Source organism: Thiorhodococcus fuscus, assembly GCF_042682685.1.
Classification (GTDB): Bacteria; Pseudomonadota; Gammaproteobacteria; order Chromatiales; family Chromatiaceae; genus Imhoffiella; species Imhoffiella fuscus.
Genome location: NZ_JBHUHX010000052.1, coordinates 227,839 through 271,307, shown reverse-complemented (window position 1 = coordinate 271,307; position 43,469 = coordinate 227,839). Strand labels below are relative to the sequence as shown.

The following is a 43,469-nucleotide window of genomic DNA, read 5'->3' as shown; positions in this document are numbered from 1 at the left end:
TTGCAAAAGGCTTCAAAGATAAATCTGACCGCCTAAAGGCGGTGGTTTTAACCCTGCTTCGGACAATAAAGAGCATTAAGGAATTTTTGAGCCCGCTCAGGAACTCGGGGAACGTCTGTGGCGAGAGCGGTGCTTCGGCGTCATGTCGATCCGGCGCACGACTCCAAGTCGATGAAAAAAAAGGACTGCACTGCGGAGGTCGAAGCAGGGAGCCGGCCAGTGGGGACCGGCGCTTAACGCGATCGGCGATGCTTGAACCAGGGCATTTTCTCGCGGCGGACGAGTAAGTATGGGCTGAGCGCTTAAAGACCAAGACCTTTATGTTAAAGTTCCGTGCCGTTTTGGCGGCTAATCGGTCCGTCCGCTGCTGTATCCCGACGTTGCGATTGGTCGCCCATTTCGCTCGGCTCATACCAACGAAAACCCGTAACGGGGGGATCTCAATGTCAACAGATTTCGTCCTTTGGTTTGCGATCAGTGCCGGAGCGCTGGCTGTGATCTTCGGCCTCGTCGTCGTGGCCTGGATCAACTCCCAGTCCGCCGGCTCCGAACGCATGCAGGAAATTGCGGCAGCGATTCAGACCGGTGCCAGGGCCTACCTCAACCGCCAGTACAGCACCATCGCCATGGTGGGTGCGGCGCTCTTCATCGTGCTGTGGCTGATGCTCGACCTGGCCACGGCCGGCGGCTTCGCCATCGGTGCCATCCTCTCCGGTCTCGCCGGCTACATCGGCATGAACGTGTCGGTGCGCTCCAACGTGCGCACCGCTCAGGCCGCGACCGTGAGCCTCGAGTCCGCTCTGGCCATCGCCTTCCGCGGCGGTGCCGTCACCGGCATGTTGGTGGTGGGTCTGGGCATCATTGGGGTGGCGGGCTACTTCCTCTTCCTGGGCGCCGACGAGCCGGCCCTGCACGCCCTGATCGGTCTCGCCTTCGGCGGCTCGCTGATCTCCATCTTCGCTCGACTGGGTGGCGGTATCTTCACCAAGGGCGCCGACGTCGGTGCGGACCTGGTGGGCAAGGTCGAGGCCGGCATCCCCGAGGACGATCCGCGCAACCCGGCGGTCATCGCCGACAACGTGGGCGACAACGTCGGTGACTGCGCCGGCATGGCGGCCGATCTCTTCGAGACCTACGCGGTCACCATCATCGCCACCATGGTTCTGGGCGGTCTGCTGTCCAAGGCCGCCGGTGGCTTCGACATCGACTACGTCATCTACCCGCTCGCGCTGGGCGCAGTCTCCATCATCGCCTCCATCGTCGGCGCCTACTTCGTCAAGGCCACCGATGGCGGTCGCATCATGACCGCGCTCTACAAGGGCACGGCGGTCGCGGGCGGTCTCGCCTTCATCATGTTCGCGGTCGTGACCGGCCTGCTCATGGGCGATCACTTCTTCTCGATGCTCTTCTGCGCGCTCATCGGTCTGGGTCTGACCGCAGCGCTCATGTTCATCACCGAGTACTACACCGCGACCGAGTTCCACCCGGTCCAGTACGTCGCCGAGGCATCTCAGACCGGTCACGCGACCAACGTCATCGCGGGTCTGGCCATCTCCATGAAGTCGACCGCGCTGCCCGTTCTCGCGGTCTGCGTCGCCATCTGGGCCGCTTACGGGGTCGCCGATCTCTACGGTATCGCCATCGCCGCCACCGCCATGCTCTCCATGGCCGGCATGATCGTCGCGCTCGACGCCTACGGTCCCATCACCGACAACGCCGGCGGTATCGCCGAGATGTCCGGTCTGCCAGAGGACGTGCGCAAGACCACCGACGCGCTCGACGCCGTGGGCAACACCACCAAGGCCGTGACCAAGGGCTACGCCATCGGCTCCGCCGGTCTGGCTGCGCTGGTGCTCTTCGCCGACTACACCCACAACCTGGAAGCGGCCGGCAAGATGCAGGACTTCATGCTGTCCGACCCGGCCGTCATCATTGGCCTCTTCATCGGCGGTATGGTGCCCTATCTGTTCGGCGCCATGGCGATGGAGGCCGTCGGCCGCGCCGCCAGCGCGGTCGTCATGGAGGTTCGCCGTCAGTTCAAGGAGATCAAGGGCATCATGGACGGCTCCGCCAAGCCGGACTACTCCCGTGCCGTCGACCTCCTGACCAAGGCCGCCATCAAGGAGATGGTCATCCCCTCGCTGCTGCCGATCCTGGTTCCGGTCGCGGTCGCCATGGGCATGAACATCCTCATGGGCGACGGCGCCGGCATCCGCGCACTGGGCGGCATGCTGATCGGCACCATCGTCACCGGTCTCTTCGTGGCCATCTCCATGTGCACCGGCGGCGGTGCCTGGGACAACGCCAAGAAGTACGTCGAGGAAGGCAACTTCGGCGGCAAGGGCTCCGAGACCCACAAGGCGGCCGTCACCGGCGATACCGTCGGCGACCCCTACAAGGACACCGCTGGTCCGGCGATCAACCCGTTGATCAAGATCATCAACATCGTAGCCTTGCTGCTGGTTCCGCTGCTCTGATCCAGTGCGTTTGGCCGGGGCGTGTGTCCCGGCCAACACCAGCATGGAGCGCACCCCTCGGGTTGCGCTCTTCTTTTATGTGCGATGCGAGTGCGTGTCCTGGTGTGTCCTGCACCTGAGTGGTGCCCGTTTTCGTCGCTCGGTTTCAAGGTTATTCAACTTGTTACGTCGATCCGCTTCACAGAGAATGTGGCGGGTCAGCAACAGTCAGTGGTGGACGAGCGTCTATGTCGGAACAGCGAAGCTCCATTCACGGCCAATGGTCGTCCCGGTTCGTTTTCATCCTTGCGGCCGTCGGCTCCGCCGTCGGGCTGGGGAACATCTGGAAATTTCCTTACATCACAGGAGAGAACGGGGGCGGCGCCTTCGTCATCATCTATCTCTGCTGTATCGCAGCGATCGGTGCGCCCATCATGATCGCCGAGATCCTCCTCGGCCGGCGAGGCCGTCAGAGCCCGATCAACACGATGCGCGCGCTGGTCAAGGATGAGGGCGCGCATCCGGCGTGGAGCCTGCTCGGGTGGGGCGGCGTCATCACAGGGTTTCTGATCCTGTCCTACTACAGCGTCATCGCCGGTTGGGCGCTCGCCTACGTCTTTCAGACCGCCGTTGGCTCGTTCACCGGCGCGAACGCCCAGCAGGTGGTGGGTCTGTTCCAGGGTTTTCTCGCCTCGCCCGGGACCCTTCTCGTCTGGCACACCCTCTTCATGGTCATGACCATGGTCGTTGTGGCGCGCGGTGTGAGAGGCGGTTTGGAGAAGGCCGTCACCTTGCTGATGCCGGCGCTCTTTCTGCTGCTGCTGATTTTGGTGGCCTATTCCATGAGCCTGGGTGCCTTCGGCAAGGGGCTCGATTTTCTCTTCAGCCCCGATTTCGGCAAGGTCTTCTTTCATTGCGAGTTGGATGCGGCCGGTGCCGAGGTCTGCCGCTTCAGCGGCGAGCCCATTCTGGTCGCGCTCGGCCACGCCTTCTTCACGCTGAGTCTCGGCATGGGCGCCATCATGGTCTACGGCTCCTACATGCCGGGCAATGCCTCGATCGCGCGCGCGACGCTGGTCATCGTGATCGCGGATACCGCCGTCGCTCTGCTGGCGGGCATGGCCATCTTCCCCATCGTCTTCGCCAACGGATTGCAGCCGGCCGCCGGACCCGGACTCATCTTCCAGACCCTGCCGATCGCCTTCGGCGCCATGCCCTTCGGCCAGCTCTTCGGCACCCTCTTCTTTGTGCTGCTGGTCTTCGCCGCCTGGTCGTCCGCCATCTCGATCATCGAGCCGGCCGTTGCCTGGCTGGTCGAGAATCACGGCATGAAGCGCGTCCCGGCCGCCGCCTTCGTCGGCGCCCTGGCCTGGTTCCTGGGGCTTGGGACGTTGCTGTCGTTCAATCTCCTGTCGGGCGAGGAATTCCAGCTCTTCGGCAAGACGATCTTCGACCTGGTCGACTATCTGACCGCCAATATACTGTTGCCGCTCGGCGGTTTCTTTATCGCGCTCTTCGCCGGCTGGATCATGTCCCGCGCCTCGACACGCGATGAACTCCAGATGGGCGAATCCATCGCCTATCGCGGGTGGCGATTCCTGGTGCGCTATGTGTCGCCGGCACTGGTGGTGGTCGTTTTCCTCCACGCGATCGGGGTGATCTGATAGGGTGCGCGCGTCTGCGGGGGTGCGAACGACGCATCGGAACATCTACTCGACCGAGGTCTCTCTGGAATGCTGCACGAATTCATCGACTGGATCCTGATGACGGTTCATGGCTGGGGGTACGCGGGTATCTTCACCTTGATGGCGATTGAGTCCTCCTTCATTCCCTTTCCCAGCGAGGTGGTGCTGATTCCGGCGGGCTATCTCGCCTATCAGGGCAAGATGGATCTGAGCTTCATCCTGGCCGCCTCGCTGGCCGGCAGCTTGGCGGGTGCCTTCTTCAACTACTTCTTCGCGCTCATGCTCGGACGGCCCGTCCTGGAGCGCTACGGGAAGTATTTCTTCATCCGTCCCACGATGCTGCACAAGTCGGACGCCTTCTTCGCCAGACACGGCGCCATCTCCGTCTTCACCGGCCGTCTGATTCCGGGGATCCGCCAGCTGATCTCCCTGCCCGCCGGGCTCTGCCGCATGCGTCTGTCGACCTTTGCGGCCTACACCGCGCTCGGCGCCGGACTCTGGTCGGCGGTTCTGATCGCGCTCGGCTATTTCATCGGCGGCAACGAGGAACTGCTGCAGCGCGATCTGCCGCTGGTGACCGCCGCCGCGCTCGGGTTCGTCGTTCTGACCCTGATCGGTTACTACCTGTGGCAGCGCCGTCGGGCCGTTTAGGCCGAGACGGCCTCGCCTCCGATCCCCCCGTTTCAGTAAAGAGGGGTTGAACCGCGAAGGCGTAAAGAGCGCAAAGGATTCAATGGTTTGCTTGGTACCTGACGCTCATCCTTGAGATGGGGGGCGGACGCTTTACGAACCCCGATCCCTCTTCGCGTCCTTTGCGCCTTTGCGGTTCGATTCTCCCGTTCGCATAAGGATTCAATGGCTTGCTTGGTATCTGACGCTCATCCTTGAGATGGGGGCGGACGCTTTCCGAACCCCGATCCCTCTTCGCGTCCTTTGCGCCTTTGCGGTTCGATTTTCCCGTTCGGATCAGGAGCCGGTTGCCGGTTTGCGCAAGGTGTCTCCGCTCAGCCAGTCCCAGAGCCGGCTCATGCGCTGGTGCAGACTTTCGTGCAGCGACAGCAGCGCTGGGGTGAAGAGCAGCACCAGCACGGTGGCGAAGGTCACGCCGAAGGCCAGGGAGACGGCCATGGGGATGAGGAATTGGGCCTGGAGACTGGTCTCGAAGATCAGCGGTCCCAGGCCGACGACCGTGGTGGCCGAGGTGAGCACCATGGCCCGCAGCCGCGAGCAGGCGGCCTCGATCAGCGCCTCGTCGACCTCCATGCCGGTCTCGCGCAGCTCGTGGTACATACTGACCAGGATGATGGCGTTGTTGACCACGATGCCGGAAAGTCCGAACAGGCCGAACAGCGAGAGCAATGTCAGATCGATCCCGAGCAGCCAGTGTCCGGCGATCGCTCCGATCAGCCCGAGCGGGATCGCGGTCATGACCACCAGTGGCCAGCCCCAGCTTGAGAAAACGGCCGCCAGGATGATGTAGGTCATCCCCAGCCCCAGGATGAGTCCCAGCCGCATGTCGCCCAGCGTTTCGCGCTGGTCGGCCGCGCGACCCTCGAAGCTGTACTCGATGCCGTAGTCCCTGGCCAGTCTCGGCAGCAATTCGCGCGAGAGCGCCTCGCGCACGTTATCCGGCGTGGCGAGCGCCCGGTCGATGTCGGCCGAGACCTCCACCGCCAGTTGTCCGGAGGCGTGTCGCAGTGCCTCGAAGCCCTGTCGGGTCTCCCAGGAGGCGACCGTGGTCAGCGGTACGAACCGGCCGTCGGGTGTGCGGATCCGCAGCTGTTCCAGCGAATTGAGCCGGGTGCGTTCGCCGCGCGGCAGCAGAACGCGCACCTCCAGCTCATCCTGTCCGGCCTGGACCAGCTGCGCCAGATGGCCGTCGTAGGCGGCGCGCAACTGGCGGCCGAGGCTCTCGGTGGTGAGACCGAGCGCCTGTCCGGCCGGGGTCAGTCGATAGATGAGCTGCTCGCGCCCATAGGGCATGTCGTCGAGCATATCGGAGACGCCCGGCACGCCCTCCATGCTTTGGGCGAGTTCCAGTGCGGCCGATTTGAGTCGCATGGCGTCGTCGCCGGTGAGGCGGACGGTCAGGTCGCGTCCGGGCGGACCGGCGCGCCGCGCCGATAGGACCAGGCTTTCGAGCCCGGCGGGCATCCGGATGTTCTCGCGCCAGGTCTTGAGGAAGCGTTCGTTGCGCACATCGCGACGCTCGGAAGGTACGAGCTGCACCAGGATGGAGGCGAGCTGATCGCCCTTGGCCCCGGCGCCGACATCGACCGAGACGGTCGCGCCGAGACGGGCGACGGCGGATTCGACGAGATCGCCGCCCAGGTCGCGCTCTGTTTTCAGCAGTGCCTGCTGCATCTCCTCCAGGAACTCGCCGGTGCGCTCGCGCGGCGTGCCGGCGACGAAGGTGGCGTTGGCGAAGATGGACTGGGGTTCCGGCGTCGGGAAGAAGACGAACTGGATGCGTCCGCCGGCGATCAGACCGATCGCCAGGAACAGCATGGCCGCGACCAGGCTCACGGTGATGCCTCGGTTGTGCACTGCGGCCGTGACCAGGGGGCGATAGAGCCGGTCGCGGACGTGATCGAATCCGGCGTCGACCTTGCGGCGCCAGGCCGGGGTCTGCTGGCGGACCTGATGGGCGAAGGCGGCGCGCAGATGGGCCGGCATCACCAGGAACACCTCCACCAGCGAGGCGATCAGTACCATGATGGCGACGAAAGGGATGTCGCCCAGGATGTTGCCCATGATGCCGCCGACCAGCATCAGCGGCAGGAAGGCGGCGATGGTGGTCAGGGCCGAGGCCATCACCGGCCAGAACATGCGTCGCGCGCCGGCAATGGCGGCCTCGGCCGGGGCCATGCCCTGACGGAAGCGCGATTCGGCGTACTCGCCGATCACGATGGCGTCGTCGTCGATGATGCCGAGCGTCAGCAGCAGGCCGAAGAGGCTGATCATGTTGATGGTGCCGCCGAAGGCCCAGAGCAGCGTCAGCGCCGCCAGATAGGCGGTCGGGATGCCCATCGCCACCCAGAAGGCGACCCGTCCCGGCAGGAAGATGAAGAGCAGCAGCATCACCAGGGTGAAGCCCTGCAGACCGTTGCGCAGCAGCAGGTCGATGCGGTCCTTGATGGTGCGCCACTGGGCATCGAAGACGGTCAAGCCGATGCTGGGCGGCAGCGTCGGCTTGGTGTCCTGGAGCCAGTCGTCGAAGATGCGCGCGGAGGTGAGCGAGTTTCCATTCTCGGCGCGCTGGACCAGCAGCTCCACCGTCGCCGGTCCGTCCGCCGCCGTGTCGTCCTGGATCTGCGAGAGCGTCAGGCTGCCCGGGCGGGCCTCGCGCACGATGGTGGCCACGTCGCCGAGCCGGGTCAGGGCGCGGTCCTCGCTCAGGATGGCGAGATCCTCGAAGGCGAGCGGGTCGCGACGCTGTTCCAGGCCGCGCAGCTCGCGTGCCCCGTCGGCGTCGCCTGCGACCCCGGATGGGATGTCGCGCGCCAGTCGGTTGACCTGTTCGCCGATGCCGTCGAGCGAAAGATCCAGCGTTTCGAGCGCCGCGCCCGGTACCTCGATCGCGATGCGTTCCTCGGGCAGTCCGGTGATGTCGATGCGGTCGATGCCGCGCGCCAGGAGTTCGCGCTCGAACTGTCGCACCCAGGGCCGAATATCGGCCAGGTTCGGTCCCGAGACCAGCAGCCGCGCGACCGAGTCGTAACGCGAGACCCGCACGATCTGCGGCGTCTCGGCCTCCTGCGGCAGGTTGCGGAACTCATCCACCCGCTGGCGGACCTGGTCCAGTGCGAGCAGCGGGTCCGTTCCTTCCTTCAGCTCCAGGGAGAGACTGGCGATGCCCTGGGCGGCGGTCGAGGTGAGCTTCTTGAGTCCGTCGACCGTTTTGAGCCGTTCCTCCAGCGGGATGACGATGCCGTTCTCCACGTCCTCGGCGGCGGCGCCGCTCCAGACCACGCGCACCGAGACGATGTCGAGGGCGAAGGTGGGGAAGAACTGGACGTTCATGCGGCTCAACGCGATGGCGCCGAGGATGAAGATGAGGCCCATCAGCAGGTTGGCGAGCAACCTGTGACGGGCGAAGATCGCGATCAGACCTCGTCTCACGCTCGTTCTCCCGTCACTGGATCGTTTCGACCTTGAGGCTCTCCACCGCGTTGGGCAGATGGGTGATCATCACCTTGGAGTCGTCGGCTAGGCCGGGCGCGCGCACCGCCTGCTGAGCGCCATCGCCGCCGTCCAGCTCGCCGATGCGTTCGACCTGGATCGCGTGCAGCCGCCCGTCCTCGACGAGGAACAGACGGTCGCCTCCATGCAGCGCGGAGAAGGGGATCGCGATGGTGTCGGGTGCGATCGGCCGTTGAAGCCGCAGCTGGACGAAGGCGCCGAGCGGCAGCTGCGTCTCCGGCGCCAGACGCAGCAGCGCATCCACGCCGCGCGCGTCGGCCTCGCCCGAGATGCGCTCCAGCACGGCCGTCACGGGCCGGCCGGCCTGCGTGCCGTGCGCCTCCAGCCGGATGCCTGCGGCCAGCGCCTGGCGCAGCTCGGGACCATAGGCGCCGGGTACCTTGGCACGGACATAGAGTCCGTCGAGCGGATAGAGCGTCAGGATGGCCTGGTTGGCCTTCAGTTGATCTCCGGCGGCGGCCTCGACCGCACCGATGCGGGCGGGGAAGGGCGCGCGGATCTCGCTGCGCGCGGCATCACGCTCGGCCTCGGCCAGTTCGGCCTCCAGGATGGCGGTGCGCGCGGGCTGTTCGGCGATGGATTGCTCGCGCAGCGTGACCGACAGGCGTGCGCGGGCCAGGGTCTCGCGCGCTGCGTCGACGCTGGAGGCCGAGCCCAATTTCTTGGACTGCACCCGTTCGGCGCGTTCGAGTGCGGCTTCGGCCAATTGCAGCAGCTCGCGTTCCTGTTCGAGCGCCTCGCGGTCGTGCGTCTGACGCAGCCGTTCCTTTTCAAGCTGGGCGCGTGCCCTGAGCCGGCGCGGCTCCAGGTCGCGCGGGTCGAGTCGGGCGAGCAGCGCCCCGGCCGGGACCTGCTCGCCGTCGCGGACCTGGATCTCGATCAGTTGTCCGCTGACAGGCGCGGTGGCGTGGATGCGGTCCGGGGCCTCGACCTGCCCGAACAGCGATAGCAACGGCTGATGGTCGGATGGTGTGACGGTCTGCACCTGGACGCGCCAAACCTTTTCCTTGGGTTCGACCGGCTGTGGGGTGGGGCGGGTTGCTTTGAGGATGAAAAAGGCACCGAATCCGGCGCAGAGGATGAGGACGGGCAATAGGCGACGCAGCATCGGACGACTTCTAGGCAGCTGTTGTTGACCCCTAGGTGGGGGCGGATGCGCGTTCGGCACAGTGCCGAGCGCCGCGTCGGCGCGGCGCTCGGCCGGGAGGGTCGTTATTTGACCAGGGTGATCGGGATCTTCACCAGATGGATCAACTTGGCGGCGACTGAACCGATGACCAGGTTCGCCAGTTCGCCCCGTCCGTGGGTTCCCATGACGATGGTGTCGCAGCCGAGATCTTCGGCGAGCTTGGCAATGGTCTGCGCGATGGGGCCGACCAGTACATGGGCCTTGTAGTCCATCTTCGCCTCATCGAGCAGGGCGCGAGCCGACTGCATGTCGCTCTCGCCCTCGCTCTGCTGGGCCTCGGCGATCTCGTGGTCCTTGAGGAAACGGCGGACCTCCCAGGCATCGATCGATTTGCGCACATTGACCAGATGGATCTCGGCCGGCTGCTGGCATTGGGCCATCTTGATGAGGTGCTTGACGGCACGATCCGCGAATTCCGAGCCATCGACAGGAACCAGAAATTTGATCATTGGATCGACTCCTGAGCATGCTGAGGTTGGAAGGCAAGCGGTGCCCGTGGTTCTTGTGCCGGCCGCACGATGCCCTGTTCCGTGGGCGCGTCGATCTCATGGGTGGTTTGGTGCGGCGTTTCAGGTCTCCAGCCAAGCGTGAGCAGCAGCAGCGTGAAACCGGCGATATAGCCGATCGGGATGTGCCAGCCGTTGCGCAGCCAGGCGCCGACCGATTTCGCCTGCGGGTACATGTTCGAAAGCGCGACCCCTGCGGAACTGCCGAACCAGATCATGGAGCCGCCGAAGCCGACCGCAAAGGCTAAGACGCCCCAATCGAATCCACCCTGCTCGATGGCCAGGGCCGTCAGCGGGATGTTGTCGAACACGGCGGAGACGAAACCCAGCGTCAGGGCCGAGTACCAGGATGCCTCGGGCAGCTTGTCGACTGGCATCATGGAGGCGCAGAAGACGAGGGACAAGAGGAAGAGGCTGCCCTTGAATGCCTCGGGCAGCAGGCCCCATTCGGGCTGACGCACGCGCATGGCGGCCAGGATGGCGGCCCAGACCGCGACGCCCAGGAAGGGGAAGCTCTCGGCGATGTCCTTGAAGGCCCAGTTCACGATGACGTTGGTGGCGACGGCCGCCGCAAGGATGCCGCCGACGATCCAGAGTCGGTCCCAGTCGATCCGCGCATCGTCGGAGGTATCGCGCACGATGGGGGCGGTACGGCTCTGTTGGATCGAGGCCGGTATGCCGAACAAGACGAGGGCTGCGCCTGCGGCGATGAAGGCGTGTAGAACCTCGTGTGGGCCGACCCCCGAGATCCACATCATGGTGGTCGTGGTGTCGCCCACGACGCTGCCCGCTCCGCCCGCATTGGAGGCGGCGACGATGGCGGCGAGATAGCCGATGTGGACCTTGTATTTGTAGACGCTTGCGGCAATGGTTCCGCCGATCAGCGCGGCGGCGATGTTGTCGAGGAAGGCCGACATCACGAAGATGAGGCACAGCAGCGTGAAGGCGCCGAGCGCCCCTTGCGGCAGGAAGCGCGGCAGCACGCGGGGTACGCCGCTGTCTTCGAAGTGACGTGCGAGCAGTGCGAATCCGAGCAGCAGCCCCAGCAGGTTGATTAGTACGACCCACTCATGTTCGAGATGGTGCAGCAGCCCATCGAGTCCCATGCCCTGCTCGAAGCCGGCGATGCCCCATTTGTAGGCGGTGATGGCGGTCAGGCCGGTGAGCGCCACCAGGAGCGTCTGGTTGTGGAAGACGGCCACGCCGACCAGCGTCAGGGCGAAGAGCAGGAATTCGAGCGGGATGCCGAGCAGGGCTACCTGGGTGCCGGCCGGTGCCGCATAGAGCGCGATGGGCGCCGCCAGTGCGGTCAGGGCGAAGAGCGCGACGGCGGATCGGCGCCAGGGCGAAACGGATTTGAGAGCCGGTTTTCCGGATTCTTGGGTGGGCAGCGGATTCAAGGATAGACCTCGTCGTCTGTGTGTATAGCGATGGACGGATGGAATATCTGGCCGTCCGACAGGCGAGGGTGTCGCGGCGGCGCAACGGGAAATCCTGGGTGCTCAGTCGCGCGCGGGAGGTTCCGGCTTGGCTGGGGAGGGCTGGGCATTCGGGGTGGATTGGGAGGAGGTCGTCTTGGGCGTCTCCTCCAGGATGCTTTCGAGCGGGTCGATTTGGGATTGGCGTTCGAGGATGGTCTTGAGCTCCTCGGCCTTTAGCTCGCGATCGATCTCCTGCTTGACCGAGGCCAGGGTGCGGCGGGCCTTGCCCACCCACATGCCGGCTACGCGGGCAACCTTGGGAAGGCGCTCCGGACCCAGTACCACCAGCGCCACGACGCCGATCAGCAGCAGTTCAGTGAAGCCGATGTCGAACATAGTGAATCCTGCTCTCTCTGGTGGTCGCTAGCGATGGTTTTCGATGCCTTCAGGCGCGGTCGCGGTCGTTTTCGCGCGTGCTTTGGGCGCCGGGACTCGGCTGGTCGGTTCGTCGCGCGGCGCCCTGGTCGAGCGGATCGCGGGTGCTGGGCGCATCGCTCTCGTCGTCCTCTTGCGCTATCGAGCGACGGAAGCCCTTGATAGCGTCGCCCAGGTCGGAGCCGACGTTTTTCAAGCGCTTGGTGCCGAACAACAGGAGGATGATGACCAGAACGATTAGGAGCTGCCAGATGCTGATGCCACCGAATCCCATGCGTTTCTCCGCTGTGCCTTAGCCCGTGCGTGAAGACTCTTTCAGTTCGTGCCCGCTGCGCGGACGCACCCAAAATTTAACCGTAGAATCATAACCGAAGCCAATTCGACCTGAAAGCCGGGGATTCGTGGATTTACGTCGGGTGACCGCATGGGCGATCATGGCAAGCCATTTCAGCGAGGGAAAACGGCCAGAGGTGAGAATACATATCATCAGTGTCGGCCGGCGCATGCCTGGCTGGGTCGAGGAGGGCTATGCGGAATACGCCAAACGGCTGCCGCACGAATGCGCCTTGAACCTGATCGAGATCGAGCCGTTTCGTCGTGGACGTTCGACCTCCGCCGAACAGGCACGCGAGGAAGAGGGGCGGCGTATCCTCAAGGCGATTCCTAAGGGCGCCGGGGTCACGGTGCTCGACGTGCTCGGGCAGGTCTGGAGCACGGAGCGGCTCGCGGGCCATCTGACGGACTGGCTCGGCGCTGGGTGCGATCGCGCCCTGCTGGTCGGTGGCCCCGATGGACTGGCCCGGGCGTGTCTCGATCGCGCCGACCAGCGCTGGTCTCTTTCCGCGCTGACCTTTCCCCATCCACTGGTGCGCGTGGTGCTTGCCGAGCAGATTTATCGCGCCTGGACCCTGAATCAGGGGCACCCCTATCATCGGGGCGGTTGAAAGGGGCGGTTTCGACGCTGAGGTGTATGGGACGGTTCGTCGGTTCGAAATGAAACGCTCGCTGTTCAGCGCTCCAGTGCGGCCATCCGTGCGCCTTTTCGCTCGATCAGCGGCTTTCCTATAGCGCCGCCCATGTTCCTCGGCAGGATGACCGGAACGACCGCGTGGAGGCGTTGGGTCGCCGCGCAGCAGACGGAGACACGTGACGCGTGCTAGAGCCTCGACCTCAGATCTATCTGGCCTCGAATTCGCCGCGCCGCGCGGAGTTGCTGACCCAGATCGGGGTGCGATTCGCGCGGCTGTCGCTGGACACGGACGAGCGGCGATTCCCTGACGAATCCCCAGAGAACTACGTCCTGCGGATCGCCGTCGAGAAGGGGCGCGCCGGCTGCGATCGAGCGAGCAGGGGCGATCGTCTGCCGGTCCTGGCGGCGGACACCGCAGTGGTCTTGGGCGAGCGTGTCCTAGGCAAGCCGCGCGATTCGACCGATGCGCTGGCCATGCTCGCCGCGTTGTCGGGCCGGACCCATCGGGTGCTCACGGCCGTTGCGCTCATGACCCCGGACCAGGAGCGGACCGCGCTCAGCGAGAGTCGCGTGCGCTTTCGCGAGATCGACGAGGAGGAGGCGCGCCGCTATTGGGAGACCGGCGAGCCGGCCGATAAGGCTGGCGGTTACGGTATCCAGGGGTACGGGGCGCTTTTCGTGGCCAATCTGGAAGGCAGCTACTCGGGGGTCATGGGGCTTCCGCTGTTCGAGACGGGCCGTCTGCTGTTGGAGGCAGGCGTCGCATCGATGGCTCGTTGAGGGACGTCGTTTGCCCAATCCGGTGTCCGCGTTCGGTCATCGGTGACTTCGCACATCGCCCGGGACCGTTTGCACGCTGTCGCATCCACGGCATACATGACAAGAAATCCACTGAGAATAAAAATCCGTGAGCGAAGAGATCCTCATCAATGTCACACCGCCCGAGACCCGGGTCGCCGTCGTCGAGAACGGCGTGGTGCAAGAGATCATCATCGAGCGTGCCGAGCGTTGCGGTCTGGTTGGCAGCATCTACAAGGGCAAGGTCTGTCGGGTGCTGCCCGGCATGCAGGCCGCCTTCGTCGATATCGGCCTGGAGCGTGCCGCCTTCCTCCATGCCTCCGACATCATCGGCCCCCAGGGCGAGCCGCGTGGTGACCAGATCCACGAACTGGTCCACGAGGGCGACATGATCGTGGTTCAGGTGGTCAAGGATCCGCTCGGCACCAAGGGGGCGCGCCTGACCACCAACATCTCGATCGCCTCGCGCTATCTGGTGTGCATGCCGGCCCTGGCCAGCACCGGGGTGTCGCAGAAGATCGAGGACGAGGAGGAGCGCCGCCGGCTGCGCGAGATCCTGCATGGCTATGTCGAGTCCCACGAGGGCGACGGCGGATTCATCGCCCGCACTGCGGCCGAGGGGGTCAGCGAGGAGGCGTTGCTCAAGGATATGGCCTTTCTGGCCAAGCTGTGGCGCGGCGTGAAGGAACGCTGCGGTTACGTCAGCCAGATCGGACTGGTCCACGACGACCTGCCGCTCGCTCTGCGGGCGCTGCGCGATCTGGTGACCCCGGAGGTGGAGCGCATCCGTATCGATTCGCGCATCATGATCGACAAGGCGTTGCCCTTCGCGACCAAGTACATCCCCGAGATCGAGAACCGGATCGAGCATTATCAGGGCGAGCGGCCGCTATTCGATCTCTACGGCGTCGAGGAGGAGATTCGCAAGGCGCTGCAGCGTAAGGTGAGTCTCAAGTCCGGCGGCCATCTGGTCATCGACCAGACCGAGGCCATGACCACCATCGACGTCAACACCGGCGCCTTCGTCGGTCACCGCAATCTCGAAGAGACCATCTTCAAGACCAACCTGGAGGCGGCCCAGGCGATCTGCCGCCAGCTGCGTCTGCGCAACCTCGGCGGCATCATCATCATCGATTTCATCGATATGACCGAGGAAGAGCACAAACGCCAGGTGTTGCGCGCGCTGGAGAAGTGTCTCGCACGCGATCATGCCAAGACCCATATCACCGAGGTGTCCTCGCTCGGTCTGGTCGAGATGACCCGCAAGCGCACACGCGAGTCCCTGGAGCATGTGCTCTGCGAGCCCTGTCCCTGTTGCGGCGGGCGCGGCTCGATCAAGACCGCCGAGACGACCTGTTACGAGATCTTCCGCGAGATCCTGCGCGAGTCGCGCCAATTCGACGTCGAGACCCTGCTGGTCCTGGCCTCGCAGGAGGTGGTGGATCGTCTGCTCGACGAGGAGTCGGCGCATCTGGCCGAATTGGAGGAGTTCATCGGTCGTCCGATTCGCCTCCAGGCAGAGGCGCTCTACACGCAGGAACAGTACGACGTCGTGCTCATCTGAGCCGGTTGGTCCGGCTCCGGTCGATCGGCCCTGAGGAGGTCTCGGCGTGCCCGTCTCCAGCTCTCAAGTCCGCCTGAAGCGGCGGCTCGGAATCCGGCCGGATGTGCGCCGTTGTTGCGCGCTCGGCCTCGGCCCCGTCCGGTTTGCGCTTCCAAGTCGATGGGCGCATGCTCGGTCCGATTCGCCCCTATTCTGATTCGATGCGATTTTTGAAACGCCTTCCGGCCTTCCTTCTGCGATTTGGCGGTATCTCGGCGGTCGTTCTGGCTCTGATCCTGACCGTCCTCAATCTCTTGGCGCCGTTGGCTGCAGATTACGCGGACACACTGGCTGGACATCTGAGCCAGCGTCTCGGCTACCAAATCCGCATCGGCGGGATGGGTGTGAGCTTCTTCGGCACGAGACCCCGTCTGGTGCTCAAGCAGGTCCGGTTCTCCGATCGCGAAACCGGGGCCGTCGTTCTGGCGTTGCGCGCGATGGAATTGGACCTGGATGCGCTCGGCTCGATCCGGGCCTCGGTTCCGCGCATCGGCACCCTGACCCTGGTCGGCGCTCGACTCCGAGTCGAGCGCATGCCGGACGGTCGGTTCGAATTGGCCGGACTCGGCGCCCTGGGCGGAACGGATCCGAAGGCGCTCGAACGTTTCCTCGACCAGGGCGCCTTGACCCTGGTCGACAGCGAGGTGCTGATCGAAGATGCGGATTCGCATGCCCGTGTCCTGCGTCTGCGTGAGACTCGCCTCGATCTGCGCAACGTGGGGCAGCGCCATTTCGCCGAGCTCTCGGCCAATCTAGCGCCTCCGCGCCCCCTGGCGGGCACGTCAGGGAGGGGCGATCGCGCGGGCGAGCCTCGGCGCGACGAGGGCGATCGTTTGCATCTGATCGCGGAGCTGAATGGACCGCCCTCCAAGTTTCGCGCCTGGAGCGGTCGCCTCTATGTCCGTTTCGACGGTGCCGATCTAGGGCGTCTGTTGCCGCCCTCGCTCACGCACGGCTATCGCCTCGATACCGAACGGATCTCTCTGGAAAGCTGGTCGCGGATCGACTCGGGGCGCCTGGTCCAGTCGCTCGTGCGTGCCGATGTGGCCGGGGTGTTGCTCCACGCGAATGTCGGCGACGCGTCGCAGGAATCGCTCGCGGTGGCGCATGCGCGTCTGCTGGCGCGTCTTCAGCGGATCGATGGGGCGTGGCGGCTGGAGCTTTCGGATCTGAATGCCAGGGTCGCTGGGGCCGAGCTTTCGGGCGTCCGAGCGGATCTGGATCTCTCCGACTCCGGCCGTCTGGACCGGCTCGCCGTGTCGGGGGCGCGTCTGGATCTCTCCGCCCTGACCGGAATCCTTGGGGCTGGCCCCTGGGGGCGGTCCAAGCCGGTCGTTGACCTGCTCGCTGCGCGACCCCAGGGGCAGGTGAACGCGCTGGCGGTACGCGCCGAACGCGATCTCGTCGGGCAGTGGGGCTGGAGCGCGTCGGGTTCGGTCCGCGATCTGGCCGTGGAACAGCATGCGCGCCTGCCCGGCTTCAAGGGACTGAACGCCGACTTCGCCGCCAACGCCTCCGGCGGCGAACTGCGTTTCGGCTCGCTCGGACTCGATCTGGACCTGAATCCGCTCTTCACCCTGCCGCTGCATCTGAATGGCGCCAGCGGGCGCTTGGGTTGGCGGCGCGATCCGGGGGGCGATCTCGCCGTGTCCGTGCGCACGGCGAGTCTGGAGACCGACGATCTGGCCGGTCGACTGCGGCTCGCGCTCGACATCCCGGCGGACGGAACGAGTCCCTTCCTGGATCTGCGCGCCAATTTCAGTGGCGATGCCTCCAACGTCCGGCCCTATCTGCCTGCCGGGATCATTCATGAGCATCTGCTCCAATGGCTGGAACACTCGATCGTCTCGGGGTGGTTGGCGCAGGGCGATGCCAGCTTTCGTGGCAGGCTCGCCGATTTTCCGTTTCGCGAGCATCAGGGGCGTTTCGAGCTGTTGCTGGATTTCGAGGATCTGCTGCTCGACTATCAGGACGGCTGGCCGCCGATTCGCTCCGCCGCCGGATACCTGCGTTTTCTCGATCAAGGGCTGTCGATCCAGGTCGATCGCGGGCGTATCTACGACAGCGCCTTTTCGGCTGGCCGCGCCGAGATCCCCGATCTCTGGGGACCCGACGTCCTGCCGATTCACGGCGAGGCCGAGGGACCCTTCGTCGATGCGCGCCGAGTCTTGATCGAGACCCCGCTGGCGTCCGATCTCGGGAATCTCGGCAAGGCGCTGACCGTCAGCGGGCGGTCGCACCTGGCGCTCGATATCGATCTGCCCTTGGTCGAGAGTGGCACGCTGGGGGTTTCCGGCAGCCTGACCTGGCCTGGACCGGCAACCCTGGACATTGCCGGAGGCCCTATCGCACTGTCCCGGTTGCGCGGTGTCCTGCGCTTTACCGAGAACAGTCTGAGCGCGGACGATTTGCAGGCGCGGCTTTGGGGGCGCCCGGTCAAACTCTCCATCGAGACGCGCGGGGCCGGAGACCCCAATCGATCCGAGACCCTGATCGAGGCGACATCCCGCGCCCAGGTCGCGGATCTGGCGCGGCGCTTTCCTTCGCCGCTGTGGCGCGATCTCAGTGGCGAACTGGACTGGAATCTGGGCGTGACCCTGCAGAATCGACACGTCAAACAGGGCGATTTGCCACTGGATTTCAGGCTCTCGTCGAACCTGCGCGGTCTAGGCATCGATCTTCCCAGTCCGCTGGGCAAGGCCGCCAAGCGGACGCGCGAACTTCTGCTCCAGGGGACCCTGGTACCGGGTCGTTCGCTCGCGTTGGACGGTCGGATCCAGGGGCTGGCCGCGAATCTCGATCTGGACCTGAAGGGCGGATCGCTCCGTCTGGTTTCGGGGCGCCTGCGTTTCGGCGCCGATCGAGCGCCGCCTCCTGAGACGGACGGGCTCTTCCTGGACGGCGCGCTCGGCGATCTGGATCTCCAGGCCTGGACCAGGGCGTTGAGGTTGCGTTTCCCGTCGCGCTCGAAGGGGTCGGACATCGCCTTGAGCGGCGCGCAGCTACAGATCGAGCGGTTGCATCTGGGCGATCTGCAGCTTTCGCACCTGTCGCTGGGCGCAAATCCACGCGACGATGGCTGGCATCTCAAATTGGGCTCGGACGAACTGGATGGACGGGTCGTGGTTCCCAAGACAGGTGCCGAGCAGCCGCTCCTCATTCGGCTGGATCGGCTGGATCTGTCGGCCCTGGTCGCCCAGGGTGGAAGCGCGGCGGGATCTTCCAAGCGTGCGGACGATCCGCACCTCTCCGATCTGCCCTCGCTCGATCTTGGGGTGCGCGATCTGTTGTGGCACGGGGCCTCGCTCGGAACCCTGGGGCTGGATCTGCGACGGAACGCGGAGGGCATCGACTTGCCCAACCTCAGCCTAGACGGCAAGGTCCTGACGCTGAAAGGCAGCGGAGATTGGCGATCCTCGGGCGATGGTGGGCGCAGCCGGATCGGTCTGGTGTTGAATACGCCCGATCTGGGTGCGCTGTTCAAGACACTCGATGCCCGCAGTACCCTGGAGGCGGGGCGCAGCTCGGCGCGTTTGAAGCTCGACTGGCCAGGCGCCCCGGAGACCTTTTCGCTGCCCAAGGCCAAGGGCGAGATCGACCTGCAGGTCGGCAAGGGGCGCTTCCTGGCGGTCGAACCCGGCGTCGGACGTATTCTGGGGTTCCTCAATTTCAGTGCGCTCGGCAGGCGTCTGGCGCTCGATTTCTCCGATCTCTATGGTCAGGGGTTTGCCTTCGAGCAGATGCACGGCCGTATCGTGCTCGGTGCCGGCAAGGCGCGGTTCGACGATTTCGTCATCGATGGGCCGGCGGGCAAGATCATGGTCGCAGGCCAGTCCGATCTGGCGACCCAGACCTTCGATCAGACCGTGACGGTCGAGCCCAAGCTGGGGTCGAGCGTGGCGCTCGCGAGCGCGGTCGCCGGCGGCCCCGTGGTCGGTGCCGCCGTCTATCTGGTCGATCAGGTCGCGGGCAATCCGATCGATCGTCTGGGACGGTATCGCTATCGGGTGAGCGGTCCCTGGGGCGAGCCCGAGCTGAATCGGGTCGGCTGGGACCCGCTCACCGGGATGGGCGGGGAGGCGCCTGCGGATGGGTCCGATGCGAAGCCGGTTCCGGTCAAGGAACGCAATCTCTTTCTGGACGTGGATTGAGGTCGGCGCGGGCCGCGCGTTTTCGAGCGGCCTGCTCTGGTGGTATCGTTGCAACAATTTCGGGGCCGGTCGGCGCGCGACGCACGCCGGTGGTTCCAACAACGCTGAGTCAACCCCATCGAGTCTCGGTTGCGTCCTGGAGGCGATTGGGATCGCCGGTCGGGTTCGCTCTGCAGCCCTGTTTGGTCTGGGTGGTGAATGCCATGAAAACGAAATATAAGATGGGTGCGGTTCAGATGGCGACCGGCCCCAATATCAGCGCCAATCTGTTCGAGGCGGAGCGGTTGATCAAGGAGGCGGCCGATCAAGGGGCGCATTTGGTCGTGTTGCCCGAGAACTTTGCCTTCATGGGCAAGGAGGATCGAGATCAGGTCGCCATGCGCGAGGTCGACGGAGACGGACCGCTGCAGGAGTTCCTGTCGCGGGTCGCCAAGCAGCTTGGGATCTGGCTGGTCGGCGGGACCATCCCGCTGGTCGCGGAGGATCCCGAGAAGGTGCGCTCGGCCTGTCTGGTCTACGACGCTCGCGGCGAGCGGGTCGCGCGTTACGACAAGATCCATCTGTTCGACGTGAACCTGCCGGGGGTCGACGAGCGTTATCACGAGTCGGCGACCATCGAGGCGGGCAGCGATCCGCTGGTGCTCGACACCCCCTTCGGCCGACTCGGGGTCGCGGTCTGCTACGATCTGCGTTTCCCCGAGATGTTCCGCCAGATGCTCGACGCTGGCATGGAGATCCTGGCCATGCCCTCCGCCTTCACTGCGATCACCGGCAAGGCCCACTGGGAGACGCTGGTGCGCGCCCGCGCGATCGAGAATCTCGTCTATGTCATCGCTGCGGCCCAGGGCGGTTTCCACGTCAACGGTCGCGAGACCCATGGTCACAGCATGATCGTCGATCCCTGGGGCGCCGTGTTGGCCCAGTTGCCGCGCGGAGCCGGCTGCATCTGCGCCTCGATCGACGAGGAGTTCCAGGATTCCGTCCGCCGCAGCTTCCCGACCATCGACCACCGTCGTTTGAAATGCGGCGGCTGAGTCCGCAAGTCACCAGCCAACAGGCCGAGAGTCCGACCGGCGTGGATGCCGCGCGAAATACCGCCGTTCCGCTCCTTCCATGCGCGCGAGCGCGACGGATCGACTCGGACTCCGGCCCCTTCCGATCACTGACCGAGAGTCGCCAATTCCCATCATGACTGACCCTATCGTCATCGCCCGCGAGAGCATTCTGGAACCGGCCGGACTGCTCGATCGGGATCTTGATCGCCTACTGGCCACGCTGGCCAGTTCTTCGGTCGACGCCGCCGATATCTATTTCCAATCCAGTCGCTTGCAGTCCTGGGTGCTGGAGGACGGCATCATCAAGGACGGCAATTTCAGCATCGAGCAAGGTGCCGGTCTGCGCGCCATCAGTGGCGAGAAGACCGGGTTCGCCTATTCTGACGAGCTGCAGTTTCCCGCCCTGGCGCAGGCGGCCGAGGCGGCGCGGGCGATCGCCCGCGCCGGTCAGAGCGGCAGCGCCAAGATCGGCCAGGCCCTCGTCGAGCGTCGTCTCTACGAACCGCTCAACCCCATCGCCAGTCTGTCCGATCCGGACAAGGTCGCCCTGCTCCAGCGGGTCGATGCCGAGGCGCGTCGGGTCGATCCGCGGGTGCGCGAGGTCGTCGCCAGCCTGGTCGCGGTTCAGGATACGGTGCTGGTTCTGGCCGACGACGGCACCCTGGCGGCCGACGTGCGGCCCCTGGTGCGCCTCAGCGTCAACGTGATCGCCGAGGAGAACGGGCGGCGCGAGCAGGGTTCGAGCGGCGGAGGTGCCCGCGTCGATCTGGGCTATTTCCTGATCGAGGATCGTGCATTGTCCTTCGCCCGCGAGGCGGTGCGTCTCGCCCTGACCAACCTGGAGGCCGGGGACGCACCGGCCGGTACCATGACCGTGGTGCTCGGGGCCGGCTGGCCCGGCGTGCTGCTGCACGAGGCCATCGGTCACGGTCTGGAGGGCGACTTCAACCGCAAGGGCAGCTCGGCCTTCTCGGGCAAGATCGGCCAGCGCGTCGCCGCTTCGGGCGTCACCGTGGTCGACGACGGCACGCTGCCGGGGCGGCGCGGCTCGCTCAACATGGACGACGAGGGCACGGTGACCCAGAACACCGTCCTGATCGAGGACGGTATCCTGCGCGGCTACATGCAGGACAAGCTCAACGCACGGCTCACCGGCACCCGTTCCACCGGCAACGGTCGGCGCGAATCCTATGCCCATCTGCCCATGCCGCGCATGACCAATACCTACATGCTGGCCGGCGAACGCGATCCCGAGGAGATCATCGCCTCGGTCGACAAGGGGCTCTACGCGGTCAACTTCGGCGGCGGTCAGGTCGACATCACCTCCGGCAAGTTCGTCTTCTCGGCCAGCGAAGCCTATCTGATCGAGAACGGCCGGATCGGCCGCCCGGTCAAGGGCGCGACCCTGATCGGCAACGGCCCGGACGTGCTCACCCGGGTCAGCATGATCGGCAACGATCTCAAGCTCGACGAGGGCGTCGGGACCTGCGGCAAGGAGGGGCAGAGCGTGCCGGTCGGCGTCGGCCAGCCGACGTTGCGCATCGACGGACTGACCGTCGGCGGCACCACTCAATAAGGCGCGTTCGATACTCGGCCATCTTTCGGCCGTTGGTTCGTATCGCCAGAGCACGTCCAATTAGGTTATTTGAGCCGGCCAGCAAGCGCCGGCTTCATCATTCAATTTCGTCTATCCGAGGACTCGAATCCGCCATGCCCATCCTGACGACCGAGGACACGGCCGAGCGCCTGACCCGATTGCAAGAGATCATCGAAGACATGCTCAAGGAGGCCAAGCGCCAGGGCGCGAGCGATGCCGAGGCATCGGTCGGCAGCAGCGCCGGGCTGGAAGTGGCGGTGCGGCTCGGCGAGGTGGAGACGGTCGAGCACACCCGCGACAACGGTCTGAGCGTCACCGTCTATTTCGGCCATCGCAAGGGTTCGGCCAGCACCTCCGACCTGAGTCCAGGCGCGATTCGAGACGCGGTGAGCGCGGCCTGCGCCATCGCCGCCCACACCCAGGAGGACCGCTGCGCCCATCTCGCCGACGCCGAGTTGATGGCGACCGAGGTCCCGGATTTGGATCTCTATCACCCCTGGTCGATCGGGGTGGATGAGGCCGTCGAGCTGGCGGCGAGCTGCGAGGATGCGGCCCGCGCCTACGACGCGCGCATCGTCAATTCCGAGGGCGCGAGCCTCTCGACCCACTTCGGCATCCATGTCGCCGGCAACAGTCGGGGCTTCATCGGCGGCTATCCCACCACGCGGCACGGTCTCAACTGCGCCGTGATCGGACAGGACGGCGATGCGATGCAGCGCGACTACTGGTGGACCACGGCGCGCTGCGCCGCCGATCTCGATACGGCCCGCTCGGTCGGCGAGCGGGCGGCCGAGCGCACCGTGGCGCGGCTTGGCGGACGGCGTCTGGACACCCGCGAGGCGCCGGTCATGTTCCGGGCCGAGGTGGCGACCGGGCTGCTGCGCAGTCTGCTGGGAGCGATCAACGGTAGCAGCATCTATCGTCGCTCCAGCTTTCTGCTCGATCGGCTCGGCGAACGCATCTTCCCCGAGTTCGTCCGCATCTACGAGGAGCCGCATCTGCGGCGCGGTCTCTCCAGTGCGCCATTCGATGGGGACGGCGTCGCGACCCGCGCCAAGGATCTGGTGCGCGACGGCATCCTCCAGACCTATGTGCTCGATACCTATTCGGGTTGTCGGTTGGGCATGCCGACCACCGGCAACGCCGGCGGGGTGCGCAATCTACGCATCGAGATGGGTGACCTGGACCGTGCCGGCATGCTGCGCGAGATGGGGACGGGGCTGCTGGTCACCGAACTCATGGGGCACGGGGTGAATAACGTCACCGGAGACTATTCGCGCGGGGCCTCCGGCTTCTGGGTCGAGAACGGCGAGATCCAGTACCCGGTCGAGGAGATCACCATCGCCGGCAATCTCAAGGACATGTTCGCCGGGCTGGTCGCGGTCGGTAACGACTGCGACTTCTTCGGAGGCACCCGCACCGGATCCTGGCTCATCGAGCGCATGACCATCGCTGGAGAATAGCATTGGCGGGTTTCTGCCCGATCCTCTCCGGGTTCGGGCCGAGATCCTCCGTTGCGGGGTCCGCCGCGTCAGTTCCTGGGAACCGTCGAGTGCAATTCGGCGATCCCAGGCAGGTGCCGAGCGCCTACAATAGGCGCTTTTCGCTGAGCGCAGCTGATTCCAAGATGAGCGAAATCGTCCTGATCAACGTCACCGGCGAGGACCGGCCCGGTATCATCGCCTCCCTGACCGAGATCCTCGCCCGCTATCACGTCCCCGTCCTCGATATCGGTCAATCGACCATCCACAACGCATTGGCGCTCGGTCTGCTGGTCGAGCTCCCCGCCGCCGGGGCCGACTGCGGTGTCTTCAAGGATCTCCTCTTCTGCGCCCACGGCATGGGGCTCGATATCCGCTTCGCCCCGATCGCCGCCGATGCCTACGAGGGCTGGGTCCATGAACAGGGCCGGCCGCGCCATATCCTCACCCTGCTCGGGCGCGAGATCGATGCGGGACATATCGCCAAGGTGACCGCCGTGGTCGCGGCGCGCGGGCTCAACGTCGATCGCATTGCGCGCCTCACCGGCCGTATCTCGCGGCGCGATCGGCGCGAGCATCCGCTGGCCTCCGTGGAGCTTTCGGTGCGCGGCGCGGTGGACAGCCTGGCGGATCTGCACGCGGAGTTCCTGGCTCTGGGTCGGGTGATCGACGTGGACGTCTCGGTGCAGGAGGACGACATCTATCGGCGCAACCGGCGGCTGGTCTGCTTCGACATGGATTCCACCCTGATCCAGACCGAAGTGATCGACGAACTGGCGGCGGCGGCCGGTGTCGGCGACCAGGTTGCGGCCATCACCGAGTCGGCCATGCGTGGCGAGCTGGATTTCCAGGAGAGCTTTCGCCGTCGCATGGCCCTGCTCAAGGGGCTCGACGAGTCGGTGCTGGCCGGGATCGCCGAGCGTTTGCCGATCACCGAGGGCGCCGATCGACTGATCGCGTCGCTCAAGAGGCTGGGCTATAAGGTGGCCATCCTTTCGGGCGGATTCACCTATTTCGCCGAGCATCTGCAGCGGCGTTTCGGTGTCGACTACGTCTATGCCAACCGGCTCGATTTCCGCGACGGCAAGCTGACCGGCGAGGTCTCGGGCGAGATCATCGACGGTCGGCGCAAGGCGGATCTGCTGCGTGAGATCGCCGAGCGCGAGTGTATCCGGCTCGAACAGGTGATCGCGGTCGGCGACGGTGCGAACGATCTGCCCATGCTCTCCATCGCCGGTCTGGGCATCGCCTTTCACGCCAAGCCTATCGTTACCCAGCAGGCGCGTCATTCCATCGCCAACGTGGGTCTCGACGGAATCCTCTACCTGCTCGGCATGCGCGACCGTGATGTGGCGCGGCTCGGATCGATGGACCTCTGACGGTTGGGACAGGGCGGTTACGATAGGGTGACCTGTGCCGCCATGGTAGGATGCGCCGCAAGAGCGTGAGGGAGTTTGAATCGCATTCCTGTGACGCCGATGATGTTCGGTCATGGGCCGCTTGGACCATTTCGGCGTCATCGCATCTGCGGCATCCAGCGTTCGGCGTTTCGAGCGATCGGGGTGAAGCGCCAGTACTGGGGCATCAGTATATTGAGGAGATCCGGCGTAGCGCCCACCTTTGCCAGGCGCCGCTCCTTTTTCTTTTTGCTTTAGGGGCTTGCGCATGCTTTCGGTGACCGATCTGACGCTCGCGGATATCATGAATCGGCGGATCCGCCATGTTTCGCCGAACTGCCCGTTGGATGAGGCGGCGCGCCAGATGGCGGCGTCGCGCATCTCGTCGCTGCTGGTGCTGGAGGATGGCCGTCCAGTCGGGATCATGACCGAGCGCGATCTGCTGCGCTTCATGCACCAGCGCACGGATTTGCAGACACCCGTCTCCGAGCTGATGACCTCCCCGGTCATGACCATTTCTCAGAACACCTCGTTCCCCGACTCCTATCGCGCGGCCCTGGCCCAGCAGGTGCGCCATCTGGTCGCGGTCGATGACGCGGGCGATTTGGTTGGTGTCGCCACCGAGACCGATTTCCGTCGCCACCTGGGATTCAGCTTTCTGCGTCGGCTCGACGATCTCACCGATGCGATGGATCGCGATCTGCCGCTCATTTCCCCGGAGGCGCCGCTGGAGGATGCCTTGGCGCTCATGATGCAGCGACGCACCTCCTATGCCGTGGCGGCGGACGGCCGACTGGCGCGCGGCATCCTCACCGAGCGCGATGTCCCGCGGCTGATCGCTTCCGGGGCGCTCGACAGAGGCCGTCGGCTGTTGCTGAGCGAGGTGATGCAGGCGCCGGTTCAGGCCGTCGCGCACCATACCTCGGTGACCGAGACCGCTCGGCTGATGCAGGACCTGCAGGTGCGGCATCTCGCGGTCGTCGACGAGGACGGGCTGCTGATCGGAATGGTGACGCTGCATCGCTTGATGGAGCGGATCAGTGCGGTCCTGCTGCAGGATCACGCCTGGTATCAGGTCGATAGTCTGCCGAACGACACGCCGCTTGCCGAGCAGGGTCCCCAGCTCGCGAGCGAGGTCTCCGAGATCCTGGCGGCCAAGGACCGCTTGCAGGCGATCCTGGATGCCGTTCCGGACCTCGTCTGGCTCAAGGATCCGAACGGCATCTACCTCGCCTGCAATCCGGCCTTCGAACGGCTCTTCGGGACCCCGAGGGCGTCCATCATCGGGCGGAGCGACTACGATTTCGTCGACCGGGAACTCGCGGACTTCTTTCGCACGCATGATCTCCTCGCGCTGCAATCCGTCGGGCCGACGCTCAACGAGGAATGGCTCACCTTCGCGACAGGTGGCTACCGGGGGCTGTTCGAGACCGCCAAGACCCCGATGTTCGATGTCTCCGGCCAGCTGATCGGTGTACTGGGAATCGCCCGCGATATCACCGAGCGCAAGCAGGTTACGGAGGAGCTCGACCGCCATCGCAATGATCTTGAGGCGCTGGTGCGCTCGCGCACGAACGAGCTGGAGGCGGCGAATCGTGCGCTACGCAAGAACGACCGCCGGCTCAAGCTGCTGTTCGAGCTGACTCAGCTTGCCTCCGATCTGAACGAGGAGGCGTTACTGCAGCGGTGCGTCGAGGCCGCAGTCGAGGTCACCGAGAGCCGGATCGGCTATCTGCGCTTCGTCGAGGAGGACCAGGAGCGGATCGGTTCCTGCATCTGGTCGAGCGGCGCCGAGCCGCTGTGCTCGATGGGTCACGAGATCCAGGATTCGGTCTCCGGGGTGGCCCTTTGGACGGAGGCGGTGCGCGATCGGCAGCCGGTATTGGATAACGCCTGTCAAGAGGCGCCCGACCACAACGGATCTCCACTGGGGCAGTGCGATCTGATCCGACATCTCGTCGTTCCCGTGCTGGAGGGCGGCAAGGTGCGCCTGCTGGTTGGGGTCGGCAACAAACTCGACGACTACGAAGCGAGCGACGTTCGGCAGTTGCAGCTCTTCGCCGAGGACTTCTGGCGGATCCGGATGCGCCGGCGGGCCGAGATCGCGTTGGCGGAGTCCAAGGAGGCGGCCGAGGCCGCCAATCAGGCCAAGAGCGCCTTCCTGGCCAATATGAGCCATGAGATTCGTACCCCGATGAACGCCATCATCGGGCTCGCCCATCTGTTGGAGCGCGAGGTTATGGCCGGGAGCTCGCGCGAGCATGTGGCCAAGATCAAGGGGGCGGCCAATCATCTGCTGGGTGTCATTAACGACATTCTGGATTTCTCCAAGATCGAGGCCGGCCAACTGGTTCTGGAGCGGCATCGGTTTTTCCCCGAGCGTTTGGTTGAAGACGCCTTCACCCTGGTGTCTGATCGCGCCAGTGCCAAGGGATTGAGATTGCGGCGTCGCGTGGCGCCAGAGGTCCCCGCTGCGTTGTGGGGAGACCCGCTGCGGCTCGGACAGATCCTGCTCAACTTTCTCAGCAACGCGGTCAAATTTTCGGATCGGGGCGAGATCCTGGTGGAGATTCGTGCCGAGGAGGTCTCGGAGCAGCGCTGTTGGATTCGGCTCTCGGTGAGCGACGAGGGGATCGGCCTGAGCGAAGACCAGTGCAAACGGCTCTTCCATGCGTTCGTCCAGGCCGACAATTCGACGACTCGCCGTTTCGGCGGAACCGGTCTGGGACTGGTCATCTGCAAGCGTCTGATCACGCTCATGGCTGGCGATATCGGTGTGGACAGCGACCTGGGTCGGGGCAGCACCTTTTGGGTGCGCTTACCGTTCGATGTGGCTACCGAGATTCCGGTCGAGGAGCCGGCTGTCGACTGTTCCGAACGGCCGGTGCCGCCCTCCGATTTGACCCTGGCCCGCCGCCATGCCGGGACACGCATCCTGTTGGTCGAGGACGATCCGATCAACCAGGAGGTCGCCTTGGCGCTGCTCAAGAACACCGCTCTGATGGTCGATGTCGCCGACAACGGCGAGCAGGCGCTGGCCAAGGTGCGCGAGGGGGATTACGCCCTGATCTTGATGGACATGCAGATGCCGGTGATGGATGGGCTCTCCGCTACGCGCGCGATCCGGTGTCTGCCCGACAAGGCCGATCTGCCGATCCTGGCCATGACCGCCAATGCCTTCGACGAGGATCGCCAGCAGTGTCTGGCAGCCGGGATGAACGATCACATCGGCAAGCCCGTCGAGCCGGAACGGCTCTACGCTGCGCTGCTGCGCTGGCTTCCGAGCGACTCGGATAAGACCGGTACGGCCTCTGCCTCCAAGGCACCAGCAACGCCTCTGGAGTCGCTGGATGGCATCGTCATTCCGGGTCTGGACACGGCGCGGGGTCTGGCCTCGGTCGCTGGGAACCAGACCATCTATCTCAAGCTGCTGGGGCGGTTCGTCGCCAACCACGGCGAGGACGCGACCAAGCTGCGCCAGATTCTGGCTGCGGGAGATCCGGCCGAGGCCAGGTTGTTTACCCACACGCTCAAAGGTGTCGCCGCAACGCTAGGCGCGGAGACCGTTCGCCAGCGTGCCGCCGAGATCGAGCTGGCGCTGCGCGAAGGGGCGGCACCGGCCGTCATCGATTCCGGCGTCGTGAATCTGGAGCGCGATCTTCTGGGGCTGATCGAGGAACTGGCGCATCTCGGACTCGCCTAAGTCGCCTTGGTCGTCTGAACGCGGTGTGGGCGGGTGCCGCTTCGCCCTGATTCGAGCGTTGCCTCAATAGCGGCCGAGGATGGATGTGATGAGCAGAATCGGCTTCCTGTCGTATCCTCACTGGAGGATTTGGCTGATCCTGGTTTTCGGGTCCTGCGTCACCGCGTTTGCGACCTTCTACGCGTGGTCGGATGTGATGACGCTGCATCGCCATGCCCTCGCCCAATTCGGCGATGAGTTGGCGGTCTTGATCCGGGAGCGTTTGCAGGATCACGCCCAGCTCCTGCGTGGCACGGCCGCTTTCCTGTCCGGCACGGACAATGTGTCGCGCGAGCGTTGGCAGGCCTACGTCCAGATCGATCGCTCCCATCCGGGGGCGGCCGGCATCCAGGGCATCGGCTTCGCGCGTCTGGTTTCGTCGGGGCGCGCCGCCGAGGAGGGCGCGCGAGCAGGGGGCGAGCTACATGCCCCCATCCTTTATCGGATGTCCTTCTCCGGCCGCGATCCTCAACCCCTCGGTCGCGATCTCTTCTCCGACCCGGCCTGGCGTGCCGCCATGGAGGTCTCGCGCGATGAGGATTTGGCTGTGGTCGCCAGCCGGATCGGCCGGGTTTCGGGTGCCGGCTCGCTCATGTTCGTTCCGGTCTACCGCTTGGGTACTCCGCTGGACGGTGTGGATGAGCGTCGGCGCGCGCTGATTGGCTGGGTCTTTTGCGCGTTTCGGCCGGGCGACCTGATGCAGGGCATTCCGGCGGTGCATGTGCCGGAGCAGGGGCATCCAGTTCGGTTCGCCATCTACGATGGAGATCCGATCTCCGAGACTCGGCTGCTCTACGATACGCATCCGGGCGAGCGATTTCCGCCCAGGGCCGAGCGTATGTCGCTCGACTTCAATGCCTATCGCTGGACCCTGCTGTTCGCCTGGCACGGGGGTGAACGCCAGGCGTGGACGGATCCGCGTGTGCTCTCGATCGCGTTCTTCGGGACGGTCGTCACCCTGTTGCTCGTCGCCTTGACGTTGGCGTTGGCGCGCTCGCGCAATCAAACGCGGCGCTTGAGCGGCGAGCTGGCGGCGCACGAGTGGACCGAAAGGGCGCTGCGCGAGGCCGAGCGCAAGTATCGCGAAATCTTCGAGACCTCGTTGGTGGGCATCTACCAATCCTCTCCCGAGGGGCATTATCTGGACGTCAATAGCGCCTTCGCCCGGATCCTTGGGTTCGGCAGCCCCGCACAGCTCCGAGCGGAGGTCGAGGACATCGGTCGGCAGGTATACGCGGATTCGGCGGACCGAGCGCGCTTGAGCGCTCTGCTCGAAACGCGCGGGAAGGCCGAGGGGTTCGAGGCGCGGGGCCGCAGGCGCGATGGCTCTGAACTCTGGGTCTCCATCAATGCCTCGGCGATCCGCGATTCCACGGGAAGCGTCAGCCTCTATCGCGGCTCCATGATCGACATCACCGAGCGCAAACACGCCGAGCTGTCGCGCGACGTCGTTCTGACCAAGTATCGAACCCTGTTTGCAAGCCTGTCCCTCGGGGTCTTGGTCACCGATGCGGAGAACGCGATCCTGGAGCAGAATTCGGTCGCCGAGCGTCTGATCGGTCTGCCCATCGGGGCCAACCTGCAGCATGAGATCGAGTCCCGTTCGGGTTGGATCGTTCGCCGCGACGGCACCCCTATGCCGTTCGACGAGATTCCTTGCGCGCGCGCCCGCCAGTCCCCGGATGGCGAGTATCAGGCCGAGATCGGTCTGCTGCACACCGATGCCTCGGTCACCTGGCTCAGCGTCACGGTGACGCTGCTGTCGCTGGAGGGCTACGGATACCTCCTGACCCTACGCGATATCGGCGAGCAGGTCGCCGCCGATCTATCGCGCGAGACCCTCGGCGCCGTGGCGCGGCTCGCCGTCTCCTCCGATTCGCTCGATGCTTTCCGGGCGGTGCTACCCTCGCTGCTTGCGTCCCGTCTCGGATTCCCGATCGTGGTGCTGGAGCGCTACGACGCCGAGCGCGCAGAGATGCTCTTCACGGGTTCGACGGGGCTGCCGGAGGCGCTTGCGGGCCTGCGGGTTCCGCTCGACGACACGCTCTCCGGTCTGGTCGTGCGTACCGGCGAACCCCTAGTGGTGCTGGATGCCGACCGTCGTCCCGAATACCGCTGCGATGCGTTGAGACAGCTGGAGGTGAGCACCTTCGTCTGCGTTCCGCTGGTGATGGGCGGGTGCTGTTTCGGTGCGCTGTCCCTGGCGGATTTCCGGTCGCGTCCCGATGTGCATGCCATGCTGGAGATGCTTCGCACGGTGGCCAATACCGTGGCCGACGCCATCGAGCGCTTCGAGTCCCAGGCCGCGTTGCGCGAGAGCGAGCGCAACTATCGCGGACTCATCGAGACGCTGCATGGAGGCGTCGTGGTGCACGGACCTGATGGGCGCATCCGATTCGCCAATCCGATGGCAGCTCGTCTCATGGGGATCGACGCGGATCAGCTGATCGGTTGTTGCGTCGAAGAGCGGCTTTGGCATCTGTTTGACGAGCGCGGACGCCGTCTTTCACCTCCCGAGTATCCGGTCAATCGTGTGCTGGCTACCGGTCAGGCGCAGCAGGGGCTCATCATCGGAAGACCGAACGAGGGGGACCCCTCTGCGATCTGGGTCCAGTGCGAGGCCCACCCGATCCTGGACGAGCAGGGCCGATTGGCCCAGGTCGTCGTGACCTTCTTCGATATCAGCTCGCTCAAGGAGGCCGAGGCGGAGCTGGAGCAATACCGCTCTCATCTGGAAACCCTGGTCGAATCACGCACCCATGAACTGATCGAGGCGCGCGATGCTGCCAATGCGGCCAATCGTGCGAAGAGCGCCTTTTTGGCCAATATGAGCCATGAGATCCGCACGCCCATGAACGCCATCATGGGACTCAACCATCTGCTGTTGAGGGACGCGACCGACCCCAAGGCGCGCGAGTTGCTGAGCACGTCCGGCGAGGCGGCGGCGCATCTGCTGCGCATCATCGACGACCTCTTGGATCTCTCCAAGATCGAGGCCGGAGGTCTCACGTTGGAGCTGCGGGCATTCTCGATCGCTCGAACCTTCGACCAGGCGCTCGGTTTGCTCGACGAGCGCGCCCGGGAGAAGGGGCTGATCCTGGTCAAGGAGATCGCCCCCGATGTGCCCGACATCCTGGTCGGGGATTCGCTGCGACTCGGTCAGGTGCTGCTCAACTTCGTGGGCAATGCCATCAAGTTCTCCGAACGGGGAACCATTTGGGTCAGGGGCGCGCTCGTCGAGGAAGCTTTCGACTCGGTGCTGCTGCGGATCTCGGTCGAGGATCAGGGGATCGGCCTCTCGCCCGATCAGTGCGAGCGCCTCTTTACCGCCTTCACCCAGGCGGACGAATCGACCACCCGACGCTATGGCGGAACCGGATTGGGGCTGGTGATCGTCAAGCGTTTGGCCAATCTCATGGGGGGCGAGGTTGGCGTCGAGAGCAGGCTAGGGGTCGGCAGCACCTTTTGGATGACGGCCCGTTTCGGATGTTCCTCCGCCGGTGCACCGCTTGCGGCAGAGCACGCACACGCGGAGTCCGACCGGCGTCTACTCGTCGAGGCACATCGTGGCCGACGCATCCTGCTCGCCGAGGACGATCCTGTGAACCGGATGGTCGCGGTCGAGTTGCTGCGGGACACGGGGCTGGAGGTGGACGTGGTGGATAACGGGGTCAAGGCGGTCGAGCGGGTAGGGAGGGGCGGATACGCGCTCGTCCTCATGGACGTGCAGATGCCCGTCATGGGCGGATTCGAGGCGACCCGCCGTATCCGGGCGCTGCCTGGAGCGCGCGATCTTCCCATCCTGGCGATGACTGCCAATGCCTTCGACGAGGATCGGTTTGAATGTCTGGCGGCGGGTATGAACGACCATATCGGCAAACCGTTCGAGCCCGAGCGTCTCTATGCCGTCCTGCTCAAATGGCTCCGCCCCGCCGAATCATCGGTCTCGCCGCGTGCTTAGCCCGCGCGGCACGGTGGTCGCGATCGTCACACAAGCGGCATACGGGTGTCATTGAGGCGCTATATCGTTGCGGACTCGGCTTTTCTCGTTTGTCCTCACTCGTTATAACGGAGCCCGCAATGCGCACGATAAGCAGGATCCTTGGACTTGGCGCCCTCCTGGTCGCGCCGACGCTGCTCGCCGACGTCCAGATTGGGCCTCGGCCGTTCTATCTGATCGACGACATGGAACATGGCTGGCTGAAGTCCACCCTCGATTCCTGCCGCGACATGTCGATGACCAAGAGCGATTTCTCGATCGGTCATCGCGGCGCGGCCCTTCAGTTCCCGGAGCACACGCGCGAGTCCTATGTCGCCGCCGCCCGTATGGGTGCCGGCATCATCGAGTGCGACGTGACCTTCACCAAGGATCGTCAGCTGGTCTGCCGTCACTCCCAGTGCGATCTGCAGACCACGACCGACATTCTGGCCCATCCCGAGCTGGCGGCGAAATGCACCCAGCCCTTCACCCCGGCCGAGTTCGACGCCAACGGCGAGCGCACCAAGGCCGCGTCCGCAGTCTGCTGCACCAGCGATATCACCCTGGACGAGTTCAAGTCGCTGTGCGGCAAGATGGACGCCAGCGATCCCAACGCGCTCACGGCCGAGGCCTACATGGGCGGTACGCCCAATTTCCGTACCGATCTCTATGCGACCTGCGGCACGGTCATGACCCATCGGGAGAGCATCGAGCTGATTGCCTCGCTCGGCGCCAAGTTCACCCCCGAGTTGAAAGAACCCAGCGTGACCATGCCTTTCCAGGGCGGCTATACGCAGCAGGCCTATGCCCAGCAGATGATCGACGAGTACAAGAGTCTGGGGGTGCGTCCCGAGCGGGTCTTCGCCCAGTCGTTCAACCTGGACGACGTGCTCTACTGGCTGAAGGCGGATCCCGCGTTCGGGCGGCAGGCGGTCTATCTCGACGGGCGCGACTCGGATCCCGCCTTCGACACCTCCAAGCCCTCGACCTGGTCGCCGAGCATGCAGCAATTGGCCGACATGGGGGTCAATATCATCGCCCCGCCGACCTGGATGCTGGTCACGCTCGACGCCGATACGAACATCGTGCCCTCGATCTATGCCCAGCAGGCCAAGGCGGCCGGACTGGATATCATCACCTGGACCCTCGAACGCTCCGGTCTGCTCAAGGACGGGGGCGGCTACTACTATCAGTCGATCACCGACGCCATCGACAACGACGGCGATACCTACAAACTGCTCGACGTGCTCACCTGGGACGTCGGTATCGATGGCATCTTCTCCGACTGGCCCGCGACCGTGACCTATTACGCCAACTGCATGGGGCTCTGAGCGCCGATCCCGAGGTTCTGAGTCCGATTCCGGGCGATGCGTCGCCGAGTCTGTTCGGCGACGCGGGTCCGTCGGGTCGTGGGCGGACGGCCGCCTTCGCCCGGTTCGGGCGTTCAGGGTCGGCTGACGACGCCACTCGCCGATCGGAGTCGGTCTTCCGAGGCGATTGTCTGGACGAAGGCGGACTGGTTTGGATCGAGCGGCCACTTGCCGATCGGAATCGGCCTGCCGAAGAGATATCCCTGGAAGGCGTCGCAGCCGTTCTCGCGCAGAAAGATCTGCTGTTCCTCGGTCTCCACCCCCTCGGCGAGGACCTGCAATCCGAGCGAATGGCTCATGGCCAGGATCGCTCGCACGATGGCGGCGTCGTTGGGATCCGTGGTGATGTCGCGCACGAAGGATTTGTCGATCTTGAGCTGGTCGAGCGGGAGACGCTTGAGATAGGAGAGCGATGAGTAGCCGGTTCCGAAATCGTCCATGGAAAAGCCGACGCCCAACGCGCGCAATTCCTGCATGCGCTCGATCACCAGATCGGCGTTTTCCAGGACCACGCTCTCGGTCAGTTCCAGCTTGAGACGTGCCGGATTGGCGCCTGAACGTTCGAGACTGTCCCTGACCTGGGCCACGAAATCGGGCTGGTGGAACTGGCGGGCGCTGACGTTGATCGCGAGTTGCAGCGAGCGGGTCGCCGGCTGTGCCTCCCACGCCTTGAGTTGCGCGCCGGCGGTGTCGACCACCCAACGTCCGATCGGAAGGATCAGGCCGGTCTCCTCGGCCAGCGGGATGAACTGTATCGGAGAGATCAGTCCCAGATCCGGTCGCTGCCACCGCAGGAGTGCTTCGGCCCCGATGCAGCGGCCGTTCTGATCGAACTGAGGCTGGTAGTGGAGTCGCAGTTCGTCGCGCGGCAGTGCCTGACGCAACGCCGCCTCCAGCGCCATTCGCGACTCGATGGCCATCTGCATCGCCGGGCTGAAAAAGCGGGTGGTGTTGCGCCCGGCGTCCTTGGCCTGGTAGAGCGCGACGTCGGCCTGTTTGAGCAGCACCTCGACCGTGTGCCCTTCCTCGCCGCTGAAGAGGGTCAGTCCGATGCTGCACGAGCAGTAATACGTCTGATCGTCCCCGCTGATGGTATAGGGGGCATTGAGTCTGTGGCGGATCTTTTCCGCGATCTCTTCCGCCCTGTTGGCGGCCGATTCCTCCTCCTTGCCCAGTCCCTCCAGCAGTAGCACGTATTCGTCGCCGCCCAGACGCGAGGCCGTGTCTTCCGCGCGCAAGGTCTGCCGAATCCGGTGCGCGACCTCGACCAGCAAACGGTCCCCCTCATCGTGTCCCTGGGTATCGTTGAGCGTCTTGAAGTGGTCGAGATCGATCATCAGCAAGGCGCCGTAATGACGGCTGCGGCGACTGGCGATGAGCGCGTGTCCGAGCCGGTCGAGCAGCAGGCGTCGGTTGGGCAGTCCGGTCAGGAAATCGAAATAGGCGAGGTTGCGGATCTGCTCCTCGGCCTCCTTGCGCGCGCTGATGTCGCGCACGGTAACGCGCCGGCCATGGTCGTTTCCGGCGGCATCTCGGACTGGGCGGCAGCGGTGGGTGGCCCAGAAATAACCGCCGCCCTTTCTCTGGACGCGGAATTCCAGCTCGCAGATCTGCGTGTCCGCTGTCGTCGCCAGCGCTTGCTGGATGTGGCGATCCCAGGCGGCGCGGTCCTCGGGATGGATGATGGCGTCGAGCAGTCCAGGATCCTTCTCGAACGCCTCGACCGGATACCCGGTGAGGCGTTCGGCGGAGGGCGTCATGTAACAGAAGTGCCCGTCGGGCAGGATCCAATATTCCCAGTCGTGGCTCCAGTCCAGCATGGTGTGGAACTTGGCCTCGCTCTTGCGCAGCGCCTGCTCGTTGCGCAACTCGTCGGTGATGTCCAGACAGATGCCGACCAGCGCCTCGGGTTCGCCCTGTTCGTCGCGTTTGGCGATCTTGAACACGCGCAGGTCGTGGATCTCGCCGTCCGCAAAGCGCTGGCGCTCATGGGTGACGACGGTGCCTGGCTCGGCCATCGCGCGCGCGTCCGACTCTTGGCACTGCTTGATGAATTCCTTGGGTATGAGCTCGCTGTAATGAGCCCGCGCGAGGAATGTCTCCTCCGGAATCCCGATCGCCTCGCAGAAGGTGCGGTTGACGAACTCCATGCGACCGGACGGGCGTTGTAGCCAGATGCCGACCGGCGCGTTGTCTAGAATGAGCCTCATGCGCTCACGTTGCTTGACCACCGCCTGCTCGGCTTGCTTGCGGTCGCTGATATCGCGCGCAAAGCCGACGGTGCCGAGCAGGTCGCCGTTGGCGTCGGCCACGGGGGCCTTGTAGATCTCCATCCAGGCCGGGCCGTTTGAGCCGAGGATCTCATGTTCGGCATGGAGCTTGTGCCGTCTGTCCATCACCTCGCGATCGCTGATGGGCTGATCCGAGGTTCCCGTCGGCCAGATGACCGTCTCATCCTCGGTCCTTCCGATCAGCGCGTCCGTGCTCGTGGCGCCGACCGCGTCGGCGAACGCCTGATTCACCGCGAGGAAGCGGCGCTCGGTGTCCTTCAGCCAGACCGCGAACGGGAAGTTGTCGAGCAGGGCCTGCTGGTAGCGCTCCTTGCGGACCAGCGCCTCCTGGCTCTGACGTGCCGCCGTGATGTCCAGGCAATGGCCGATGTAGCCGATGAACGCGCCATGTTCGTCATAGCGCGGACAGCCGTCGTCCTGGATCCAGCGGTACTCGCCGTCGTGACGGCGCAGCCGGTATTGCATGCTGAAACGTTCGCGCCGATCGAAGGCGGTCAGGTAGATATCCATACAGCGTTGCCGGTCATCCGGATGGATGCTCTCGGCCCAGCCGTCGCCGTATTCCTGTTCGAGCGTGCGTCCGGTGAAATCGAGCCAGACCTTATTGACGTAGTCGCAGCCTTTGTCGGTTCCGTTCGTCCACACGAGGGCCTGGCCCGAATCGGCCAGCAGGCGGAAATGGAGCTCGCTCTCGCGGATCTGACGCTCGGCCCGGTCGAGCGTGTGCCGGAGCGTCTCCTGTTTCTGGCGCAGTCGTTCGTGAGCGGCGGAGACGGCGAAGACGTTCCCTGCATGGGCCGCGAGGATCCGCAGTGCCGACAGTGCTGGATCGGAGCGGATCAGCGGTGCATGGCTGATGCCGGCGATCAGGCCGGCGGCGCGTCCGTGGGTCCCGGGGATGGCCGCGCCGATGTAGCCTTCGGCCGCCAGCCGCTGAAGGTCGCGGTCGCGAGGGTGAGCGGTTCGCGCCCCGGATTCGATCTGATGGCGACCTTGGCGCAGCACCGCGCCGCCGGCCGAATCCGCGATGTCGTAGGTCCAGGCGTCGACCGGCTCGCCATCGTGCCAGGCGGCGCGGACCTCGATCCGTTCACCGCTGGCGTCGAGACAAGCGATATGCACGTGGTCCAGTCCAAGGGTGCGCGCGGCATGCGCGACCAGATCCGCGACGAAGGAATCGCTGACCTTGGCCGAGACGAAATCTGCCGCAGCGAGCAGGACAGACTCCGGGTGTTGGCACGGGCTCATCGGCTGATGTGGGGCTGGTATGGGTTGTCTCGCCTCATCTCTCTGGCATGCGCAGGCGAGAAGCGATACCGCCCAGTGTATTCTCCACCCGATAGCGGTTTGGCCGCCAGGCACTGGGTGAGGGATTGGGTGTATTCTGTGCTTTTGTCGTTGCTCGATGGCTTATCTTGAGTTTCATGTCGCTTCCAGCTGAGAGGTTTCGCCGGCTCGGCCTTCAAGGGAAATTCTCGCTGGCCTTCTTCGCAGTCGCCTTGGTGGTCGCGGCTGTTATCTCGGCCGCCGTCTATCGGGTGGAGAGCGACTATGCCCTGTCCGCCCTGCGGTTGCGGCTGGCGAACATCGTCGGGGTGGGCGCCGCCAATCTGGACGGCGATCTGCATCGCCGTCTGTCCTTCGCTGCGGGAGCCGAAAGCGAACCTTACCTGCGCCTGCAGACGACCTTCCAGTCCATTCTCGCCAGTGTCCCCGATCTGGACGATGTGTACAGTATGCGCGCGGATGCGAGCGGCGGCATTCATTTCGCTGTCGATGCCGAGGACGACCCGGAGCGGGCGGTTCCGTTCGGCGGGCTCTATACGGATGCCAGCGACCTGCTCCGCGCCAATTTCGCGACCCTCGACGCCCCGCTGGTGGAGACCGAGTTCTATACCGATCCCTGGGGAACCTGGCTCTCGGCCTATGCCCCTATCCGCGCTTCCGACGGCACGCGGGTCGGGGTCTTCGGCGCGGATATTTCAGCCGAGGTGGTGCGCTCCTACGGGCGCAGTCTGATCTGGCTCACCATGGGCGTCTTTCTTTCCACTCTGCCGTTGATTCTGCTGACCGGCTGGTGGATGGGGCGTGTGCTGGCGCGCCCGATCGCGAAGTTGACCGATGGTGCCGAGCGTATTGCCGCCGGCGATCTGAGCGTGCGGCTGAACAGTGCGCGCAACGACGAGATCGGTACCCTGGCGCGGGCCTTCGACCGCATGGCCGAGCGGCTGATGGAGAGCCGGGTCCGAATCGAGGAAAGCGCCGCCCGCTATCGCGGTATCTTCGAGTATGCGGCCGAGGGCATCTTCCAGACCACCCTGGACGGCGAGGTGGTCACCGTGAATCCCGCGCTACGGCGCATGCTTGGCGATCGGACGCTGTCGCTGGAGCTGGCCGAGGTGGGCGATCTGGGCGAGCGGTTCTACGCCCGTTCCGAGGACCGCGAGCGTCTGCTGACCGAGGTCCGTGAGCGAGGCGGCGTGACTGGTTTCGAGGTCGAGCTGCGCAGGATCGACGGATCCAGCTTCTGGGCCGGAATCTCGTTGCGGCTGGTCGAGCGGGCGGACGGGCCGCCGATGCTGGAGGGCATGGTGTCGGATCACACCGATCGCCGCCAGCGCCAGCAGGCGGAGACCGAGCGCGAGGCTGCGCGGCTCGCCAGCGAGGCCAAGAGCGGGTTCCTCGCCAACATGAGCCACGAGATCCGCACCCCGCTCAATGCCGTCATGGGGCTGACCGATCTGGTGCTGCGCACCGAGCTGGATCAGCGTCAGCGCGACTATTTGAGCAAGGCGCGCATCGCGGCCAAGTCGTTGCTCTCGGTGATCAACGATATCCTCGACTTCTCCAAGATCGAGGCGGGACGGCTGGAGCTGGAGAGCGCCCCCTTCTCGCTCGACGAGGTGCTGGCGAATCTGACCGAGATGTTCGCCTACGGCGCCCACGAGAAGGAGATCGAGCTGATCGTCTCGGCAGACGCCCAGGTGCCGCGCGCCCTGATTGGGGATCCGATCCGAATCGGACAGATCCTCATCAACCTGACCTCGAACGCCATCAAGTTCACCGACCGGGGCGAGGTGATGGTCTCGGTCGATCTGGTCGATCCGCCGCCGCCAGATCTTGCGCCAGAACAGACGATGTTGCGTATCCAGGTGCGCGATACGGGTGCCGGGATCCCCGAGGATCGGCTGAGCGCGATCTTCGAGTCCTTCTCTCAAGCCGATCAGACCATCACCCGGCGCCACGGAGGCACGGGACTCGGGCTGGCGATCGCGCGCGATCTGAGTCGACTGATGGGCGGCGACCTGTCGGTCGCAAGCCGGCTGGGCGAGGGCAGCACCTTTACCGCGACCCTGAGGCTCGGCCGTCAGCCCGAGCGCCAGCAGCGCATGCCGACCACCCCGCTCGATTTGCGCGGTCTCAAGGTGCTGGTCGTGGATGACAATGCCACATCGCGCGAGATCCTGGTCGGACAGCTCGAATCCTTTCAGATGTCGGCCCAGGCCGCAGCCTCCGGCGAGGAGGCGCTGGCGCTCATGTCGGATCCGGCGCATGCGTTCGACCTCGTCCTCATGGACTGGAAAATGCCCGGAATGAACGGGCTGGAGACCACCCGCCGTCTGCGTGCCGATCTCAAGCTCGACAAGACCCCGGTGGTCTGCATGGTGTCGGCCTATGCGCGCGAGGATCTGATGCAGCCGGCGGAGCGCTCGATCCTCGACGCCTTTCTCAACAAACCGGTCAATCAATCCTTCCTGTTCGATACCATCATGGGGCTGTTCGGCCATCAGGACGCGGCCGTTACCGGCGCGCCGCTCCAGCGCGGCATCCAGACCGACACCGAGGTGCCGGACTTCACCGGGCGCCGAGTGCTGCTGGTCGAGGACATCGAGATGAATCGTCTGGTGGCGATCGAGTGGCTGACCTCGGCGGGCTTCGAGGTCGAGACGGCCGAGAACGGTTTGCAGGCGGTCGCCCAGGCCGATCCGGCACGCTACGACGTCATCCTGATGGATCTGCAGATGCCGGTGATGGACGGCCTGGAGGCGACCCGCCGCATCCGAGCCAATCCGGAGAAGGCCGGTCTGCCGATCATCGCCATGACCGCCCATGCCTTGAAGGGCGACCTTGAACGCTGTTTGAATGCCGGCATGAATGATTATGTCGCCAAGCCGATCGACCCGGATCGACTCTTCGCCGCGCTGGCGCGTTGGGTCGACCCGAGCGGTCGGGCTTCGCCCGGCGTTTCGGACAAGACGTCGGATGTCGAACTGGCTCCCGATGTGAGGCTCGCAGGGCTGCGTCTGCCGGGGATCGATGTCGCCATGGGGCTGGCGCGCGCCAACAAGAACTCGGCGCTCTATCTGAAGTTGCTACGCGGCTTTGGCCCGGCGTGGGGCGAGACGCTGGTCCAAACTCGCGAGGATCTGTCGGCCGGCCGGCTCGAAGAGGCTCGTCGTCGGATTCATTCGATCAAGGGCGTTGCGGGAAACATCGGTGCGGTCGCACTCTATGAGGCCGCTCAGGTCGTCGAACAGCGAATCGCTTCGGGTCGCTGCGATGCCGACTCCGATTCCTGGCGGGCCTTGGCCGTCGCCTTGAGCGAGGTCCTCGATGGATTGAGCGCCCTGCCCGGCGAGCCCGTGCGCGAGCCCGTTGCGTCCAGTGCCGAGGCCGAGATGGGTGGCGACGTGCTCAAGGATGCGCTCGTCGAGCTGACCCGCCTGCTCGACGAGGATCTGGCCCTGGCGCGCGACCGTCTGGATCGGTTGCGCGCCCCGTTGGAGCGCAGGTTTGGCTCGGAGCGGCTTCAGTCGATCCTGGATCGGATCGAGGACTTCGACATCGATGCCGCCATCGAAACGCTGCATAGGCTAGCCGAGGAGTTGGACCTTGACCGAACGGGATGACCGACCCAGGATTCTCATCGTCGACGACACCAAGGAGAATATCGATCTCTTGATGGAGGTCTTTCGCGATGAGTTTCGCGTCAGCGCCGCTACCAAGCCGGAGCGCGCGCTCAAGCTCGCCCATGCCGAGAGTCCGCCGGACATCATCCTGCTCGACATCCTCATGCCCGAGATGGACGGCTACGAGTTGTGCGCCCTCCTGAAGAAAAGCGAGGCGACCCGGTCGATCCCCGTGGTGTTCGTCACCGCCGTCTCCGAGGTGATGGACTCCACGCGGGGATTCGCCGCCGGGGCGGTCGACTACATCACCAAGCCCTTCCATCCGCCCATGGTCAAGGCGCGGGTGAAGCTGCATCTGGACCTGAAGCACAAGTACGAGCTGCTGGAGTCCTACGCCTTCGTCGACGCGCTGACCGAGGTCGGCAACCGGCGCCGCTTCGATCAGATGCTGGAGAGCGAGCTGAACCGTGCGCAGCGCTCGGGGCGTCCGCTCTCGCTCATCTATCTCGACGTGGATCATTTCAAGCAGTTCAATGACACCTATGGTCACGGCGCGGGCGACGACTGTCTGCGGCGCCTCGCCACGACACTTTCGGGGATGCTGCAGCGCTCCGGGGATTTCATCGCCCGTTACGGCGGCGAGGAGTTCATGGTCCTGTTGCCCTATACGGACGAGGAACAGGTTTGGCATCTCGCCGAGGAGCTGAGTCGGGTTGTGGATGCCTTGGCCATTCCCCACGTCGCCAGCGGCGTGGCCGACTGGGTGACGCTCAGCATGGGTGTGGTGACGGCGGGGACGGACATCCATCCGAGTCCGCGCGATCTCGTCGAGGCGGCCGACCGGGCGCTCTATGCCGCCAAGCACGCCGGGCGGCATCGGATCGAAAGAGGATTTTTGGGGTAGCCGTTGGGCCTGGCGTTGAGTGGCGCGTGGCGTCCATGTTCGGCGTCTCGATGGACCCCGCTCCCGGATTCCGCGCTCGCTTCATCCGGGCTACGAATTCGACACTGGGAGTGTCGTGTCGAGAGACTGGGCGAACCCCAACCGGCTCAAGGCGCCAGACGTTCGATCCTCCAATCTCCCTCATCTGATCGACGATAGACGAAGCGGTCGTGCAGTCGGCTGTCGCGTCCCTGCCAGAACTCGATCGACTCGGGGACCACCCGGTATCCACCCCAGAAATCCGGAAGCGGTACCTCTCCTTGGGAGAATTTGCGCGTGATCTCGGCGACCTTTGATTCGAGGAAGGAGCGCGATGTGATCACCTGGCTTTGTGGCGAGGACCAGGCCCCGATCTGGCTGCCGCGCGCACGGGTGACGAAATAGGCGAGCGACTCTGCGCTGGAGATGCGTTCGGCGCGTCCGGTGATATGAACCTGACGGGCGAGTGCGACCCAGGGGAAGAGCAGGGCGACCTTGGGGTTCTGTCCGATTTCGCGCGACTTGCGGCTCTCGTAGTTGGTGAAGAACACGAAGCCGCGCGCGTCGTAGAGCTTGAGCAGAACGGTGCGCACCGAGGGTTGTTCGCCGGGGCCGACGGTGCAGAGGCTCATCGCGTTGGGTTCGGGCAGATCCGTGCCGATGGCGAGTTCGTACCAGCTCTGGAACTGGCGGATCGGGTCGGCGTCGAGCTCTGAGTGGGATAGGCCGTGCGCCATCAGTTCGCGTCGCAGGGTCTCCGGGTTGGCGTTCATGCGCGCTCCTGACGGCTGTGTGCGAATGCGCGTGCTTTTGGGATTTGGTGAAGACCATGTGTCTTATAAGGGTTCATTGAAAATTATCAATTCCAATAAAAGAAATTAGGATAATTGACTCGTCAAATGCTAAACGTCCCGGTAGGTTTTTAGTCTAAGACCAAGTATGTTGGTCAAACAAAAGGTCGCTTTGCTTTCGGATATCACCACTGAGACTCGCGTCTAGGAGATCTGAAAGTGTGTATCGAGCGGCCCACAACGACTATCCAAGGAGCATTGCAGATGACCCGCCAAGATCAGATCAACGCTATCGAGCAGGACTGGGCAGAGAATCCTCGTTGGACTGACGTGACTCGCGGCTATTCCGCTGCGGACGTCGTGCGTCTGCGCGGATCGGTTCAGCCGGAACACACCTACGCCAAGCGCGGCGCCGAGAAACTCTGGACATTGATCCACGGCGGGGCCAAGAAGGGCTACGTCAACTGTATGGGCGCCATCACTGGCGGTCAGGCGATGCAGCAAGCCAAGGCCGGTA

General features: G+C 64.9%; 25 protein-coding genes (1 of these 25 running past the window's edge). 17 read left to right on the top strand and 8 right to left on the bottom strand.

The genetic code is table 11. The features are described 5' to 3' along the window. The first annotated feature begins 443 nt into the window (after positions 1–443). The 3 genes from ACFSJC_RS18020 (at position 444) to ACFSJC_RS18010 (ending at position 4,792) form a co-directional block, all read left to right on the top strand. Complete coding sequence (locus ACFSJC_RS18020; protein ID WP_386028576.1) at positions 444–2,477, top strand: sodium-translocating pyrophosphatase; 2,034 nt, start codon at positions 444–446, stop codon at positions 2,475–2,477. Positions 2,478–2,704: 227 nt separating this feature from the next. Further along, the gene (locus ACFSJC_RS18015) at positions 2,705–4,120 is read left to right on the top strand and encodes a sodium-dependent transporter (protein ID WP_386028575.1); all 1,416 of its coding nucleotides are present in this window, start codon (positions 2,705–2,707) and stop codon (positions 4,118–4,120) included. A gap of 69 nt (positions 4,121–4,189) precedes the next feature. Beyond that, positions 4,190–4,792, top strand: a complete 603-nt coding sequence (locus ACFSJC_RS18010) for a DedA family protein (RefSeq protein ID WP_386028574.1) — start codon at positions 4,190–4,192, stop codon at positions 4,790–4,792. A 315-nt stretch (positions 4,793–5,107) separates the two neighbouring features. Here the strand turns inward: ACFSJC_RS18010 and ACFSJC_RS18005 are convergent, their stop codons facing one another. The 6 genes from ACFSJC_RS18005 to tatA all read right to left on the bottom strand — a co-directional run bounded on the left by ACFSJC_RS18005 (position 5,108) and on the right by tatA (position 12,169). Next, positions 5,108–8,263, bottom strand: a complete 3,156-nt coding sequence (locus ACFSJC_RS18005; protein WP_386028573.1) for an efflux RND transporter permease subunit — start codon at positions 8,261–8,263, stop codon at positions 5,108–5,110. 13 nt (positions 8,264–8,276) lie between these two features. Continuing rightward, entirely contained in the window at positions 8,277–9,452 is a 1,176-nt protein-coding gene (locus ACFSJC_RS18000) for an efflux RND transporter periplasmic adaptor subunit (RefSeq protein WP_386028572.1), read from the bottom strand. Between the two features lie 104 nt (positions 9,453–9,556). Further along, on the bottom strand, positions 9,557–9,982 hold the full coding sequence (locus tag ACFSJC_RS17995) for a universal stress protein (RefSeq protein ID WP_386028571.1): 426 nt from the start codon (positions 9,980–9,982) through the stop codon (positions 9,557–9,559). Further along, positions 9,979–11,439: a citrate transporter gene (locus ACFSJC_RS17990; protein ID WP_386028570.1), complete on the bottom strand. Its 1,461-nt coding sequence runs from the start codon at positions 11,437–11,439 to the stop codon at positions 9,979–9,981. Before ACFSJC_RS17990 ends, ACFSJC_RS17995 begins: the two co-directional genes overlap by 4 nt. Positions 11,440–11,541: 102 nt before the next feature. Beyond that, complete coding sequence (tatB, locus tag ACFSJC_RS17985) at positions 11,542–11,856, bottom strand: Sec-independent protein translocase protein TatB (RefSeq protein WP_386028569.1); 315 nt, start codon at positions 11,854–11,856, stop codon at positions 11,542–11,544. Positions 11,857–11,905: 49 nt separating this feature from the next. Beyond that, on the bottom strand, positions 11,906–12,169 hold the full coding sequence (gene tatA / locus ACFSJC_RS17980; RefSeq protein ID WP_386028568.1) for a twin-arginine translocase TatA/TatE family subunit: 264 nt from the start codon (positions 12,167–12,169) through the stop codon (positions 11,906–11,908). A 196-nt stretch (positions 12,170–12,365) separates the two neighbouring features. On the opposite strand from tatA, the gene rlmH reads away from it, so the two are divergent. The 11 genes from rlmH (at position 12,366) to ACFSJC_RS17925 (ending at position 33,999) form a co-directional block, all read left to right on the top strand. Then, positions 12,366–12,839, top strand: a complete 474-nt coding sequence (gene rlmH / locus ACFSJC_RS17975) for a 23S rRNA (pseudouridine(1915)-N(3))-methyltransferase RlmH (protein WP_386028567.1) — start codon at positions 12,366–12,368, stop codon at positions 12,837–12,839. Between the two features lie 209 nt (positions 12,840–13,048). After that, positions 13,049–13,645, top strand: a complete 597-nt coding sequence (locus ACFSJC_RS17970) for a Maf family protein (protein ID WP_386028566.1) — start codon at positions 13,049–13,051, stop codon at positions 13,643–13,645. 127 nt (positions 13,646–13,772) lie between these two features. Then, positions 13,773–15,227: a ribonuclease G gene (rng, locus tag ACFSJC_RS17965; protein WP_386028565.1), complete on the top strand. Its 1,455-nt coding sequence runs from the start codon at positions 13,773–13,775 to the stop codon at positions 15,225–15,227. 209 nt (positions 15,228–15,436) lie between these two features. Beyond that, positions 15,437–19,417 (top strand): YhdP family protein, encoded by a 3,981-nt coding sequence (locus ACFSJC_RS17960; protein ID WP_386028564.1) that lies wholly within the window; start codon positions 15,437–15,439, stop codon positions 19,415–19,417. 203 nt (positions 19,418–19,620) lie between these two features. Then, positions 19,621–20,451 (top strand): carbon-nitrogen hydrolase family protein, encoded by an 831-nt coding sequence (locus ACFSJC_RS17955; RefSeq protein ID WP_386028563.1) that lies wholly within the window; start codon positions 19,621–19,623, stop codon positions 20,449–20,451. A gap of 154 nt (positions 20,452–20,605) precedes the next feature. Beyond that, positions 20,606–22,048: a metalloprotease TldD gene (gene tldD, locus ACFSJC_RS17950; protein WP_386028562.1), complete on the top strand. Its 1,443-nt coding sequence runs from the start codon at positions 20,606–20,608 to the stop codon at positions 22,046–22,048. 134 nt (positions 22,049–22,182) lie between these two features. Beyond that, positions 22,183–23,532: a metalloprotease PmbA gene (gene pmbA / locus ACFSJC_RS17945; protein ID WP_386028561.1), complete on the top strand. Its 1,350-nt coding sequence runs from the start codon at positions 22,183–22,185 to the stop codon at positions 23,530–23,532. A gap of 164 nt (positions 23,533–23,696) precedes the next feature. Further along, complete coding sequence (gene serB / locus ACFSJC_RS17940; RefSeq protein ID WP_386028560.1) at positions 23,697–24,929, top strand: phosphoserine phosphatase SerB; 1,233 nt, start codon at positions 23,697–23,699, stop codon at positions 24,927–24,929. A 286-nt stretch (positions 24,930–25,215) separates the two neighbouring features. Beyond that, positions 25,216–28,650 (top strand): CBS domain-containing protein, encoded by a 3,435-nt coding sequence (locus ACFSJC_RS17935; RefSeq protein WP_386028559.1) that lies wholly within the window; start codon positions 25,216–25,218, stop codon positions 28,648–28,650. An 88-nt stretch (positions 28,651–28,738) separates the two neighbouring features. Beyond that, positions 28,739–32,650 (top strand): PAS domain S-box protein, encoded by a 3,912-nt coding sequence (locus tag ACFSJC_RS17930; RefSeq protein WP_386028558.1) that lies wholly within the window; start codon positions 28,739–28,741, stop codon positions 32,648–32,650. A 119-nt stretch (positions 32,651–32,769) separates the two neighbouring features. Further along, positions 32,770–33,999 carry a glycerophosphodiester phosphodiesterase family protein gene (locus tag ACFSJC_RS17925; protein ID WP_386028557.1) on the top strand — a complete coding sequence of 410 codons (1,230 nt, stop codon included), beginning with the start codon at positions 32,770–32,772 and terminating at the stop codon, positions 33,997–33,999. A gap of 113 nt (positions 34,000–34,112) precedes the next feature. On the opposite strand, the gene ACFSJC_RS17920 is transcribed toward ACFSJC_RS17925, so the two are convergent. Next, positions 34,113–37,577 carry an EAL domain-containing protein gene (locus tag ACFSJC_RS17920; protein ID WP_386028556.1) on the bottom strand — a complete coding sequence of 1,155 codons (3,465 nt, stop codon included), beginning with the start codon at positions 37,575–37,577 and terminating at the stop codon, positions 34,113–34,115. Between the two features lie 176 nt (positions 37,578–37,753). On the opposite strand from ACFSJC_RS17920, the gene ACFSJC_RS17915 reads away from it, so the two are divergent. Continuing rightward, positions 37,754–41,239: a response regulator gene (locus tag ACFSJC_RS17915; protein ID WP_386028555.1), complete on the top strand. Its 3,486-nt coding sequence runs from the start codon at positions 37,754–37,756 to the stop codon at positions 41,237–41,239. Then, positions 41,223–42,143: a diguanylate cyclase domain-containing protein gene (locus ACFSJC_RS17910; protein ID WP_386028554.1), complete on the top strand. Its 921-nt coding sequence runs from the start codon at positions 41,223–41,225 to the stop codon at positions 42,141–42,143. The genes ACFSJC_RS17915 and ACFSJC_RS17910 overlap by 17 nt, the downstream gene beginning before the upstream one ends. Positions 42,144–42,289: 146 nt before the next feature. On the opposite strand, the gene pdxH is transcribed toward ACFSJC_RS17910, so the two are convergent. Beyond that, positions 42,290–42,934, bottom strand: coding sequence for a pyridoxamine 5'-phosphate oxidase (pdxH, locus tag ACFSJC_RS17905; RefSeq protein WP_386028553.1), 645 nt, complete (start codon positions 42,932–42,934; stop codon positions 42,290–42,292). 282 nt (positions 42,935–43,216) lie between these two features. Between pdxH and aceA the strand changes: the two genes are divergently transcribed. Next, positions 43,217–43,469 carry the beginning of an isocitrate lyase gene (gene aceA / locus ACFSJC_RS17900; protein WP_386028552.1) on the top strand. The gene runs 1,052 nt beyond the window's last position, so only the first 253 of its 1,305 coding nucleotides appear in the window; its start codon is at positions 43,217–43,219; its stop codon lies off the right edge, out of view.

Excerpts from the sequence above, each read along its gene's own strand:
- tatB (WP_386028569.1), bottom strand. The coding sequence starts at position 11,856 with ATGTTCGACATCGGCTTCACTGAACTGCTGCTGATCGGCGTCGTGGCG.
- ACFSJC_RS18010 (WP_386028574.1), top strand. The coding sequence starts at position 4,190 with ATGCTGCACGAATTCATCGACTGGATCCTGATGACGGTTCATGGCTGG.
- ACFSJC_RS17915 (WP_386028555.1), top strand. The coding sequence starts at position 37,754 with ATGTCGCTTCCAGCTGAGAGGTTTCGCCGGCTCGGCCTTCAAGGGAAA.
- ACFSJC_RS17920 (WP_386028556.1), bottom strand. The coding sequence starts at position 37,577 with ATGAGCCCGTGCCAACACCCGGAGTCTGTCCTGCTCGCTGCGGCAGAT.
- ACFSJC_RS17930 (WP_386028558.1), top strand. The coding sequence starts at position 28,739 with ATGAGCAGAATCGGCTTCCTGTCGTATCCTCACTGGAGGATTTGGCTG.
- ACFSJC_RS18000 (WP_386028572.1), bottom strand. The coding sequence starts at position 9,452 with ATGCTGCGTCGCCTATTGCCCGTCCTCATCCTCTGCGCCGGATTCGGT.
- ACFSJC_RS18020 (WP_386028576.1), top strand. The coding sequence starts at position 444 with ATGTCAACAGATTTCGTCCTTTGGTTTGCGATCAGTGCCGGAGCGCTG.
- pmbA (WP_386028561.1), top strand. The coding sequence starts at position 22,183 with ATGCCCATCCTGACGACCGAGGACACGGCCGAGCGCCTGACCCGATTG.
- pdxH (WP_386028553.1), bottom strand. The coding sequence starts at position 42,934 with ATGAACGCCAACCCGGAGACCCTGCGACGCGAACTGATGGCGCACGGC.
- ACFSJC_RS18015 (WP_386028575.1), top strand. The coding sequence starts at position 2,705 with ATGTCGGAACAGCGAAGCTCCATTCACGGCCAATGGTCGTCCCGGTTC.
- tatA (WP_386028568.1), bottom strand. The coding sequence starts at position 12,169 with ATGGGATTCGGTGGCATCAGCATCTGGCAGCTCCTAATCGTTCTGGTC.
- ACFSJC_RS17955 (WP_386028563.1), top strand. The coding sequence starts at position 19,621 with ATGAAAACGAAATATAAGATGGGTGCGGTTCAGATGGCGACCGGCCCC.
- ACFSJC_RS17935 (WP_386028559.1), top strand. The coding sequence starts at position 25,216 with ATGCTTTCGGTGACCGATCTGACGCTCGCGGATATCATGAATCGGCGG.
- ACFSJC_RS17995 (WP_386028571.1), bottom strand. The coding sequence starts at position 9,982 with ATGATCAAATTTCTGGTTCCTGTCGATGGCTCGGAATTCGCGGATCGT.
- serB (WP_386028560.1), top strand. The coding sequence starts at position 23,697 with ATGAGCGAAATCGTCCTGATCAACGTCACCGGCGAGGACCGGCCCGGT.
- ACFSJC_RS17925 (WP_386028557.1), top strand. The coding sequence starts at position 32,770 with ATGCGCACGATAAGCAGGATCCTTGGACTTGGCGCCCTCCTGGTCGCG.
- tldD (WP_386028562.1), top strand. The coding sequence starts at position 20,606 with ATGACTGACCCTATCGTCATCGCCCGCGAGAGCATTCTGGAACCGGCC.